General features: G+C 30.6%; 51 protein-coding genes and 1 riboswitch. Of the genes, 37 read left to right on the top strand and 14 right to left on the bottom strand.

The features are described from left to right. From C3E90_RS13175 to C3E90_RS13115, 13 genes are all read left to right on the top strand, one after another. A partial coding sequence (locus C3E90_RS13175; RefSeq protein WP_236916126.1) for an ABC transporter permease occupies positions 1 to 943 on the top strand: 943 nt, incomplete at its 5' end. Next, positions 943 to 1,875 (top strand): ABC transporter permease, encoded by a 933-nt coding sequence (locus C3E90_RS13170; RefSeq protein WP_236916125.1) that lies wholly within the window; start codon positions 943 to 945, stop codon positions 1,873 to 1,875. The genes C3E90_RS13175 and C3E90_RS13170, both read left to right, overlap by 1 nt. Before the next feature lie 12 nt (positions 1,876 to 1,887). Beyond that, complete coding sequence (locus C3E90_RS13165; protein ID WP_236916124.1) at positions 1,888 to 2,937, top strand: ABC transporter ATP-binding protein; 1,050 nt, start codon at positions 1,888 to 1,890, stop codon at positions 2,935 to 2,937. Further along, on the top strand, positions 2,930 to 3,877 hold the full coding sequence (locus tag C3E90_RS13160; protein ID WP_236916123.1) for an ATP-binding cassette domain-containing protein: 948 nt from the start codon (positions 2,930 to 2,932) through the stop codon (positions 3,875 to 3,877). The genes C3E90_RS13165 and C3E90_RS13160 overlap by 8 nt, the downstream gene beginning before the upstream one ends. 14 nt (positions 3,878 to 3,891) lie before the next feature. Next, on the top strand, positions 3,892 to 4,704 hold the full coding sequence (locus C3E90_RS13155; RefSeq protein ID WP_236916122.1) for a C40 family peptidase: 813 nt from the start codon (positions 3,892 to 3,894) through the stop codon (positions 4,702 to 4,704). A gap of 103 nt (positions 4,705 to 4,807) precedes the next feature. Beyond that, positions 4,808 to 6,052 carry a beta-N-acetylhexosaminidase gene (nagZ, locus tag C3E90_RS13150; protein WP_236916121.1) on the top strand — a complete coding sequence of 415 codons (1,245 nt, stop codon included), beginning with the start codon at positions 4,808 to 4,810 and terminating at the stop codon, positions 6,050 to 6,052. A 19-nt stretch (positions 6,053 to 6,071) separates the two neighbouring features. Continuing rightward, entirely contained in the window at positions 6,072 to 6,737 is a 666-nt protein-coding gene (locus C3E90_RS13145; RefSeq protein ID WP_236916120.1) for a hypothetical protein, read from the top strand. Between the two features lie 39 nt (positions 6,738 to 6,776). Next, positions 6,777 to 7,676, top strand: a complete 900-nt coding sequence (locus C3E90_RS13140) for an ROK family protein (RefSeq protein ID WP_236916119.1) — start codon at positions 6,777 to 6,779, stop codon at positions 7,674 to 7,676. A gap of 10 nt (positions 7,677 to 7,686) precedes the next feature. Then, positions 7,687 to 10,776: a PD-(D/E)XK nuclease family protein gene (locus tag C3E90_RS13135; RefSeq protein WP_236916118.1), complete on the top strand. Its 3,090-nt coding sequence runs from the start codon at positions 7,687 to 7,689 to the stop codon at positions 10,774 to 10,776. Next, positions 10,777 to 14,079 carry a UvrD-helicase domain-containing protein gene (locus tag C3E90_RS13130; RefSeq protein ID WP_236916117.1) on the top strand — a complete coding sequence of 1,101 codons (3,303 nt, stop codon included), beginning with the start codon at positions 10,777 to 10,779 and terminating at the stop codon, positions 14,077 to 14,079. Beyond that, positions 14,057 to 14,881, top strand: coding sequence for an alpha/beta hydrolase (locus tag C3E90_RS13125; RefSeq protein WP_236916116.1), 825 nt, complete (start codon positions 14,057 to 14,059; stop codon positions 14,879 to 14,881). The genes C3E90_RS13130 and C3E90_RS13125 overlap by 23 nt, the downstream gene beginning before the upstream one ends. Positions 14,882 to 14,924: 43 nt before the next feature. Next, on the top strand, positions 14,925 to 15,662 hold the full coding sequence (locus tag C3E90_RS13120) for a helix-turn-helix transcriptional regulator (protein WP_236916115.1): 738 nt from the start codon (positions 14,925 to 14,927) through the stop codon (positions 15,660 to 15,662). A 232-nt stretch (positions 15,663 to 15,894) separates the two neighbouring features. After that, entirely contained in the window at positions 15,895 to 17,793 is a 1,899-nt protein-coding gene (locus C3E90_RS13115) for a hypothetical protein (protein WP_236916114.1), read from the top strand. Here C3E90_RS13115 and C3E90_RS13110 read toward each other — a convergent pair. Further along, a complete protein-coding gene (locus tag C3E90_RS13110) occupies positions 17,783 to 18,958 on the bottom strand; it encodes an MFS transporter (protein WP_236916113.1) in 1,176 nt (391 codons plus the stop codon). The two genes, C3E90_RS13115 and C3E90_RS13110, sit on opposite strands and share 11 nt — an antisense overlap. 125 nt (positions 18,959 to 19,083) lie before the next feature. Here C3E90_RS13110 and C3E90_RS13105 point away from each other — a divergent pair, with 125 nt between their 5' ends. The 12 genes from C3E90_RS13105 to glpK all read left to right on the top strand — a co-directional run bounded on the left by C3E90_RS13105 (position 19,084) and on the right by glpK (position 32,824). Beyond that, complete coding sequence (locus C3E90_RS13105) at positions 19,084 to 19,527, top strand: MarR family winged helix-turn-helix transcriptional regulator (protein WP_236916112.1); 444 nt, start codon at positions 19,084 to 19,086, stop codon at positions 19,525 to 19,527. A 3-nt stretch (positions 19,528 to 19,530) separates the two neighbouring features. Then, positions 19,531 to 21,258: an ABC transporter ATP-binding protein gene (locus C3E90_RS13100; RefSeq protein WP_236916111.1), complete on the top strand. Its 1,728-nt coding sequence runs from the start codon at positions 19,531 to 19,533 to the stop codon at positions 21,256 to 21,258. 65 nt (positions 21,259 to 21,323) lie between these two features. Further along, a complete protein-coding gene (locus C3E90_RS13095) occupies positions 21,324 to 21,641 on the top strand; it encodes a hypothetical protein (RefSeq protein ID WP_236916110.1) in 318 nt (105 codons plus the stop codon). 184 nt (positions 21,642 to 21,825) lie between these two features. Further along, entirely contained in the window at positions 21,826 to 22,698 is an 873-nt protein-coding gene (locus tag C3E90_RS13090; RefSeq protein WP_236916109.1) for a polysaccharide deacetylase family protein, read from the top strand. A 55-nt stretch (positions 22,699 to 22,753) separates the two neighbouring features. Further along, entirely contained in the window at positions 22,754 to 23,449 is a 696-nt protein-coding gene (locus tag C3E90_RS13085; protein ID WP_236916108.1) for a response regulator transcription factor, read from the top strand. A gap of 18 nt (positions 23,450 to 23,467) precedes the next feature. Next, positions 23,468 to 24,871: a sensor histidine kinase gene (locus C3E90_RS13080; protein WP_236916107.1), complete on the top strand. Its 1,404-nt coding sequence runs from the start codon at positions 23,468 to 23,470 to the stop codon at positions 24,869 to 24,871. After that, entirely contained in the window at positions 24,871 to 26,379 is a 1,509-nt protein-coding gene (locus tag C3E90_RS13075; protein ID WP_236916106.1) for a hypothetical protein, read from the top strand. The genes C3E90_RS13080 and C3E90_RS13075 overlap by 1 nt, the downstream gene beginning before the upstream one ends. Before the next feature lie 90 nt (positions 26,380 to 26,469). Further along, positions 26,470 to 28,179 carry a LytS/YhcK type 5TM receptor domain-containing protein gene (locus tag C3E90_RS13070; protein ID WP_236916105.1) on the top strand — a complete coding sequence of 570 codons (1,710 nt, stop codon included), beginning with the start codon at positions 26,470 to 26,472 and terminating at the stop codon, positions 28,177 to 28,179. Beyond that, positions 28,176 to 28,943: a LytR/AlgR family response regulator transcription factor gene (locus tag C3E90_RS13065; protein WP_236916104.1), complete on the top strand. Its 768-nt coding sequence runs from the start codon at positions 28,176 to 28,178 to the stop codon at positions 28,941 to 28,943. The genes C3E90_RS13070 and C3E90_RS13065 overlap by 4 nt, the downstream gene beginning before the upstream one ends. 120 nt (positions 28,944 to 29,063) lie before the next feature. Next, entirely contained in the window at positions 29,064 to 29,558 is a 495-nt protein-coding gene (locus C3E90_RS13060) for a hypothetical protein (RefSeq protein ID WP_236916103.1), read from the top strand. Positions 29,559 to 29,596: 38 nt separating this feature from the next. Further along, entirely contained in the window at positions 29,597 to 31,216 is a 1,620-nt protein-coding gene (locus C3E90_RS13055; protein WP_236916102.1) for a carbon starvation CstA family protein, read from the top strand. A 126-nt stretch (positions 31,217 to 31,342) separates the two neighbouring features. Then, complete coding sequence (gene glpK / locus C3E90_RS13050; protein ID WP_236916128.1) at positions 31,343 to 32,824, top strand: glycerol kinase GlpK; 1,482 nt, start codon at positions 31,343 to 31,345, stop codon at positions 32,822 to 32,824. 125 nt (positions 32,825 to 32,949) lie between these two features. Here glpK and C3E90_RS13045 read toward each other — a convergent pair whose 3' ends face one another. Then, positions 32,950 to 33,513, bottom strand: coding sequence for a glycerol-3-phosphate responsive antiterminator (locus tag C3E90_RS13045; RefSeq protein ID WP_236916101.1), 564 nt, complete (start codon positions 33,511 to 33,513; stop codon positions 32,950 to 32,952). Between the two features lie 187 nt (positions 33,514 to 33,700). Here C3E90_RS13045 and C3E90_RS13040 point away from each other — a divergent pair, with 187 nt between their 5' ends. After that, positions 33,701 to 34,627: a VanW family protein gene (locus tag C3E90_RS13040; RefSeq protein WP_236916100.1), complete on the top strand. Its 927-nt coding sequence runs from the start codon at positions 33,701 to 33,703 to the stop codon at positions 34,625 to 34,627. A 30-nt stretch (positions 34,628 to 34,657) separates the two neighbouring features. Here C3E90_RS13040 and C3E90_RS13035 read toward each other — a convergent pair whose 3' ends face one another. From C3E90_RS13035 to C3E90_RS13010, 6 genes are all read right to left on the bottom strand, one after another. Further along, a complete protein-coding gene (locus C3E90_RS13035; RefSeq protein WP_236916099.1) occupies positions 34,658 to 35,677 on the bottom strand; it encodes a D-alanine--D-alanine ligase family protein in 1,020 nt (339 codons plus the stop codon). 122 nt (positions 35,678 to 35,799) lie between these two features. Further along, on the bottom strand, positions 35,800 to 36,054 hold the full coding sequence (locus C3E90_RS13030; RefSeq protein ID WP_236916098.1) for a GIY-YIG nuclease family protein: 255 nt from the start codon (positions 36,052 to 36,054) through the stop codon (positions 35,800 to 35,802). Positions 36,055 to 36,065: 11 nt separating this feature from the next. Then, the gene (locus C3E90_RS13025) at positions 36,066 to 36,674 is read right to left on the bottom strand and encodes a regulatory protein RecX (protein WP_236916097.1); all 609 of its coding nucleotides are present in this window, start codon (positions 36,672 to 36,674) and stop codon (positions 36,066 to 36,068) included. Positions 36,675 to 36,687: 13 nt separating this feature from the next. After that, positions 36,688 to 37,671, bottom strand: coding sequence for an alpha/beta hydrolase family protein (locus C3E90_RS13020; RefSeq protein WP_236916096.1), 984 nt, complete (start codon positions 37,669 to 37,671; stop codon positions 36,688 to 36,690). 15 nt (positions 37,672 to 37,686) lie between these two features. Continuing rightward, the gene (locus C3E90_RS13015) at positions 37,687 to 38,694 is read right to left on the bottom strand and encodes an alpha/beta hydrolase (protein ID WP_236916095.1); all 1,008 of its coding nucleotides are present in this window, start codon (positions 38,692 to 38,694) and stop codon (positions 37,687 to 37,689) included. A 73-nt stretch (positions 38,695 to 38,767) separates the two neighbouring features. Continuing rightward, a complete protein-coding gene (locus C3E90_RS13010; protein WP_236916094.1) occupies positions 38,768 to 39,448 on the bottom strand; it encodes a TraX family protein in 681 nt (226 codons plus the stop codon). Between the two features lie 131 nt (positions 39,449 to 39,579). On the opposite strand from C3E90_RS13010, the gene C3E90_RS13005 reads away from it, so the two are divergent. Beyond that, complete coding sequence (locus tag C3E90_RS13005; RefSeq protein ID WP_236916093.1) at positions 39,580 to 40,341, top strand: sugar phosphate isomerase/epimerase family protein; 762 nt, start codon at positions 39,580 to 39,582, stop codon at positions 40,339 to 40,341. Between the two features lie 118 nt (positions 40,342 to 40,459). Here C3E90_RS13005 and C3E90_RS13000 read toward each other — a convergent pair whose 3' ends face one another. Further along, complete coding sequence (locus tag C3E90_RS13000; protein WP_236916092.1) at positions 40,460 to 41,326, bottom strand: DUF4349 domain-containing protein; 867 nt, start codon at positions 41,324 to 41,326, stop codon at positions 40,460 to 40,462. Positions 41,327 to 41,482: 156 nt separating this feature from the next. On the opposite strand from C3E90_RS13000, the gene C3E90_RS12995 reads away from it, so the two are divergent. Next, the gene (locus C3E90_RS12995) at positions 41,483 to 42,232 is read left to right on the top strand and encodes a peptidylprolyl isomerase (protein ID WP_236916091.1); all 750 of its coding nucleotides are present in this window, start codon (positions 41,483 to 41,485) and stop codon (positions 42,230 to 42,232) included. Between the two features lie 62 nt (positions 42,233 to 42,294). After that, positions 42,295 to 42,453 carry a hypothetical protein gene (locus tag C3E90_RS12990; RefSeq protein ID WP_236916090.1) on the top strand — a complete coding sequence of 53 codons (159 nt, stop codon included), beginning with the start codon at positions 42,295 to 42,297 and terminating at the stop codon, positions 42,451 to 42,453. Positions 42,454 to 42,516: 63 nt separating this feature from the next. Here the strand turns inward: C3E90_RS12990 and C3E90_RS12985 are convergent, their stop codons facing one another. Genes C3E90_RS12985 through C3E90_RS12965 form a run of 5 tightly spaced genes read right to left on the bottom strand, consistent with a single transcriptional unit; the run spans position 42,517 to position 46,536 of the window. Further along, positions 42,517 to 43,248 (bottom strand): AIR synthase related protein, encoded by a 732-nt coding sequence (locus tag C3E90_RS12985; protein WP_236916089.1) that lies wholly within the window; start codon positions 43,246 to 43,248, stop codon positions 42,517 to 42,519. Continuing rightward, positions 43,241 to 43,735, bottom strand: a complete 495-nt coding sequence (locus C3E90_RS12980; RefSeq protein WP_236916088.1) for an ECF transporter S component — start codon at positions 43,733 to 43,735, stop codon at positions 43,241 to 43,243. The genes C3E90_RS12985 and C3E90_RS12980 overlap by 8 nt, the downstream gene beginning before the upstream one ends. 54 nt (positions 43,736 to 43,789) lie before the next feature. Continuing rightward, positions 43,790 to 44,590 (bottom strand): ABC transporter ATP-binding protein, encoded by an 801-nt coding sequence (locus C3E90_RS12975; RefSeq protein WP_236916087.1) that lies wholly within the window; start codon positions 44,588 to 44,590, stop codon positions 43,790 to 43,792. Positions 44,591 to 44,594: 4 nt separating this feature from the next. Next, on the bottom strand, positions 44,595 to 45,587 hold the full coding sequence (locus C3E90_RS12970) for a FecCD family ABC transporter permease (protein ID WP_236916086.1): 993 nt from the start codon (positions 45,585 to 45,587) through the stop codon (positions 44,595 to 44,597). A 1-nt stretch (position 45,588) separates the two neighbouring features. Then, complete coding sequence (locus C3E90_RS12965; RefSeq protein WP_236916085.1) at positions 45,589 to 46,536, bottom strand: ABC transporter substrate-binding protein; 948 nt, start codon at positions 46,534 to 46,536, stop codon at positions 45,589 to 45,591. A 114-nt stretch (positions 46,537 to 46,650) separates the two neighbouring features. Further along, a riboswitch (cobalamin riboswitch) is annotated at positions 46,651 to 46,841 on the bottom strand. Between the two features lie 126 nt (positions 46,842 to 46,967). Here C3E90_RS12965 and cobU point away from each other — a divergent pair. From cobU to C3E90_RS12925, 8 genes are all read left to right on the top strand, one after another. Then, entirely contained in the window at positions 46,968 to 47,504 is a 537-nt protein-coding gene (gene cobU / locus C3E90_RS12960) for a bifunctional adenosylcobinamide kinase/adenosylcobinamide-phosphate guanylyltransferase (protein WP_236916084.1), read from the top strand. Next, positions 47,501 to 48,238, top strand: a complete 738-nt coding sequence (gene cobS, locus C3E90_RS12955) for an adenosylcobinamide-GDP ribazoletransferase (protein ID WP_236916083.1) — start codon at positions 47,501 to 47,503, stop codon at positions 48,236 to 48,238. The genes cobU and cobS overlap by 4 nt, the downstream gene beginning before the upstream one ends. Next, entirely contained in the window at positions 48,229 to 48,804 is a 576-nt protein-coding gene (locus C3E90_RS12950) for a histidine phosphatase family protein (protein ID WP_236916082.1), read from the top strand. The genes cobS and C3E90_RS12950 overlap by 10 nt, the downstream gene beginning before the upstream one ends. Before the next feature lie 65 nt (positions 48,805 to 48,869). Then, positions 48,870 to 50,003, top strand: a complete 1,134-nt coding sequence (locus tag C3E90_RS12945; RefSeq protein ID WP_236916081.1) for an aldo/keto reductase — start codon at positions 48,870 to 48,872, stop codon at positions 50,001 to 50,003. Positions 50,004 to 50,416: 413 nt separating this feature from the next. Next, a complete protein-coding gene (gene nhaC / locus C3E90_RS12940; protein WP_236916080.1) occupies positions 50,417 to 51,835 on the top strand; it encodes a Na+/H+ antiporter NhaC in 1,419 nt (472 codons plus the stop codon). A 240-nt stretch (positions 51,836 to 52,075) separates the two neighbouring features. Then, entirely contained in the window at positions 52,076 to 52,981 is a 906-nt protein-coding gene (locus tag C3E90_RS12935) for a phosphate butyryltransferase (RefSeq protein WP_236916079.1), read from the top strand. A 12-nt stretch (positions 52,982 to 52,993) separates the two neighbouring features. Further along, positions 52,994 to 54,070: a butyrate kinase gene (gene buk, locus C3E90_RS12930; protein WP_236916078.1), complete on the top strand. Its 1,077-nt coding sequence runs from the start codon at positions 52,994 to 52,996 to the stop codon at positions 54,068 to 54,070. 23 nt (positions 54,071 to 54,093) lie between these two features. Then, on the top strand, positions 54,094 to 54,556 hold a 463-nt coding region (locus C3E90_RS12925; protein ID WP_272879150.1), incomplete at its 3' end, for a Glu/Leu/Phe/Val family dehydrogenase.

Below are 54,556 nucleotides of genomic sequence, written 5' to 3'. Positions count from 1 at the left end.
GTTAAAGTATTCACTTAAAAGGTTATTTCAATCTTTAATAACATTATTTATTGTAATAACGGTAGTATTTCTTCTCATGCGACTAATGCCAGAGGAAGGATATTTTGGCGATGGATATGAAAAGCTGGATGAGGCGCAAAGGGAAGCCATATTAACAAGTATGGGACTTAGGGATCCTATGCATATTCAGCTAAAAAATTTTTACTCAGACCTTCTATCAGGAAATTTAGGAACCTCCATAATATATCGACCAAAGGTGCCTATTGCCGAAATCCTTAAAACCAAGATACCCTACTCAGTACGTTTTGGGCTAGCTGCTATGGGAATTTCTTTAGTTCTTGGAGTATCCTTAGGTATTACTATGGCTAGAAGTAAAAACCAAATTTGGGACAAGGTAGGTACAGGTTATATAGTGTTTATTAACGCTGTCCCTGCTGCAGTTTACTATCTATTTTTGCAACTATATGTGACGGATATATTAAAACTACCAATTCTATTTAATCCAGACAGACCTGTTAGTTGGATACTGCCTACTATTTCCATGTCTTTAGGAGGAACTGCTTCTTATGCCATGTGGATGAGACGTTATATGGTAGACGAATTAAACAAGGACTATGTAAAATTAGCAAGAGCAAAAGGTCTAAGGGATAAGACCATAATGGTGAAACATGTACTTAGAAATGCCTTCGTACCCATGGTTCAGTATTTACCTACATCTCTATTATTTACCATATCAGGTTCTATATATATTGAATCCTTATACTCTATTCCAGGAATGGGAGGGCTTTTGGTAGATGCTATTCAAAGGCAAGATAATACATTGGTTCAAGCCTTAGTCCTTATTTACTCATCTATAGGCATAATTGGTCTATTTTTAGGCGATATTCTAATGGCAACTTTAGACCCAAGAATTAAGCTGGAGAGAAAGGCAGGTGCTAGATAATGGATAATTCCTTATTTGAATTTGCAATCTATGATGAATCTAAAGCAGAAAGGACTGGATACTCTAATTATTCCTATTGGCGTTCTACAGTTCAAGTATTTATGAAGAATAAAGTGGCTGTATTCCTATTGTTTTTAATGATAACAGTACTAGCCTTTACAATGATTCAACCTTATTTACCAGGACAGAAATCTCCTACTAAAATTCATATCGATGAGACTACCAATATGCAACTTAGAAACCATCCCCCTGATTCGGAATTCTGGTTTGGGACTAATTCCATTGGGCAAGACCTATGGGCTCGTATCTGGAGTGGCACTAGGACTTCATTATTAATAGGTTTTTTTGTTGGTTTATGGGAAGCAATAATAGGTATTATAGTTGGAGCCTTATGGGGTTATGTTAGAAGATTAGAATCCATTATTACTGAAATATATAATGTATTAAACAATATTCCCACAACCATAGTTCTAATACTTTTAACTTACATAATGAAACCTAGTGTATTTACCATGATATTTGCCATGTGTATGACAGGTTGGCTAAATATGGCTCGTTTTGTTCGGAATCTTATAGTCATTATTAGGGATAGAGAATACAATTTAGCTTCCAGATGTTTGGGTACACCAACTAACAGAATAATCACCAAAAATTTATTACCCTATTTAGTTTCGGTAATCATGTTAAGAATGGCATTAGCTATTCCTGCTGCCATAGGTTATGAAGTTTTTTTAACCTATATTGGACTAGGCCTTCCTGTAAGTATTCCATCCTTAGGAAATTTAATTAATGAAGGTAGAAGGGTAATGGGAGTTCCATCTTTACGATACCAATTAATATTCCCCGCAGTAGTCCTTTCAATTATTACCATATCCTTCTATGTAATAGGTAATGTATTTGCAGATGCATCTGATCCAAGAAATCACGTATAGGAGGTGGCTTAGATGACAAATTCTAATATAATATTGTCCGTTCAGGATTTAGTAGTTAAATTTAATCTAAGAGGCAAAATTTTAACTGCCATAAGGGAAGCCTCATTGGATTTATATGAAGGAGAAAGTCTGGCCATTGTAGGGGAGTCAGGAGCTGGGAAGTCTGTATTTACCAAAACTTTTATGGGCTTATTAGATGCCAATGGATGGGTAGAATCTGGCAGTATATTATATAAGGGAGAAGATTTGGCTAAATATAAGACGGAAGAGGATTGGATAAAGATTAGAGGAAGGGAATTTGCCATGGTATTTCAAGAACCTATGACTTCATTAAATCCCCTAAAGAGTATAGGTAGCCAAGTGGAGGAGGCGGTAGTACTCCATCAAGGTTTAAAAGGTGAGAAAGCAAAAGAAAAGGTGCTTGAAATACTAGATGATGTAGGCATATCCGAACCGATAAGAAGATATCATCAATATCCTCATGAATTCTCTGGTGGAATGAGACAGAGGGTGGTTATAGCTATTGCAATAGCTTGTAATCCTAAGATACTAATATGCGATGAGCCTACTACTGCTTTGGATGTAACCATACAGGCACAAATACTAGATTTACTAAAAAACCTACAGAAGAAGTATAAATTGACCACCATTTATATTACCCATGATTTAGGAGTAGTAGCAAATATAGCAGATAGAATAGCTGTAATGTATGCTGGAGATATAATAGAAATAGGCACCTGTGAAGAAGTCTTCTATAACGCACAACATCCCTATACTTGGGCTTTGCTTTCATCCTTGCCTCAATTAGGCGTTAAGGGAGAACCTTTATATTCCATTAAAGGAACACCACCAAATTTGTTCAATGAGATAAAGGGAGATGCTTTTGCTTCTAGGAATGAAAAGGCATTAAAAATAGATTTTGTAAAAAGGCCCCCATATTTTCAAGTAAGTCCTACCCATAAAGCTAAAACTTGGTTACTAGATTCTAGAGCGCCAAAGGTTGAACCACCAGAATCCATAAAAATTTTACGCAAACAATGGCAGGTGAAGGCAAATGGATAAAATAAAAAAGGAAATTTTATTAGAAGTCAAAAATTTACGCATAGAGTTTGGGAAGAAAAAGAAGGATAAATTTGTGGCAGTAGATGATGTGAGTTTTCATATCTATAAAGGTGAAACCTTTGGACTGGTAGGAGAATCTGGTTCAGGAAAAACTACTATTGGTAGGGCTATTACCCGTATAGTAGAGACTGCTGGCGGAGAGATATTGTTTAAAGGGCAGAAGATAAATGGAAATATTAGCAGAGAATTAGATAAGGAACTGACTAGAAAGATACAGATGATTTTTCAAGATCCAATGGCTTCCTTAAATGAGAGGGCTAAGGTAGATTATATTGTATCTGAAGGTTTGTATAATTTAAAGAATTATAAAGATGAAGAAGATAGGAAAAGAAAAGTAGAAAAGGCCTTATTAGATGTTGGACTTTTACCAGAATTTGCTAGTCGCTTTCCCCATGAATTTTCAGGAGGACAAAGGCAAAGGATTGGAGTTGCTAGGGCATTAATCATGGAGCCAGAGTTTATCATTGCAGATGAACCCATATCAGCCTTAGACGTTTCTATTCGAGCTCAGGTTTTAAATCTATTATCTGAACTACAAAAAGAAAAGGACTTGACTTATTTATTTATAGCTCACGATTTATCTGTAGTAAGGTTTATAACAGATAGATTAGCAGTTATTCATAAGGGGAAAATAGTTGAATTAGCAGAAACTGAAAAACTTTTCGCAAATCCATTACATCCGTATACTAGGGCTTTACTTTCAGCCATTCCCTTACCTAATCCAATAAAAGAGAAGCAAAAGGTGTTAGAAGTATATGACCCAAATTGTCATAACTATGAGAAGAATCCTCCTAAGTGGATAGAAATAGAACCAGGTCATTTTATATTAGCCAATGAAGAAGAGATTGAAGAATATATGATAAGATTAAGCAAAGCTTAAGAAGGGGGTAAATTATGAAGGAATTAGCTATTATTATAGATACTATAGGTCCTTTAAAGCAGCAAGTAGGTTTTGAAAAGGAAGCTGCCGATGAATCTATCTTTGGTAGATTAGTAACCATATTGAATAAAGAAAAGGATAATTGGTATTACGTGGAAACTGACTATAGATATAGGGGATTTATTCACGGAGATTATCTATTAATAGATAGAGAAAAGGTAAAAAACTGGGATAGAGAAGCCAATCATATAGTAACATGGGGAATAGTAGATGTGATGAAAGAACCAAAATATCAAAGTTATAGCATAAAATTATTAACTAGGGGAGCAGTTATTAAACTTACAGGGAATACCAATAAAAATTGGGTAGAGATGATTTTACCAACAGAAGAAAAAGGTTGGATTAGAAAAGAATTAATTGGGGATAGGATTAGACTAGATAGGGGGATTATTGATAATAGTTTGCGGAAAAAAATAGTAAACACAGCTCTTACTTATTTAGGCACCCAATATAGATGGGGTGGCAAAACTCCTTTTGGCATTGATTGTTCAGGTCTTGCTTCCATATCATATTTAATTAATGGAGTTATTATATATAGAGACTCCCAAATAAAAGAAGAGTTTGGTATGAAAAAAATACCAAGGGAAGAGATGAAACCAGGGGACCTATTATATTGGCCTGGTCATGTTGCCATGTATATTGGATATGATAAATATATCCACTCTACTGGAGCATCGGGTGGAGTAGTAATTAACAGCTTAAACCCAGACCATGATGACTATAGGGAGGATTTAGCAAAAATAAAGGAAATAGGAACTGTGTTTTAGACCTGCTTATAACAGCAGGTTTTTTATTTGAAAGTATCAATATTGCAAAAGAAGAGATACTATATTAAAATTGAGTTAATATATTAAAGGAAAAGAGGATATTATGAAAAAGCTATATTTATATATATTATTAGGCCTAATCCTTATATTGACTGGATGTAGTAATGGTAAAGAGATAGTAGATAAGGATAAGCAGAAAGAAGATATACCTAGAAAAGAGTTAGAACCAACGGAAGAACTTGAAACTAAAAATAATATTCAAGAGAAAATAGATAATATGACATTAGATGAAAAGATAGGTCAACTGGTGATAGTAGGGATAAATGGTTATACAATAGATGATCATACAAAGGAAATTATCGAGAAATATCATATAGGTGGTTTCACTCTATTCAAATATAATATCTCTGATGAAAACCAGACTTTAGAACTATTAAATAGTTTAAAAAAGGCTAATTCAACTAACCCAATACCATTATTCTTATCAGTAGATGAAGAAGGAGGAAGGGTATCTAGACTTCCCAGCTCATTTCTAAAACTACCAGCAGCTAGAAAAATAGGGGAAATAAATGATAGAGATATCTCCCTGGAATATGGTAAAATAATAGGAAAGAGATTAAAATCTTTGGGATTTAATATGAACTTTGGCCCAGTCTTAGATATAAACTCCAATCCAAAAAATCCAGTAATAGGAGATAGGGCTTTTGGTTCTACAATTGAAACAGTAATAGAAAACGGAATACAGGTAATGAAAGGCACAAGGTCAGAAAATATTATTCCTGTTATAAAACATTTTCCAGGCCATGGAGATACGGATATGGATTCCCATATAGATTTGCCTGTGATAAATAAAGATATTAAGGAACTGGAAGAATTAGAATTAGCACCTTTCATTGAAGGCATTAAACAAGGTGTTAAAGGAATAATGGTAGGGCACATACTTTTTCCCGAATTGGACAACAAGTATCCTGCTACCTTATCAAAGGAGATTATAACAAAATTACTTAGGGAGAAATTATCTTTTAAAGGTGTAATAATATCAGATGATATGACTATGGGAGCAATAATTAAAAACTATACAATAGATGAAGCAGCTGTTAAGTTTCTAAAGGCTGGTGGTGATCTATTGCTTGTATGCCATGGCTATGAAAACCATATGAAAATTATTGAAAGAATAAAGGAAGAAGTCAATAAGGGAACCATTACTCCAGAAGAATTGGATGAAAAGGTATATAGAATTATTCAAATAAAGGAAAAGTATAAACTAAAAGACCGATTGATAGAAGAAGTTGATATGGATTCTTTAAATTCCAAAACTGAGGAGCTATTAAATAAAATTTCTAGATAGGATGGAAAGGGTTGATACTTTGCCATATAAAATTATCATTGATAGAGCTACCGATAGGATTATGTCGATGGCTGAATTGATGGAAGATAATAGCTTTAAAAAGATACCAAAAACTAAGGTGGATTATTTTATTGATGAATCCATTAAAATAGGCATTGAAACAGCATTAAATATAATGAAAAAATATAATTCTTTAAAAGAAATCTGTGAAGATAAAAAGATTCAAGTGGAAGTAGATACTACTGAATATGATTTTGAGATGGTAAAGCTTAGAGGAAAATACAAAGAAGATAAAGAAAAAATAATAATGTATGATAAATCTATAAAAAGAATGGAGCAAGCCTATAGCGGATTAGGGATTAAATTTTTAAATTATAACAATATATATAGAATATTATTAGCTCATGAACTTTTTCACTATATAGAATCTAAAGAGATTGGGAATACCTATGAAAAATTAGATGAGGTAAATGTAATCAAACTAGGACCAATTAAAAAATCATATCCTATCATAAAGACTAGCGATATAGGAGCAAATATATTTGCAAAGAAATTTCTAGATTTATCTTTTAATCCAAAGGTACTTAATTATTTATATCTTTGGGGGACAGGCTTTGTTGATATGGATAAATTACTAAACTATTTTGATGAAATAGATGAAAGGCTAAAGGTATATTATCTATGATTATGTGGAGGATAGTTTTAATGATAAGGAGGTGTTTTTTTGAATAAGGTTATTGGAATCGATGTAGGTGGCACTAGTATATATGGTGGGCTTATTAATGAAAAGGGACAAATTTTTAAAAAAACAAGTGAGGATACAGGCTCAGAGGGAGATAAGAATATTGTATTAGGTAGGATAAAAGAAATTATTAATGAATTGAAAGAAGGAGAGAAAGTAGAAGCTATTGGTATAGGCTCTCCTGGATTTATAGATGTAAAAAAAGGTGAAGTATTGACCATAGGTGGAAATATTATGGGATGGGCTGGTACTAAGATTAAAGAAGAATTATCAAAGGAATTTAATAATATACCTATTTTTGTTGAAAATGATGCAAATGTAGCAGCCATCTGTGAAGAATGGATAGGAGCGGGAAAAGGATTAGACAGTTTTATTATGTTAACCTTGGGGACAGGAGTTGGAGGAGCTATTTTTTCTAAAAAATCAGGCATATGGTATGGTAAAAACTATCAGGGGGCTGAGCTAGGCCATACTATCCTATATCCCAATGGCAGGCAATGTAATTGTGGACAGAAAGGTTGCGTAGAACAATATATATCCGGAAGTGGTATAGAAAAAACCTATTTAGAATTATCAGGGAAAAGATTAAAAGGAAAAGATATTTTTAATAATTGTAAAAATGATGAAAACTGTAAAGTAACTATTGATAAATTTGTTGAAGATTTAGGAACCTATCTAATATCTATAAAGAATATATTTGACCCTGAAGGAATAATAATTGGTGGTGGAGTTATTAACTCTAAAGAATTTTGGTGGGATAAAGTCCTCAATTATTATAATGATAACTGTAACAATCCAAAGGGAACGAAAATTCTACCAGCTAAATTTTTAAATGATGCTGGCATGATTGGGGCTGCAAAAATAGCTTTGAACAATATTTAGGAGGAAAAAAATGACAGAGAGGTTGGTTTATTTAGGTCCCTATAATAATTCTAGGACTAATGATTTATTTAACAAAGGTATTGATTATTTGGAACAAAATATAGGAAATCGTTTCTACTATATATTACCAAATGGTAATTTATTGGAAAGATATAGAGAAAAGATGATTAAAACTGTGAAGGGCACCTTTGATATTAACTTATTTACCTTTGATGACATTGTAGATAGATTATTGGAAAATAATTTAAATACCTATATAGATGGTGAAATGAAAGAAGCTCTTATTTCTAAAATATTAAGGGAACTAAATGAAAATAACAAATTAAAATATTATAAAAATATATCAAATAAAAAAGGTTTTGTTAAGAGCCTAGTTAGAATAATTGGAGAGATAAAAAGATCATTAATAACTGCTGAAGAATATCTAGCAAGATGTCCAAAAGAACCATTTTACTCTGAAATAGGATTGATATATGAAGAATATGAAAATCAATTAAATAATTATAGTCTAATAGATAGGGAAGAAAGTTTCTTCAAATCCTTAGCTTTACTTAAAGAAGACAATAGCTTTTTTGATGGCTTAGATTTTATTATAATAGACGGATTTTTTGATTTTAGACCTCAAGAATTAGAGCTGTTAAAAGAAATAACTAGAACCAAATGTCCTATATATATTAATATGCCTTTTTACAGAGATAAGAATTTTGATACTCTTCTAGAAACTTTAGAATTTCTTAAAGGATTAGGATTTGAAATTATTAATGAGGAAAAAGAAGAATTAACCTATTATGAGGAAATGGCTAGCATTTTATTTAATGAATCTAAAAGTAAATTGAAGCCTAATCATAATATTCATATGGTTAAGGCATCTAATACCTATTTGGAGTTTAAAAAGATTTCAGAAACAATTAAAAGACATAATTTAGAAGGCATAGATTTAATAGATATGGCCATTGTCCTTACTAATCCAGATGAGTATGAAGATAAAATGTTTCAAGTATTCCAGGAGGAAAGAATTCCTTGTTCTTTAAATAAGGATATTAAATTAATTGAAATACCTTTAATTAAAGAATTAGTTCATATTCTAGAACTTAAGAAAAACTCTAAAAAAACCATTATAAATAGAATAAAGAGCAATTATTTTAACCTCTGCAATATTGAAGAAAGAGAAATAATAGAATATTTTCTAAGAAAATTAAGATTTGATTCTATTGGAGATTTAATCTATGGGAACAAATTGAATACTTCAATACATATTGATGATTTGAAATCAATACTACTTACCATGGAAGAAGAATCCAATGGCATTCCTTCAAAAACAACTATTAAAGAATATCTGTCAATCCTTATGGATTTTATTGAAAAATACAATATTAAAGGGAAAATATTGGAGTTATATAATTTAACAGGAGACTTTAATTTATTTGATAGAGATTTTTCAGCTTATAACAAATTAATAGAGATATTAAATACTATAATAAATGTTTCGAATATTATTGTAGATGAGATTCCATTAGAAGAATTTTTAGTACTATTGGAAAGCTATCTAGAAAAAGAAAGCATAATGGAAGTTCAAGGTAATCAAAGAGGAGTCCATATATTATCTCCTGTAACTGCTAGAGGACAGAGGTTTAAAGTTTTATTTCTACCTGGGCTTTCTCAAGGAAAGTATCCTAATATAATGGAAAACAATTTCTTTTTTAAAGATGACAATTATGAAGAACTAAAAAGTATAGGAATGGATGTAAAGAATTATCACGAAAGATTGGACAAAGAATCCATAATGTTTACTACTATTATTGCTACTTGTACCAATAATTTGTATTTATCCTACTCAGAAAATGCTACTGAAGACGAGAAGGACATACCTTCTATTTTTTTAGATGAAGTATTAAATGTTATTGAAGGAGAAAAGATTGAAGAAAAAGTAAATCTAATAACAGTAAATATGGATTATATTATTAAAAGGGAAGCTAACCAATTAACAACAAAGAAAGAATTATCTAAATACCTCCTTGGAAGATATTTCGAAGGAGAAGATGAAAAAGAATTATTTTATATGTATAACAACATGGATGGGAATACCTTAAAAGAAGTAAATAATAGGATTTTATGTGAAATTGAAAGGAATAAGGAAGAATTCAATCAATATAGTGGAAATATTGGAGATGAAAATATAATAGAAGATATTATGAATATCCATAAAGACAAAATATACTCTATTAGTTATTTAGAATCCTATGGAAGATGTCCTTATTATTTCTTATTGAATAATATATTAAATGTGGAAGAAATGGAAAGGGAATTTCAGGATTTTACTCCTCTAGATAGAGGGGTTATTAATCATGAGGTATTAAAAGAATATTATTACAATTATAGGAAAGAAATCCAAGGGCATATAGAGGGGAAAAGCTTATTTAATATAGATAAAACCAATGATTATATAGTTGCAAAAGTAGAAAAGAAGATGAAATCCCTAGGTATAGATTTAAATTCTAAGCTTTGCCATTTGAGAATAGAAAACAATGCTAATAGAATATTAGAGTTTATTAAATCCGATTTAGATAGATTAACCAAATTGAAGAAAAAGACGGTTCCAATAGATTTTGAAATCCCATTTGGCAAAAAAGAACCCTTTGAAATAGAGATAGACGGTTTGAAGATTCCATTTACCGGGGCAATAGATAGAGTAGACAAATATATTGATGAGGACAAATATATAATAATAGATTATAAAAATAGTGATTACAATATTAGGAATATTGATCATATGAGGTCTGGATTATCGTTGCAATTGCCTTTATATATATTGTCACAAAAAGATAAATCTGTAGTTGCAGCTATGTATGGAATTATATCCACTGGAGAGTTTCAAGTAAAGTTAGGCAATGTAGAAGAAAAAGACCTAGTAAGCAAGAGGAACAAAGGCGCTATTACTGAAGAAGAATTAGAAGAATTATTGGATACAACTAAAGAATTTATTAAGTTTTATATAGAAGGTATCTATAACGGGGATTTCTCTGTAAATCCAGTAGAATGTTCACCTTATTGTATTTATAAGGATATATGTAGGTACAAAGAAGTTTGGGAGGTGGAATGATTGGATAATACAAAAGAGCAAGATTTAGCCATAAAAACTATAGATAAAAATCTAGCTGTAAACGCTGGCGCAGGTACTGGGAAGACCAAAGTACTTACGGAAAGGTATATATACATATTAGAACATGGTGATTTAGAAGAGAACAAAGAAGTAGAATCCATTGTTGCCATAACCTTTACTAAAAAAGCCACCCAAGAGATGAAGGAAAGGATTAGGGAAGAGATAAAGAAAAGATTTTCTCTTGGAGAAAAATGGCATAGATATTATAGGGATATGGAAAAATCAAATATATCCACCATTCATAGTTTCTGTGGCAATATCCTAAGGGACAATGCTTTGGAAGCGGGTATTGACCCTATGTTTACCGTGCTAGACCAAGATGAAGCCAACTTATTACTAGAAGATACCATATTGGAAGAATTAATACAATCCATAGAAGAAGATGAAAATATCTATAATTTAGTAAAAATATTCAATAGAGATGATTTGATCAAAGTGGTAACTGAGCTAAAAGCCATTTATAATAAAATAAGGACAGTGGGTTATTCTTTTGAAGAAGTAAAAGATATGACCTTGTCTTATATCTCTAATGTTCAATTAAATCCAGAGGATATTCAGTATATTAAAGATAGTTTCATATATTTAATGGAGAGGTCTAGAAAGAATTCTAAGATTGATAAATTAAGGACTGACAGTATCTGGTTTAATTTCTATGAGGATAATTATTCAGAAGAAGAATTGATTCCAATTCTAGAATATATATATGATAATATTGGAACCAATTCAAAAGAGATACACAGAATAGAAAGTTTAAAGAATACTATAAATAATGTATTCCTTATTAAAGAAAAAGATTATCTATGGCTATATGAAGGGCTTTTTAAACTATTAATTGAAATTGATGAAAAATATAGAAAGAAGAAAGATGAATTAGGTAGTTTAGACTACGATGATTTGCAGATATTAGTATTAGAATTACTAGAAGATGAATCCACTAGGCAAAAATATCAAGATAAGTATAAATACATTATGGTAGATGAATTCCAAGATACCAATGAGTTACAGAAAAAGATATTCTATAAACTTTGCTCTAAAGAGAAATTATTAGATAGAAACAATCTCTTTGTAGTTGGCGATCCAAAACAATCCATATATGGATTTAGAGGAGCAGACCTGCAGGTCTTCTATGATGTGATTGTGGATATGGAGAGGATATCAAATCAGAAGACTATTAATCTAGATAAGAATTTTAGAACTGTTGATACTATCTTAGAGTTTGTAAACTCATTATTTGATAAATTAATGGGTACTAAGTATATAAGTTTGAAGAATTATCATATTTCTGATAATGAGATAGATGTGGAAATATTGGAAAATAGGGATTTAACACCTCCTCCTAATATAGATGAATCTAATTATAATACCTATTATGAAAGTAGACTAATAGCTAGTAGGATAAAAGAGCTTGTTGGGGAATATGGATTTAGATATGGTGATTTTGCCTTATTATTTAGGGCGGCAACTACGGATTATATATATGAAGAAGCATTGATGGAATATGGAATTCCCTATTATAATATAGGGGGGAAAGGGTTTTATCAAGGCCAAGAGATTATAGATATTATGAATGCTTTAAAGACTATTAGTAATAGATATGATACCATATCTACCTTAGGTTTTTTAAGAAGTCCTATGGTAGGTCTTTCGGACAAGACCTTATATTGGTTTTTAAGATATAAAGAGAATTGTCTGTTAGACACATTAGACAAGAATATTGAATATATAGAAGATGATGAAAAGATAAGGATTAAAAAAACGAAAAAACTTTTAAATAATCTAATGACAAAGAAAGGTTTATATGGAGTTTATCCATTATTATTGGAACTTATAAACAAGACCTATTATATGGAAAGTCTTATGTTATATAATGGAGGTAGGCAGTTAGTCTCAAATATCTATAAATTTTTAGAAATGACTTTAGGTTTCGATAGGAATACTTCAGGTTCTTTAGAAGATTTTATAGATTATGTTGAGAGATTAAAGGATACAGACGAATCTCAAGCAAAAATTCACTCAGAGGATGCAGATGCGGTGAAATTAATGACCATCCATAAATCTAAAGGCCTACAATTTCCTGTAGTGGTAATTCCTCAGATGTCAAGGGGATTTAACTATCAACAGCCTTATATACTGTTAGATAAGGACAAGGGAGTTGGATTTAAATACGATAAAAAATCTCCATTTTATGATAAAATAAAAGGAGATATTAGAGCTAATGAAGATGAAGAGTATAAACGTTTATTATATGTAGCTATGACTAGGGCAGAAAAAAGATTGATAATTGGCAACCAAGGGAAGGATAGGGGTTTTAAAAAAATAGTTCAAGATCTTATTGATACAGACCATATAAAAGTTATCGATAATATCAAGTATAAGCCTAATTCATACAAGCCAATTGTAGGTCTCAACAATGATTTGTTGGACACTAAACCCTTTGACAAGAAGCAATTTCCATTACTTCAGAAAGTGGAAGGGTATAATCATAAAATTTTTTCTAGAATTAGTGCTTCCCAATATATTGAATTCAATGAATGTAGACGAAGGTTTTTCATGAACTATTACAAAAGACTTTCCCTAGATACAGCTAACCATAGAAGCAAAGGAATGCCTTTAGTTCTAAATCCAGCTATTAAAGGAGATATAGTTCACAAATTTTGTCAACATTATAAATTGGGTATGGAACCTGATAAATTGATGAAAAGAGTGGTTAATTATTTTGGAATTGAATATAATCAAGAAATAAAAAATGAATTATATCCATATATAAAGAATTATTTACAATATTATAGTGAAGATTTTGATGAAACCTATTCGGAAAAGGAGATTTACTTAAAAGTGGAAGATGCTTACTTATATGGTATAATAGATAGAATAAATATTAAAGGCGGTAAGGCTGAAATATTGGATTTTAAAACTAACCGAATGCATAATAAAGAACAGCTAGTAAATAAATACCAGCCTCAGCTACAGGTTTATGCTAATGCTTTTAAAAGGACTACTAATATGGAGATAGGGAGAGTTGCCATATTATTTTTAGAAACAGGAGAATTTGCTGAGATAGACATAAGTAAGGATAGTTTAGAAAAAAATTACGAAGATGTAAAACAATTTATTCAGTTTATTAATAATAATAATTCTATTGAAAAATATAATAAATCCAATCGATGTAGAGAATATTGTGAATATAGTATATTGTGTAATATTAACAAGGGGGATTGGAATGGAAAACTATTTAAACAGTGAGGGAAATATTAAACTCTATCTTAAAAAAGATATACCAGAGGGGGCAATAGCCAATATAGTTATAAATCACGGCTTTGCCGAACATCTAAATCGATATGATTATGTAGTAAAAAAATTGAATGCAGCTAAAATCGGGGTTTATAGATATGATTTAAGGGGACATGGTAGAAGTAAAGGTATAAAAGGTCATATTGATAGCTTTATGGAATTTGCTAATGATGCAGATAGAGTGGTAGATCTAGCAAAAGAAGAATATCCTAATTTACCATTATTTATGTTGGGACATAGCATGGGAGGATTTATTACCTGTTTATATGGCATCAAGTATCCTAACAAGTTAAACGGACAGATTTTTTCAGGAGCAGCAGTGAGAAGGTTACCTCAGGTAGAGGGAATAAAAGGAGATATTTTTAATTTAATCAATATATTTCTACCTAAGATGAAGATAAAAAATCAACTTTCAAAAGATATATGCAGTGTGGCAGAAGTTGTTGAAGACTATGAAAATGATACACTAGTGTTAAAGGAAGCTACATTAAATTTTTATATTCAATTCCTAGTAAAGGGAACTAATTGGATTGGGAAGAACTTAGGAAATTATAATTATCCATGCTTAATTATTCATGGAGAGAAAGATAGGATAGTTCCAATGGAGACTGCCATGTTTCTATATAATAATATTCCATCAATAGATAAAGAGATTAAAATCTATGACAATTTATACCACGAAATATTAAATGAGAAGGAGAAGGATAAGGTTTTACTTGATATAATAAATTGGTTATACAGTAAAGTTAATTGAGTAATATAATAGGTTTAAATGATTGAATAGGAGGGGATATGTTATGGACTATTTTACAATATTAAAACCTGGTCATAGGCTGAGACAGATTAGAAAGATATTAGGGTTAACCCAAGAGGATTTATCAGGTAGAAATATGTCAAAAAATTATATCTCCATGTTTGAAAATGGTAAAAGGTCTATTAATATTATCAATGCTACCTATCTTGCTGATGTTTTAAATTCTAAAGCTGAAGAACAGGGTATACAATTGGATATAACTGCTTCTCATTTTGTAAAAAATGAAAAAGACATTGCTCGAGAAATATGTATAGATGAATTGGATAAAATATCAGTTAATCGTAGTTTAGATAAGAATGAAAAGTATTGGGGACTATATAAGATAATATACCTATCGAAGAAATATAATCTAGAAGATTTATTAGCTAGAGCCCTAAAAACAAAGGGGAACTTTCTTTATAGAGAGGGGTTATATTCTTGTGCTATAGCACATTTTTCTAAAAGTATTCTATACTTTTTTAGAGAAGGAGATATAGACTATATTAATAATTGTTATTTAGCTATGGGTAAAACATATTTTATGGATAAAAACTATGAAATGGCAATAACCTATTATAATCTTGCAAGTTCATATGGTAAAGAAGATAGTATGCTTTATTATAAGGCATTATCCTATTATAAATTAGGTAATTATGAAATATCGAAGAGCATTATAAATAAAATAGTGTTTAAAGATGAAAGGGTATTAAAGTTGGAAAGTTGTATTTCTAATATTATTTGAATGAGGCGATATAGATGTTATTAATGGGAATATTATTTATAATACTAGGCTTTTTTTCAATTTTAAATCAAAGATATACACTTGAAAAGATAGGAAATGAGAGAGATATTATAGAAAAAGAAATAGATAAAAGAACTGGTTTCTACAAATATAAAATATTTTTTGGAATCCTCTCAATAGTATTGGGAGTATTTTGCATTATAAACTACATTATATATTAAAGGGTGTTCCTATGGAGAAACGTAATTTAATAATGGTCTTAGTAATAATTATAGTCTTTTTGTTAAGCAATACTACTTACGCTATAGAGGGGAAATCAATATTAATTCTAGTGGATGAACTGGATTTAGAAATTATAGAAACCATTACCGATGGAATTAATTTTGGAACTGGATATATTAACCTAAAAACAAGAAAACCAGCTGGAACTGAAAGCTATTATTTTTCCATTGCAGCAGGTAGAAAAGTTGGAGTCAAACCAGAAGATTATAAAGGACTTTACAAAGATGAAAATGGAACTATTATTGTATCAGGATTTCAAGATATGTATAAAGGTGTAACAAAAGGGGTTAAAAACATTCGAGTAAATACTTTAGGAGAGAAATTGAAAGAGGAAGGTGTATCCTATATAGGGGATAATTCCTCAGCAATTGTTGCTGCAGACAATACTGGTAGCATTAGGTCTGGAGAAATAGAAATAAAATACGATAAGAATTGGTTGATAAACAAAACCAATTTTCATCTATCTAAGTCTAATATACTTGTCCTCTCCTATGATATAGATGAGATTAATTACAGGACCATGCTATTAAGGAATTATATTGAGGAATATAAAGATTATAACATTATTATAGTCCCAAACAAAGTGTCTCAAAAGATGAAGTATATTATTAATAGAAATCTAGTTCCTATTGTCTATATTAACGGGGAAAAGAGCGGTATTATTAAGAGTTCCTCTACTAAAAGGGAAGGCTTTGTAACATTAGAAGATATATATGCAGATTTAATTTCTATCCATGGTGAGAAAGATACTTCTTTTATAGGCAATGAAATAGATATTGTAGAAAAAGAAAACAACCTAAACTATGCTAATAGTTTATTTAAAAGGACTATTAATTTAATGTGGATAACATATATATTCCATGGATTGGTTTATTTTATTCAATGTTATACTGCTTATTATATTTATAAAAATAGAAAAGATAAATTTGATAAGATAAATTTATTCAACAGTTTCATTATTATTAATATTTTTATTGGAGTGTTGATGGGAGCATCAACTTTACATATAAATATTGCATTATATTTATTTATTAACTTGTTAACTACCTATATTATTACCATTTTTATGTCAGACAAGGAAATAAACACTATAGGATTATTTGCAACACTAACCTATATATTAATTGTATTTGGAATCCTTTTTTATCCAGAAATTATCTATAATTCTTATATAGGCTTTAATAATTTGTTTTATGGAGCTAGATATTATGGATTTAACAATGGAATAATGGGAGTTTTATTAGTTAGTTCAATAATCAGTTGTTTTTTCATAAAGGATTTGATTAGAAATCAACTTGTAAAAAATCTAATTTGTTTATTATATACTATTGCAAATATTATAGTTTTATCTACAAATTATGGAGCAAATACTGGAGGCTTTTTAACTGCTGTAGCTATGTTTTTAATTATAATATATTTAAATTTACTAGGTAACAATTGGAATATAAAAAATTTAATTGTATTAATATTAGTAGGAGTTATAATATTTAGTGTAAACATGTACTTTGATTATCTTAGCAATGAAAAGAGCCATGCTATTAATTTTTTAATAAGGATAAAAACCTTTGGGATTGGTGAAGTTATAGACATGTTTAAAATAAAAGCAATGGAATTAATTAAACTAACTTTATTGCCTCCCTTTAGTATAGTAATAGCTTCACAAATAATTTCCCTTAGAACCTTATTAAGTGGGATTAACCAAAAAACAAAAAAAGAAGCTTATTTGATAATCATTACTAGTATTATTGGTTTCTTACTTAATGATACAGGTATGATAACTTTTATATATATGATTTTCTATTTAATTTCATTATTAGTCTATTATAAAGAAAACCCCTCTAGAATTTAGAGGGGTTATGATTTTTAACTATACTTTTTTCTATGGACATACTAAATAATATGTTAATAGCAATAATAGTATTTATTACAGAAATGACTACCAGTAGTTTATAACCACCCCAATTATAGAGAATTGGGCCTAAAAGGGAGCAGACAATTACTGTAATTGCATTGACGGTATAAACTATACTCATAAAAGTACCTCTTTTTTCTGGATATATTTCAGAACAAAGAGTTTGATAAGCAGTCCATCCTCCATCTATACCAACTGTAATTAAAGTCAAAAATCCAACAATAATTTTAATAGATTTTGAAAAAACCATGGCAACTAAAGCCAACAATACAAGAATAAAAAAGATTCTAGACAATTTTTCTTTACCTATTCTATCAGTTAAAAGAGTAGCAAAAACAATACCTAAAATGGTACCAACTGCAATTATAGTATATATATAACCAATTTGCACTTGATTAAGATTAAAGTTATTGGATATATATATACCTAGGAAGTTTAGCAGCAAAGCAGGTGCTGAAAGAATTAAAAAAACTACAATCAAGGATTTGTAACTAATTGGGTTTTTCACCATGGTAAACAATTCCTCTAAATCAACTTTTATATCCTTTGATTTTTTTGTTTCTGGTAGTTTAAATAACAATAACAAACAACTAACTCCAATAATTGTTAGGGGAAGATACACGCTCTTTAAATTTCCAAATTTGTTTATCATATTAGCTGCATATAAGGGGCTAAGTAATATTGCAATACCGAAAGCACCTCTTAATATTCCTGAAGCTTTACCCCTTGAAGCATAAGGAATAAATTCACTTAAATAAGACAAATTGGTGCCACTAAGAGAAAAGTATCCAATTCCTATGAAAGTCCTACCAAAAGCGTATATAAGTGGATTCCTAGCAAATCCACTTATAAGTGTACCAGTAATATATAAAGTTAAGGCCACCATTAAACTTTTCTTTTTTCCATATCTATCAGCAAAAACTCCAAAAAATGGAGCTAGAAGGCCTACAAGAGAATATCCGATATTAAACATTATCACTGAACTATCTTTAATATTAAAATATTGAGATAAATAAGGTGCCAAGGGTGCTATAATATTCATTTCTGTTGTAATAATAAGCTGTATAAAAAATGTAGTAAAAAACATTAATAATAAATTCATAATATCCTCCTTAGATTTATGTGCTAGATAATATTATATATTATTATTGAAAAAAAGGAATAGAGATGATACAATATCGTTGTACGATATATTAGGTAGGCGAAAATAATTATGGAGATGATAATATGGAGTTGCAAAAAACTTCTGAAACCATATCAAATTATATTAGAGAATGTAGCAATATTATCCATAAAAAAGGGCATCAGATAGCTCAGGAATACGATTTAACTTATGATCAATATCACCTATTAATCTACTTAAGTTTTTGTGAGACCCCTCCCACTATTAATGAAATTTCTAATAAATTTAATAGGGCGCAAAACACCATGTCGGAAAAGATTTCTCGTTTAGAAGAAAAAGAATTAGTTAGTAGAATGGACGATATAGAAGATAGAAGGGTTACTAGAGTGAAAATCACAGAAAAAGGGTTGAATTTAATCAATGTTATTCGACAAGAGAGAAGCAATAGGGTTACCTATGTTGCCTTAAAAAAGATGAAAATAGATGAGATAGAAAATTTATTAACCAATTTGAGTAAATTTTATAATAATTTAAAAGAGGAGGTTTAAAAATTGATTAAAAAATTTATTTCTTATTATAAACCCCATAAAACACTATTTTTCATAGATATGTTTTTTGCCTTTTTAATCTCTGCATTTGATTTAGTATTTCCTATGGTAACAAGAAATATTGTTAATGATATTATACCAGCTGGTAGAATGGACCTTCTATTTAGATGGACTATTATTATGTTAATATTGTTCATATTTAGATATATAAGTTATTATATTGTTTCCTATTGGGGTCATGTTCTAGGGGTATACATTGAACATGATATGAGGAGGGATTTGTTCGCTCATTTACAAACACTACCTTTTAGTTATTATGACAATACTAAAACTGGACATATAATGTCAAGGCTAGTTAATGATTTAAGAGATATTACAGAACTAGCTCATCATGGACCGGAAGATTTATTTATTTCCTTGGTAATGTTATTAGGCTCTTTTATACTTTTAGTAAGAATAGAATGGAGATTGACTTTAATAATATTTGCCTTTGTTCCTGTCATGATTTGGTTTTCTATGACTAAAAGGACTAAGATGCAAGAATCCTTTAGGCAGGTTAGAAAAAAAATAGCCAATGTAAATGCTCAATTGGAAAATAGTATATCAGGAGTAAGGGTAGCTAAATCCTTTACCAATGAGGAGTATGAAATTCAAAAATTTGATGATGGAAATGATGAATATAGAGAAGCAAGAAAATATTCCTATAAAGCTATGGCTGAGTTTGTAGCTGGAATGGGGCTTATTACCAATATCCTTAATCTAGTAGTAATAAGTGCTGGTGGATATTTTACTTATAGACAATTTATTACCTTAGGGGATTTACTTGCATATACCTTGTATGTTAATTTCTTTATGCAACCTATAAGAAGATTATCTGATTTCATGCAACAATACCAAGACGGTATGACAGGTTTTGAAAGATTTATGGAGATAATGAATATCGAACCTGATATTAAAGATAAGGAAGATGCTGTAGAACTTACTGAAGTAATAGGAGAAATTGATTTCAACGATGTTTCCTTTAGCTACACCAATGGAGAGGATAGAGTATTATCAAACTTGAATTTAAATATTGAAGCAGGAAAAACTGTTGCAATAGTAGGTCCTTCAGGAGCAGGGAAAACTACTCTTTGCCATCTAATACCAAGATTTTATGATATTAATGAAGGACAGATTTTAATTGATGGTAAGGATATAAGGAATATTACCCTTAAATCTTTAAGGAGAAATATTGGGTTAGTTCAACAAGATGTATTTTTATTTACTGGAACTATAATGGATAATATATCCTATGGAGACCCAACTAAGTCTGAAGAAGATATTATTGAAGCAGCAAAAAAAGCTCGTATCCATGATTTTATAATGACTCTTCCCAATGAATATAATACTTATATAGGAGAGAAGGGAGTAAAATTATCAGGAGGACAGAAGCAAAGAATATCCATAGCTAGATTGTTTTTAAAAGACCCTCCAATTTTAATCTTAGATGAGGCTACATCAGCCTTAGATAATGAAACGGAAGTATTAATTCAAGAATCATTGGAGGAGCTTGCCAAAGGTAGAACAACCATGATAATAGCTCATAGATTATCAACTATAAAAAATGCAGATGAAATATTAGTATTGACCAATGAGGGAATTGAAGAAAAAGGCAGCCATGAAGAACTATTAAAAATTGATGCAGTATATGCTAATCTATATAGGTCTCAATTCAAGGAGTTAGTATCATAAATAAATGTATCAACAGCACCTCCTACTGCATATTATATATTGAATATGTATGGGGAGGTTTTATTATGGATTACAACTATCCAGAACTATATTACAGAGTTTATCCAAAAGTAATAGATTCGGTTAACAAATATTTAGAGAAAAATGAGTACAAAGGGAATATTTCTGAAGAGGATATGGAAGCCATGATAGATGAGGTCTATGAAAAAATGGTCTACGAATGTCCAGAATTAAATGAGGACCCTATAGAAAGAAGGGGTAGGTATAGAGTAACTCAAAGGCCATTTTATGGGAGAAGAAGATTGATTAGAGATATAATATCTATTATACTTATATCTGAATTGATACGGAGAATAAATCCCTATGGATTCTATGGGGTATAATATGAAAACTACGGATACAAAAGTACTAAAATAGGTTTCATCTAAGACTATTTAGTACTTTTATTTGTAACTTTTTTGTAAATAATTATTTATATCTTTGTAATGCAAAATTTCTGGGTATATAGTATCCTATATATAGGGAATAGTTTTATTTTGACAGTAAATAATAAAGGGAGGGACATAAATGAGTAAAATTAAAATATCTAAAAGGAAAAGAAGAACTATAAGATATGCTATAATATTTACCATTATATTCATTTTGTTCTTCCTTAGGACTTCCTACAAATATTATAATAGGACAGCTTCAGATGTAGTTGAAGCAGGGAATATTTCAGAAAGTATTTTATTAATGTCTGAAAAATCCTCTGTAAATATAGCTTTGCAGCATGAAAAACAGCTTATTCAAGCTGAAAACGATAGAATTGCTGAATTAGAAGAAAGACAACAAAAGGAGTTAGTTCCAGAGGAAAACAAAAAGAAAGCATATTTGACCTTTGATGATGGGCCATCGGAGAAGGTAACTCCTCAAATATTAGATATTCTAAAAGAATATGATATTAAGGCAACTTTTTTTGTAGTAGGTAATTTTGCGGAAAAACATCCCCATATGATTAAGAGAATCAACCAAGAGGGACATGCTATAGGCAATCATACTTATAGTCACAGATATAATTTTATATATAAAAAACCTTCTAATTTTATTAAGGAACTAGAAAAAACAGAAAAGGTATTAAAAAATATACTTGGGGAGGATTATGAAACAAAAATAATTAGATTTCCTGGTGGTTCTTTTGGAGACAAAAAAGCACCTTACAGAAAAGTTGCATTGGATAACGGATATACTTACTATGATTGGAATTCTCTAAATGGAGATGCAGAAGGTTATTATATACCAAATGAAAAGTTAATACAAAGATTTCGGAATACTTTTAAGGGTCAAGAAGAACTTACAGTTTTAATGCATGATATGGATTCAAAATATACTACACCGGAATCATTACCATATATTATTGAATTTCTACAACAGAATGATTATGAATTCCATGTTTTAAAATAATTGCTGTTAATCAACAGCAATTACTTTTGTTAACTATTAACTGGAGGTTATTTGCATGAAATTAGAAAACAAAATTCTTGTAGTAGAAGATGAAGAACATATAAGAAAGTTTATTAAAATCAATTTGGAAAGAGAAGGGTTTATAGTTGAAGAAGCTGGAACCGGGGAAGAAGGACTTAGTATTGTAAAAACTAAGGATATAGATGTAGTAGTATTGGATATAATGCTTCCAGGAATAGATGGATTTGAAGTATGTAAACTCCTAAGACAAGAATTTCCTACTATAGGAATCATTATGCTTACAGCTAAATCCCAAGATATTGACAAGATAATGGGATTAGAGTTCGGTACCGATGATTATATGGTTAAACCTTTTAATCCAATTGAACTAGTTCTTAGGGTAAAGTCTTTACTTAGAAGAATGGATTCTTCAAAGGAAGAAAATCAACATATTATAATGGATATTCCCTTTAAAATAGATAAATATTCTAGGAAGTTCTACAAGGAAGACGGAGAAATAGAATTAACACCAACGGAGTATTCAATAATTAAGCTATTTATTGAAAATCCTGGTAAAGCTTTTACTAGAGATGAAATATTAAATATAGTGTGGGGTTATGATTTTGTAGGGGATTCAAAAATAGTAGATGTAAATGTTAGAAGACTCAGGTCTAAGATTGAAGACAACCCTAGTAATCCTCACCATATTGAAACTGTATGGGGTGTGGGCTACAGATGGAGAGACAAATAGTAACCTTAGGAGGAGAACATGAATACCAGTATTAAAAAAAGATTAGTTGGTAACTTTATGCTTGTAATAATAATAACCGTATTGATATTGGAAGTCTTTTTAATAAATGCTGTAAAGAAATATTATTACAAGAGTATGGAGGAAATTCTTTCAAATCAAATAATTCTTTCCACTGATTTTTATTCCAGATACTTTTCATCTAATAGATTAGAAGATATAATAATTGATGATATAGATGTATTTTGGCGTCAGACTAAAGCTCAAGTTCAAATATTAGACCTAGATGGTAAGGTATTAATGGATTCTATAGGTGCTTCTCATTCTTTAGATACAATAAATACAAATGATGTAATGAAAGCTTTAGAAGGGGAAAAAGGGACCTGGATTGGAAATGTAGAATATGATACTTCAACTGTAATGGCAATTTCTTATCCTTTACTAGTTGAGGGGAAACCCGTAGGAGTTTTGCGTTTTGTTTCTTCCTTAAGAAATACTAATAGAATGATAAAAAATATTGCCAAAGTATTGTTGATAGTCGGTCTTATGGTCATATTAATATCTGGAATCCTAAGTATATTTCTTGCTAATACCATAATCCAACCGTTACAGGAAGTTACAACAGTAGCAGAAAAGATGGCAGGGGGTCAACTGAAAATTAGATCTAGAAAAAGATTTGATGATGAGCTAGGAAAACTTTCAGATACTTTAAATTATATGGCTGAAGAGTTAATAAGAAAAGAACAGCTTAAAACAGATTTTATTTCTTCCATTTCTCATGAATTAAGAACTCCACTTACTTCTATAAAGGGATGGGCCATTACTTTAAAATCTGACAAATTTAAAGATGATCAGCTTTTGATAGATGGATTGGATATTATTGAAAAGGAAAGTGATAGATTAACCAATATGGTAGAAGAACTATTGGATTTTTCTAGGTTTGTATCTGGAAGAATTACATTAGATAAAGATGAAATAGATATTGTAGATTCAATAGAGCATATAGGTAAACAATTTCAATTTAGAGCTGAAGAGAAAAATATTCAATATAATGTATATTATGATTCTTATTTACCTAAGATAATTGGTGATGAAAATAGATTAAAACAGGTACTAATAAATTTATTGGATAATGCCTTTAAATTTACTCTTGAAGGAGGAAAAGTTGCATTATTGGCTAAAAAGAGTGAAGAGAATATATTGATTGAAATAGAAGATAATGGATGTGGCATATACGAAGAGGATCTTCCCTATATTAAAGAAAAGTTTTATAAGGGGAAAAATAGCAAGTCTAATAGTGGATTAGGGCTTTCCATTTGTGACGAGATAATAAAATTACATGGCGGTTCTATGAAAATTGAGAGTAAATTAAATCAAGGAACGAAGGTTATAGTATCTATACCAATAGAGGGGGTGGAAGGTTAATGAAAAAGATTTTGCTATTATTGATACTAATAATAACTATGTTTTCAATTATATCATGCAATATAGATAATATAGAACTATCCGATAATATTGAAGCCCCAAAAAACATCAATTTGCCTATTTCTGGTAAATGGAGAATAGAAGATTATCTGTTAAATGCTTCTAGCGCCATGGATGAGGAAAAAGCAGAATCTTATATAGGCATAGAGGCGTTGTTTCATAATGAACTTATAACCATTGGAGATGATTATTGTACAGAACCATCCTTTCGAATCAAAAATGTAGATACAGATGAGTATTTAATTTATCATCATAAAGTAACTTCAGAATTTTTAAACATAGAAGCAGATGAAATTGAAATAGTATCTATTACGGGAGAAGAACAATTTTTCTATGAGTTCATAAAAGCATCTGAAGATACAATTATTGTAAATATTGATGGAGTATTCTTCTATTTAAATAAGATTTCAGAAGAAGTTGAATATGATGGAGCAGTCACCGAACAATTTACTGAAAATATTCTATTTGACACAGCTGAGGCTTCAGATGAGGATGCATTAAGAACAGGCATTTTGATTGGACTTAAGTCTTTGGATTTAGAAAGTAAAGAGGAAGGCTTTGAAAAGTGGAATTATAGGACAATATTTATTAGAGCTAATAACAAAGAGATAGTTAGCATTAACGAAATGGAAAATATACTATTGCCTAGAAGGACAGGGTTTTGGAAAGTAAGTGTAGATAGAGAAGAAAAGGATGGTAAAATTAACGACAAAATTGTAGCATACCCTGTAAACAAACCTTTACACACTGAATCAGATAATGAAATTGAGGTCAAAACTGAAGTAGAAGATAATAAAACAGAGAATACCATTAAAAATATTTTATATATAGGTAACGATTATATATCCATCGAAAATATCCATTATCGTAATAAAGGGGAAAGATTTTTAGAATTTTACCCTATCGATAATATTGGAAAATTCAAACCCCTTATTATTACAGATGTCTTAGGAGAAATTGGTAAGGAAGCTTTTGATGAGGGAGTTAATAAAGAGATATTAAAAGATAAGGAAGAATATAAAAACAGTCTAATAGATTTAAAACCTAATGAAGAGAGTTTCGGTCTATTTAGAAGGAATGGTCTTTGGGTCTTTAAGGGAAGGATTAATTATGTTGAAAATGGCATATATAGCTATGAAAATTTCAACATTAAAGCTATCCCTCCAAAGGAAGTTGTCTACTATGACGAACTGTCTATTCCTTGGAATAGAATAAAATCAAAAATACCAGAAGCATTAGATGCTTTTACATCTCCTAATGAAGATATAGCAATTATTTTAATCAACAATGATATATTCATTTATACAATAGAAGATGGAGAGATTAGCAATAAACCAATAGAAAGCATAAAATTAAAGCCTTCTGAAAAGATAATTATGGCAGAATGGGCAATAGGAAGATACCCCAAACTTTGGGAAGAAGAATTATTAAAACAAGCTGGAAACTGAGATAGTCAGTTTTTAGCTTGTTTTTATTTTTGGTTATATTGTAAATAATTAGATAATTTACTATAATATAATTAATATTAAGGAGAAGGGGTGTTTACACTGTTAGTAATACTTTTCCAGAATTTAATCAACCGTGTAGGATTAATAATGTTGCTAGCTTTTATAATGACTAGAATAAATTCATTTAGAAAGTTAGTATCAAAACAAAATATTAATATAAAAGACAAATTATTATTATCCCTAATATTTGGAATTTATGGTATTGTAGGTACATATACGGGCATTCCCATAAGGGGTGCTATAGCTAATGCACGGGTAATTGGAGTTTTTGTTGGTGGTCTATTAGGCGGACCTATTGTTGGAACTTTATCTGGGCTCATAGCAGGAGGTCATAGGTTTTTAATAGATATAGGTGGTTTTACTGCGTTTTCCTGTGGCTTCTCAACTTTTACTGAAGGTATTATTGCTGGATTTTTAAAGAAAAAAATAGATAAAGCTGATAACAAAATACTATTTGCTCTTGCAGCTGGGATGGTAGCGGAAGTATGGCAGATGATAATAATATTGATTTTTTCTAAACCCCTTTCAGAAGCCTTGGAATTAGTCAAAATTATTGGAATACCTATGATTATTGCTAATGGTTTAGGAATAGCAGTATGTATATCCATAATCTATAGTGTTTTCAAAGATTTAGAAACTGCCGAAGCATATCAAGCTCAGTTGGCGTTAAAAATTGCAAATAAAACTTTAAAATATTTAAGGAAAGGTTTAAATGAAAGTACTGCCCTAGAGGTAGTCAAAATAATAAAGAACATGACAGGAGTTAAGGCAGTTGCTATAACAGATAAAGAAAAAATACTAGCTCATGTTGGCATTGGGGAAGATCACCATCTATCAGGAAGTCAAGTTAGGACCAGCTTAACTAAGGAAGTATTAAGAGAAGGTAAATGTATTATAGCAAATACCAAAGATGAAATCGGATGCGATAAGATTGATTGCGGACTTAAATCTGCTATAATCATTCCATTGATGGAGGGGGACAAGGTTGTTGGTAGCCTGAAACTATATAAGGATGAGGAAAATTCAATTACTAAAGTGGAATCGGAGCTGGCTTTAGGATTAGGACATCTATTTTCAACTCAAATTGAACTTAGTAAAATAGATTATCAATCGGAATTATTAGCCAAATCTGAATTAAAGGCTTTACAAGCTCAAATAAATCCTCATTTTCTTTTCAATGCAATAAATACCATAGTTTCCTTAATAAGAACTCAACCAGATAGTGCTAGAAGGTTATTACTCCATCTAGGTAATTATTTTAGGAATAATTTACAAGAAAGTAACAACGAGGTGGATTTATATAGGGAGATTGAAAACATTAAATCCTATTTAGAAATTGAAAAGGCAAGATTTGGTGATAAATTAATTATAAAATATGATATTCCTGAAAATATTGATTGCAAATTACCCCCTTTACTACTTCAACCTATAGTCGAAAATGCAGTGAAACATGGAATTTTTGAAAAGATAGAAGAGAGTATTGTGGAGATAATAGCATTGGACAATGATGAGGAGACGGAACTTATAGTAAAAGATAATGGAGTAGGGATGAGCGAGGAATTTTTAGCATCATTATTTGATGATAAAGATAATTTAACTGGTATTGGTCTAAATAATGTCAATAAAAGGCTTAAAAATAAATATGGCAAGGGTTATGGGTTAATTATAAAAAGTAAATTAGGTCATGGTACAACTGTAAAGATGAGAATTCCAAAAAAAGCAAGGAGGGTGGCAGTATGATTAGAACTATGGTTGTAGATGATGAGACCCCTGCTCGAGAAGAAATAATATATATTTTAGAAAAGTTCAAAGAAATTATCATCATAGGGGAAGCTTCCCATGGGTTAGAGGCTTTAGAATTGAATGAAAAATTAAAACCAGATTTAATCTTTTTGGATATCCAAATGCCTAAACTAAACGGAATTGATGTGGCAAGAAAGATAATAGATGGACTATATAGACCTTACATTGTATTTGTAACTGCCTATGAAAAATATGCCCTAGAAGCCTTTGAAGTAAATGCTATGGATTATATATTAAAACCCATTTCAGAAGAACGATTGGAAAAGGTAATGAGAAGGATTATTGCTAATATGGGAAAAGGGAAGGAGGAATATATTTACAAACTCAATAACCTTATAGCGAGTATATCTCATCAAGACCAGGAAACCATTACTAGAATTTGCGTATATGATATGGGTAAACTAATACCTCTTGATTCAAAGGAAATAATATATGCTACTGTAGAAGATAGAAATACAGTAATTGTTAGTACAAAAGGAAAATTTGAAATAAATTATACTTTAAGCGAACTTTGTGAAAAACTAAACAAATCCACCTTTTTTAGATCTCATAAATCCTTTCTAATTAATCTAGATTTTATAGAAGTCATAGAACCTTGGTTTAATTCAACTTTTAATGTAGTATTAAAAAATATAGATATGAAAATACCTGTTAGCAGGAGTCAGTCAAAAGAATTTAAAGAATTGATGAATATAAATTAATGATTATGTATTTTAAACCTCAATAATGTATTTCATCCTTGATTTACTACAACTTATTTCCAAATCCCTTTTATTTACTTATATTGGTATATAATTTAATTGAAGGCAAAGGAGGAAAATATGGACTTTAATGATTATTTACTTACCATAGAAAAAAGACTTGAGAAAAATTTTGATACAATAAGGAATTATACTATAAATGATTATAATATTAATCTTTTTGCCAAATATAATATAAGAACTGAACGATATATATTGACTAAGAAAACGGTAATAGATGCTATGGAAAATAATGAATATTGTTTTATTAAATTCTTTGAAAATTTCGACAAATATCATCTTAGAACATATACAGACTTCTTAATTGGAATTATTGATATATTGGTAAATCCTAATAAAGAACATATGTCTAGTACTATAACAGGGGTAATAGTATTGGAAAATAAACCTAGTAGTGATATCGTAAATGCCATAAAGAATTTTAAGTATCATAAAGGATTTGCCTTTGGTTTTAAAGGATGGGCGGATATCCGTTTAATTTTGGTTACTATTAATGATAAATATATAGTAACGAATAAAAAAGGAAAGGAGGTAAGCAAGGTTTACAGTATCTAGTTTTTATCTTAATAGTTTGAAAGGGAAGGGGCGTTATTATGAATTCATTATGGTTAATGATTAGTAGCATTATCATCTTTATTATTGCCTACGCTACTTATGGTTCATGGCTTGCCAAAAAGTGGGGAGTAGATGAAACTAGAAAGACTCCTGCTAACGAAATCAATGATGGCGTAGACTATGTACCTACACGTCCAGCAATATTATTAGGACATCATTTTTCATCAATAGCTGGAGCTGGGCCAATCAATGGACCAATTCAAGCAGCTGTATTTGGTTGGGTACCAGTATTGTTATGGGTAGTAATAGGAAGTATTTTCTTTGGAGGAGTCCATGACTATGGTTCTTTATTCGTTTCTATTCGTCATAAAGGAAAATCTATAGGAGAAGTAATAAACGACACCATGGGAAAAAGAGGGAAACAGCTCTTTTCAATATTTGCATGGTTAACACTCTTATTAGTAGTTGCAGCCTTTGCCAACATAGTTGCTTCTACTTTTGCTGCAACGCCACAAGCAGCAACTTCTTCAATACTATTTATTGTACTGGCCATCGGTTTTGGATATGCAGTATATAGAAAAGGAGTATCTATTAAAGTAGGTACTGTAATTGGTGTAATCCTTCTATTTATATGTGTCTGGTTAGGTATTGTATTTCCTCTTCAATTAAGTGTTAATACATGGATAGTTTTACTAGCTATTTATATCTTTATTGCATCTACTGCTCCCGTGTGGATATTATTACAACCAAGGGATTATTTGAATTCTTTCTTATTATACGCTATGATGGCTGGAGCCATATTGGGAATAATAATTTATAGACCTGATATTAAATTAGAAGCTATAACATCTTTTAAAGTAGGAGATTATAATTACCTATTTCCAATGCTATTTGTAACGGTAGCCTGTGGAGCTATTTCCGGATTCCACTCCTTAGTAGGTTCTGGAACTACGTCTAAACAGATAGATAATGAAAGAGATGCAAGGCCTATAGGATATGGTGGAATGCTTATTGAAGGAGCATTAGCAGTTATAGCTTTAATAACAGCAGCATATTTGACTAAAGGAGAATTATCAGAGTTATTAGCAGCTGGACCTGTAAATGTATTCTCCAATGGGGTAGGTACATTTATGTCTAAGTTTGGTATTCCTTTTGAAACAGGTAAAACCTTTGTAGCATTGGCAGTATCAGCTTTTGCTTTAACTAGTCTCGACACTGCCACTAGGCTTGGTAGGTTCATCTTCCAAGAATACTTTGAAGATCCTGCAAAGGAAAGCCAATCACCATTAACAAATATGTATGTATCAACGGGAATTACTGTAGTAATAGGCTCATTACTTGCAGCAGGTGGATTTAAAAAAATTTGGCCAATATTTGGTTCCGCAAACCAATTGCTAGCTGCATTAGCATTAATGGCTATAGCTCTATGGTTAAAGAAACAAAAGAGAAGTTTCAATATGATAACTATACCAATGGTATTTATGCTTATTGTAACTCTCACTGCTTTAGTATTGCTAACTATGAGTAATCTTGCTAGTGGAAATTATATACTTGTAGTATTTCCAGTGTTGTTATTCATACTTGCCATAGTTTTAGCTGTTGAAGGATATAGGATTCTTTTCAAAGAAGATTCTGATACGGTTAGTCATGTAAAATAATATAATCCAAAGTATGAAAATGAGTTGGGATAATCCCAACTCATTTTTTCTAATCCTTTCTTAAGATGATAAAAGAAGTTATAATATAGAAGAAAGGAGGAATAAACTTTGAATGAAAAATACATAATGGCTTTTGACCAAGGTACCACAAGTTCTAGAGCCATAATTTTTAATCATAATGGTGAAATAGTAAATATTGCACAAAAGGAATTTACTCAATATTATCCAAAACCAGGTTGGGTAGAACAAGACCCGATGGAAATATGGGGAACCCAATCTGGAGTAGCAAGAGAAGTGCTAGAAACTGCTGGTATTAGACCAGATGAAATAGCAGCTATAGGTATAACTAACCAAAGGGAGACTACAGTTATATGGGATAAAAATACAGGAAGGCCAATATATAATGCCATAGTTTGGCAATGTAGGAGGACTGCAGGCCTATGTGATAAGTTAAAGGCTAGAGGATTAGAAGATTATGTAAAGAAAAACACTGGTCTTGTAATAGATGCTTACTTTTCAGGAACTAAAATAAAATGGATTTTAGACAATGTAGAAGGAGCTAAAGAGAAAGCTAATAGAGGAGAATTGCTCTTTGGCAATATAGATACTTGGCTAATTTGGAATTTAACTAGGGGAAAAGTCCATGTAACAGATTACAGTAATGCCTCCAGAACTATGATATACAATATAAAGGAACTAAAATGGGATGAAAGACTACTAAGGGAATTGGATATACCTAAATCTATGTTACCAGAAGTTAAACCATCAAGTGAAATATATGGGGTAACAGACCCTCTTACCTTTGGAGGAGCACAGATTCCAATAGCAGGTATAGCTGGAGATCAGCAGGCAGCTCTATTTGGCCAAGCATGTTTCCAACCAGGTATGGCTAAAAATACATATGGCACTGGGTGTTTTATGCTTATGAATACAGGAGAAGAAATGACTACTTCCAAAAAAGGACTTCTTACTACTATAGCATGGGGTGTGGATGATAAAGTAGAATATGCTCTAGAAGGTAGTATTTTTGTAGCTGGAGCAGTGATTCAGTGGTTAAGAGATGAACTGAAATTAATTCACGATGCCAAAGATAGTGAATATTTTGCAACTAAAGTTAAGGATAATAATGGAGTTTATTTAGTACCAGCCTTTGTAGGATTAGGAGCCCCCTATTGGGATATGTATGCAAGAGGAACTATGGTAGGACTAACAAGAGGCGTAAATAAAAACCACATAATAAGAGCTGCATTAGAATCCATTGCATACCAATCTAGAGATGTATTAGAAGCAATGGAGGAAGACTCAAACTTAGATCTTAAAGAATTGAGGGTAGATGGTGGAGCAGTAGAGAATAATTTTTTAATGCAATTCCAATCAGATATATTGGGCGTTCCAGTCCATAGACCAAAGATTATTGAAACTACGGCCTTAGGTGCAGCCTACCTAGCAGGATTAGCAGTAGGGTTTTGGTCAGATAAGAATGAAATTTCCAAAAGATGGAATGTAGATAGAGTATTTGAAGCGAAAATGGAAGAAAAAGAAAAAGAGATACTATATGGAGGATGGAAAAAAGCAGTAACAAGAGCTTTAAAATGGGAAGAAGAATAAGTCCTATAAGTTTCTGCTTAAAAAAATAGTATAATATGATTCTTCGTTAATTTGCAGGATTATATATACAATATAGTGTACAATCATTAATACGCAAAAAATTAAACTGCCGAAGAATCATATTACTAAATATACCAAACATGCTTGTTATTAGATGAAACTGCTATAGCACTAGAATTTAAGCTTTCTACTACATCTTCCTTATCCATGATTAGACCACTAGCTATAATGGGGGTTTCTGTTTCTGTATGAACCATTTTTGTAATCTTAGGCATTATTCCAGGAAAAATTTCTAAAGCATGAGGTCTAGTAGCTTTAACAGACTGGATACCCTTTTCTAGGGATATGGAGTCTACAACAAATAATCTTAATATTGTAAAAGCACCTAAATCTTTACTAAGTCTAACCAAGTTTTCTTTAGCGGTTATGATGCCATCTGGATAAATATTTTTTACAATATATTCTAATCCCCAGGTATCTTTGGAAAAACCATCAATTAAATCTATATTTATGTAAAGACCCTTATCTTTGGATTTAATCCTATTTGCTATCTCTTTCAAATTAAAAATATTTCCAGTAAGTAAAAAAACAATTTCACAAGGAGACTCTAAAGCTTCATCTAATTGGTCTAATTCATTGATAGCAGCTATTATAGGATTAATTTTTATTCTATCAAAAAAATAACTCAAATTACCACCTCGTATTAAAATATAATAATCAGCTGACATAAAATTATTTTTGTAATTATATAATTAAATTAATTTTATCATATAAAATTATTGTGGTAAAGATTAATGAAGATGTATATTTTCTATTTGATAGCTAGAAACTAAATATAATAATTCTAAAGTAAAAATAGAAAATGGAGGACTATTGATGTCAATGGACAAGATTTCAACTTTTTTAGCCAATTTAGCTATGTTATTAGCCTTAGAATCCTATACTCCGGAGAAAACAGAAGCTAATTTGGAAATAAAAGAAGACTGTATTGAAATTCAAATTGATGAACTTAGCAATAATAAATTAGAAATAGACACTCCAGATATATCTGGTACCGTAGACAATCTACCTTGGGTAGAGGATGAAGAATTCTTAGAGGCTCAAACAAAACACAAAACACCTGTGTTAATGAAAGCTTACTGTGCAGTATTAATAAATCCATTGCCTGGAGAAGAATACAATGTTAACTTAGCTGCTAACTCCCTTAAAGGTATAGTATTACTCCCTCAGGAGATATTTTCTCAAAATCATTTAATAGGTCCTTATACTAGGGAAAAGGGATATAGAAAAGGAGCTTCCTTTGCAGGTCCAAATATTGTGGAATCAGATGGTGGTGGAGTGTGTAAAATCGCCTCTACTTTATACAATGTAGCAATATTATGTGATCTAGAGATTATTGAAAGACATAATCATTCTATGCCAGTTAACTATGTTCCTTATGGGCAGGACGCAACAGTTGCCTATGGACATAAGGATTTTAGATTTAAAAATAATAAGGACTTTCCAATATTAATCTGGTCAGAAATTGTTGGGAATAGATTATATATTGGATTTTATGGTCAGGAAAAGCCACCAGCAGTAGAATGGCAACACAATATTACAAATAAAGTGAAGGCACCTATTCATTATAAAAGAAATCCTAATTTAGAGGAAGGAAAGGAAAAAACAATCCTTCAAGGTATAGATGGGGCCACAGTAGAATCCAGCATTATAATTAAATATGAAAATGGTAAAATTAAAACCAAAAATTTAGGAATTAGTAGATACCTCCCCTTACCCTATGTTATAGAAGTTAATAAATGAGGATAGGGGAGTACTCCTCTTCATATTAAATTAAATATTGACTATACTTGTTTCATCAAAGGTTCCTTCTTCAAGATTATACCTTTTAATGGCAGTTTCCACTATTTTAAAAATCAAACCTTCATAACCCAAACTTGTGGCTTCAGCCATCCTATATAAAGAGCTTTTTCCTTTCATAAGTCCAGGAAGAGAATTGATTTCTAAAACATAAGGTACTCCATTTTTATATCTAATATCCACTCTAGCATAATCTTTTAATCCTAAAGTTTTAAAAGCTTTTATTGCAGTGTTCTCCATAAGTTTTATTTCATCTTCACCTAATGAGGGAGGGATATGATAAACAGTCCTATCTTTATAATAGGCCTTTATTTCAAAACTATAAAATCTACTTAAATCTTTAGGAAGGTTCGAAAGATCTACCTCTTGAATAGGTAAAGCAATCATATCTTCATCATTTCCTATAATTCCTATGGAAAATTCTCTACCTTCAATATATTTATTTAACATAATAGGCGGATTGTATATTTTCAATTCTTCATCTACCTTTTTAGTTAAACTGTCCATATCAAAAACCAAGCTATCTTGATGTATGCCCCTACTAGAACCTTCATCATTTGGTTTTACAAGAATAGGAAATTTAATATTTATATCCTTTAGTTGTTCAATACTATATATAGAAACAAAATCAGGTGTAGGTATATTTGCAGCTTTAAAAATTTTAGATGAGTAAATCTTATTTATGGCAAGAGTGTGCCCTAAGACAGAAGAACCAGTGTAAGGTATGTTGGCATATTCTAATATGGCAGGCAATTGGGCTAATTTACTATCGCCTCTTATTCCATTACACAGGTTGAAAACTAGATCTACATTTTCGGTTTTTAGCTGACTAATAATATTGTCATCTGCAATCAAGGAGATACAATCATATTTTTGTGATAGTATTTCTTTGACCTCCTCAATAGTTTTTCTTTTCTGTTCATCTTCTTTAAAACCTTCTTCCGACGGTAGTAAATCCATTCTAGATTTATCCGTCACAATTGCAATCTTCAATAGACATTCCTCCTTTAACATTGGTATATATTAGCAAACGTGCTAAATATAGTTATATTGAGAATACATTAAAAATCAATCCTAGTCAAGGAAAAAAATGGGAAATAAGGCTGTGATTAATATTAAATATTATTATTTTCTATTTTGAACAATCTTAATTTATCACTTCTTTTAAGTTTTTTTATTTGCCATTCTCGTCTTTGAGCATCTATTTTATTATTATATTTTTCTACATATACTAATTTTACAGGAAGCCTAGCTCTAGTATATTTAGAAGCTTTTCCTTCGTTGTGAACTTTTAATCTATTTTCTAAATCTACAGTCCAACCTGTATATAAAGTATTATCTGCACATTCTAAAATATATACATAACACATTCTATCACCACTTATTCTAATAATTCTTTTAATACCCTAGAAATACAATCATAGGAATATCCTCTCCTTTGAAGGAATCCTCCTAATTTTCTATAGATTTTATCCCTATCATCACCTTTGTAGGATTTTATTTTTTTCTTAGCCAATTCCAAAGCTCTAGGATATTCATCATCATCTTTTAGTACTTCTTCTATTATTTCTTGTGAAATGCCTTTCCTATATAAATCATATTTTATTCTATGAGGACCTTGTTTATTTAAGTTTATTTTATCTTTTACAAAACTGTCAGCATAATCTAAATCATCAATTAAATTATAGCTTTTAAGATAATCTAAAGTATTATGGATTATATTATCCTCGAATCCTTTATGTTTCAATTTATCTATAATTTCTTTCTTGGTTCTTTTTTTATAACTTAAAAAATTTAATACAGTATTTTTTGCTTTTAATTGTTCTTCTTCCAACAATACCTTTTCAATAAAATCCTCGTCTATATTCATTCCTTCCTTTAAATCATATTTATATTGGATTTCTACCATAAGTCCAAAGGCAAATTGACCATTTAGATATATGCTGACTCTTTCATCATTTTTTTGTGGTTCTATCTTTGTGATTATCATTAAATTACCTACTTTACTGATTTATAGTCTTTCTAATAAATCTTACAGTTCTTTCTAATGTATTTACTGTACTTATATCTTTTAATTTAGTATCGAAGGAATGTCCACCTTTTCTATGGACTAAAAAGGTATATTTTATTTGGTAATTTTTCAATGCTTTTACAAATTTCACAGAGGATTTAAAGGGTACAGTAGTATCCATTTTTCCGTGAACTATTAAACAGGGTATCATATCTTTGCTTATCCAATTGATAGGAGAATAGAAATCATATATTTCTTCCTTTTCAATAGGACTTCCCTTTAGTGTTTGCTTTGTTGCAAATCGTGCAAATATGGATTTATTTTCAGATATGAAAATATCATTTAAATCTGTAGGAGAGTAATAAGCAACTACACCTTTTATTCCTTTCATTTCTTTTTTATTCTTTTGGTTGGTGTGGTAGGTGCTATATAGTAAAGAAAGGTGACCACCTGCTGATAATCCCATTAATATGATTTTATTCTTGTCAATAGATAGTTTTTTGTAATTTTTTTTCACATAGTTTAGAGCATCTGTATAATCGGATAGAATATCTTCCATAGTATTCCTATATCCATATCTATAATCGATACTAATAACGGCAAAACCCCTTGAAGCCAAGTATTTACACCAAGAAACATTGTTAGGTTGATTTCTAAAGCCTGAAATCCATCCACCACCATGACAAAAAAACACTAATGGGTTTTTTTCATTAGGTTTAAATGGCAACCAAAGGTCTAATTTTAAATCCCTATTCTTGGTACGTTTATAGACAAAAGTTTTATTTTCAAATTCCTTGCTTACTTCAATAGGAACTTTTGATCTTAGCGTTTTCCACCCATAAATAAATAGGGAAATCAAAAAATAGTAAAAACCTAAACTCAAATCCTCCAAAGCTAGGAAAACAAAAATTAAATAAAGATATATTTTATTAGCTATGAAATAAGATTTTTTAAGTTTTTCTTTAATTTTGTCCATATACACCCACCAAGTTTATTTTTTCAATGGATTTTCTATTATTTCTCTAGTAAGCAATGCTCGTTTTGCTTCTTTAGCATTGATATTCAGTTTATGAAGAATATATTTTGCAACAAAATATCCAAAGGGTAACCAATTAACATGACTAATAGGTAATACTTTTCTATTAGCTCCGTACATTTCATCATATAAAACTTTCCTAGATTGAATAGGTAAAGTAGAATCAAAATAGGCATCTATAAAGGTTACTTTGTTCATATCTAGCAAATGGGCATAGGAAATAGGGTCAACCTTAAATAATGGATGAATTTCATCACTAGAGACTATTTCTTTTAAGGACATATTTTTTACTTTAGGAAACTCTTCTTCATATATGCTATATAGTTTTTCTTTATTATCTAAATCAAAATCTGCCTTATACCCTTTATCAAACATCTTCCTAACAAAGGCAGTAGCAGGGGATTGGTGAAGTATACGAGGTATATGTCCACCAGTAGTCATAAAAAGCAGATGATTAATTCTTGTATCTATAGCACCTACCATTGTAGTTATCATTCCACCCAAACAATATCCGAGAATTATATTATTTTCTTTCCAATAATTATATTGTTCTAGTAAATCAATAGTACTTAAAGTATCTACTACTCCATGTTCCCAAAATCGATACATAAGATTTATGTCAGGGTAAAGATAGCTTCTACCACTTACTGAATTACCTTCAACCCTAGTGTAATTACCAGGAAGTATCAATATGGTTGAACTAACTCCCGCATTTGCCAAGTGGGGACCTAGCCATAATAGAAACTTAATATTTCTACTACCTAATCCATGGAGGATTAGAGTTGATGCACGAACTTCCTTTTTTGGTTGATAAAAATATATTTCAACATTCTCCGTTCCTGGAGAATAATTTTCATATAGGGTTTTATACCTAACATAGCTACATCTATAACTTTTTCCTTTAAATATATATCCAGACACATAGTCTATATCTCTTTTAGCATAATTGAAGTTAATCCTCATAGCAATTCCTTTCTAATTAATGATAGTCAACTTATTATATCATATTAGAAAAAATTTAATCATGGGAAACCCATTAATTTAATTTATCCATAAAGTAACCAATTATATAAAGAATCCATATATGAAGCGGATAGAATATATAGAAAAAATATTTTATATTAGGTCCTCTTTTGCCATTATACATAAGAATAAGGGGTAAGGCAAAAACCATCATCCACTGTGGATTTTGTACGAAAAGATTTTCATATGTAAATCCTCCTTGAAGGAAAATAGCAGAAATAGCAATATAGGCAAAGGACATTTTTATTTTATCCTTTTTTAAATAATGAAATATTAATACCATAGCTGTAGTCATTATAGAGCCTTCAGCAAAGGCTGAAAGAAATAGAATAATAAATATAATAAAATTATTCTTATTATCCTTTTCTAGATTAATGAGAAGTGCTATTCCTAAAGCCATGGAAAAGAAAATATTATTTATTATAAAAAATTCTCTTCTAAAAAGTAACCATATTACAGCATTACCAAAAAACATTATAGCTGACCAAGCAAATAGCCTTTTCATATAGGCTATAGAATCCCTTGTATGAACATAGCCTTCAGTTAATAAAAAGAAAAATATGGGGGCAACTAAACGACCTAGCCAATGGAACCAATAGGGTGAATTGGGTATAAATTGGGCAATATGGTCAAAAAACATGAATACAACCATTATCATCTTTAATGTAAAGCCATTAAATATTTGAAAACACATAATATGTACTCCTTCCATGGAAGTATTTATGATATACTTTTAAATAATAACCATAAAACAATTATAGCAGATTAATTGTAGCTGGTATATAATTTGTATTATTATATACTAGCAAGAAATGGGGTAAAATTATGTACAATAATATTGTCAACTGTATATCCATTATCCACGATTTTAATAAGGAAAAGTATATTGAATTGGGAACAGGTCTAGAGATACAGGATTTTGCTAAGCCCGATTTATTAGATGAAGGATGGGAAGATAGGGTAGAAGAATACAAAAGAAAATTAGATGGATTTTCAAACATTCTATCTTTACATGGACCTTTTTTGGATTTAAAACCTGTAAGTCCAGATAAAACAATAAGAAAGGCAAGCTATAATAGATATCTTTCAGCTTTATACATTGGAAAAGAGCTAAATACAGATTATATAATATTCCATAGTCAAATAAATCCTTGGATAAAGGAGCCTAAAATAAAAGAGTTAACCAATAAATTAAATAAAAAATTTTGGAATGAAATTATAAAAGAAGTAAAGGATTATAAGGGTAAAATTTTAATAGAAAACATTTTTGAAGATGACCCTATCCTTACTAAGGAGCTAGTAGATACCATAGACTTACCTAATGTGAAAGTGTGTTTAGATATTGGACATGCAATGCTTGAGACTAAAAATGGTTTAGAGAACTGGATAAAGGAATTAAATAATAGAATAGAATATATACACCTCCATTGGAATGATGGTATTTATGATCAACACAATAGGCCTTCAAAGGAAAATATAATATTACTAAAAGACCTATTAGATAGATATAATCTAAATCCTATAATAGCTTTAGAATATAATGTTGATGATATTGAAGAAGAAATAAAAAGAATCAGGAGAATTTAATCTTCTCCTGATTGTTGTTTTAACGTACTTTTCAGTATAAACATGATAAGGAAGAATCACCAAATTAAAAGCAATACCTAATAGTTCTAGAGTTTTGTTATTGCAAATATCATAATTCTTAATTATCCTTTTTCTTTTTATATTTAACTATACCTTTATATAGAACAAATCCTAATGCTCCAAATATTATTATGAAAGGCAATAAGTAAATCAAAAGGATTATTAATTTTTCTAAGGTGTTTTTAAAGAAGTAGAGAGAATCATTTAAAGCGTCTGATATTTTATTACCAAAAGTAGTTTTAGGAGTTGTTGCACTGATTAACTTATCAACCTCTCGGATATATAGATTTACCGTACTAAAATCCACTTTATCATCTAAATCCATAAGGCTAGACTGTAATCTTTCCTTTTCGTATATAATTTGACTTAGCTGTTCTTCTAAGGCTATTATGTCCTCGATTCTGTCAGCCTTTTCCATAAGGGCAAGAATTCTTTCTTCCTTTACCTCAATAACCTTTAGTCTCGATTCTGTATCAGTATATTGTTTTGTAACATCTTGTTTATTTAAGCTTTCATTAGTTTTATTTCCAATATTCTTTAAATCTGTTTTAAAGTTTTGTGTATTAGCTTTAGGAACCCTAATAACATATTGTCCAGTCCTATAATTTCTAGAACTATAGGAAATATTGGAATATTCTACATATCCTTCATGTTTCTTAATAATCTTGTCTAATTCTTCGTTGGATGTATCAAACTCAGTAGTTTCAAATCGTAAATCAATAGTAGTAATAACTTTATCTGGTTCTAGTAGACTATCAGACCCATATCCAGTGTCAGAATCTTCTTTAGCAGCTGGCTCAGAATCATATTCGGAAGTAACCATATCATTTGGTACACTTTCTTTTTGTTTTCCACAGCCAACTATCATAGACATAGTAAGAACTATAATAATAAAAATATAAATAATTCTTTTAAAGATTCTCATTGATTATCAACTCCTTTAATTTGATTATATAACAGATTTAGGTATAATGTATTACAAAAAGATGACAGTTAGGATATAACTTGACATAAAAATTTCAATATGATACGTTCAATGAGTTGAGAGGGTTATAAATAAATTAAAAGGAGAATTTATAAAATGGAGAAAGGCAAAGTGTTAGCAACAGTAAACGGAAAAGAGATTACTGATAAAGATGTATATAGTTTTTTAAATCAGTTAGGGCCACAAGCTGCAGCTCAATTTAATTCACCAGAAGGATTAAATATGTTAACTAACGAATTGATTAATCAGGAACTTGTCTATTTAGACGCCATTAATAATGGTTTGGACGAAGAAGAAAACTTTAAAAGGGAATTGGAACTGGTTAAAGAAAATATTTTAATACAATATGCAATAAATAAACTTTTGTCAGGTATAACTGTTTCTGAAGAGGAAGTAAGTAAATTCTATACTGAAAACAAAGAGAATTTTAAATTTCCAGAGTCCGTAGGAGCTAGCCATATATTAGTTGATGATAAAGAAAAAGCCAAGGAGATATTAGATGAAATTAATGCTGGTCTATCTTTTGAAGAAGCAGCTGGCAAGTATTCAAATTGCCCTTCGAAAGCAAATGGTGGAGATTTAGGTGAATTTACTAGGGGTAAAATGGTTCCAGAGTTTGAAGAAGCAGCATTTGCTATGGAAGAAGGGGAAATAAGTGAACCTGTAAAAAGCCAATTCGGTTATCATATAATTAAACTTAATTGTAAAAAGGCTTCAGGCAATAGCGCATTGGAAGAAGTTAAGGATAAAATTAATCAGCAACTGATAAATTTAAAACAACAAGAAAGATATTTAGGGAAAACAGGAGAACTTAGAGAAAAATATAATGTTAAAACTTATTTTTAATCCCTTAAATTACCTTGTATGTAGTAATCAATAAGGCAAAAAATACATATGAGGTGATATAAGTGAAAGATAAAAGAAATAAAAGGGAAATTGATAAAAACTTTTTCAATCAAATGAATTATGAAATTGCTGAAGAACATGGCATAGTAAATAATGAAGAGATGAAAAACAATAAAAAGTTTTTGGATTGGAACAAAGAAAATAAAAAAAATAATAAGTAATATAAAAACCCTAGTTTCTAATGTGGTCTGTAGAAAACTAGGGCTTTTTTCATGTTTAATTATTTAATAAATTTCCCCAATATAAGTAATTGGTTTATCAATTAGCTTTTTAATAGATGCTATGCTTTTTTCATAATGGACAACAAGACAGCAGGTAGAAGGACCTCCTGATTTTAATACATCAAGATGCTGTGGAAAATTGGCTTCTACATTTAGTCCTGATATTTTTTCTAAAATACCAATTTCATATTTAATTCCTTTAGAACCTACTGGAATTGCTTCAATTATTTCCTTACAATTAGAAATTTTTACATAGTCATTCAATTGAAGCACATCTTTTGAGTTTAAAACTTCATTTCCTACATGAGGATATCCTAATAGGGAAACTTGCATACCTTTTTTTACTTTATTTATCTTTAAATCTGCAATATTTGCTTTTGCTATTACTGTAATCCCTATACCTGTCATTGATGTAGGGAAATTTTCTTCAGTACTTCCTGTAAAAAATATGCCTGAAAGCCCATTTTCATCAATCTCACTTTTTATACTACTTAAAATTTTTTCACCTGTGGGCTTCATTTCAACAGACAAAGTATCTGATATTATAATGGGTTTTGCTCCTACACATAATGCTTCTGAAAGAGCTACTTTTACAGTAGTCCTTCCTACAATGTCTTCATCAATCTTCAGTACATCATTTTTTTTATTTCCAATTGCTCCTAGACTATCACAAGATATTACATATGCCACATCATTTTCATAGATTATTATTAAATCCCTATATCTTTTAATCAATGTTATTACCATCTATCTTTGTCATTCCTTTATAAACTAATGAAGCTAAAAATATATTAATAAAAGAAGCAATTGTCAAAGGGAGGACCCATCCTATAAAGAATCCCCATCCAAATAAAGGTACAAACAAAAGAGCAGAAATAGGCCCATTTAATATGGTAGTAACTATTATTGCAATATAGATGTTAAACTTTTCATGAAAAAATCTAAATAAGTATGCAAATACTGCCATTTGTATTGCTATATACAAATGAATAGTAATGCCTAAAGGAAATCCAGAAGTAATTGCTGTAAGTATATGGCCTAAGCTTATAACAAGAGCACCATATCCACCTCCTAGGTACAATGCAGCAAAATATCCTGGCATTGAATCGAAAGCTACAGTGTTAAAAACCTTTATTAGAGCACCCACTGCACTTAGGGCTATTAGCATAGCAACTATTGTAAGGGTTTTGATATTTTTCAATGTGTTTGCTTTTTCTTTCATCTCAACAACCTCCCAATAAATAAATTCTATATGATTATTTTATATTTCACATTATTACACCACTTTGAATTGCTTCTTTCTGCTTAGTATAGGAATAATATAAGGAATATGGTTTATAGGATTTTCAAGCAATTCTACATCTATTGAAAAAGCTGCTCTTATATTATTTACTGTTAAAACATTTTTAGGGGACCCAGCAGCCATTATTCTACCTTCTTTCATAATGAAAACCTCATCACAAAATTGTGAAGCAAGGTTAATATCGTGAAGCACAGTTATTACAAGTATTCCATTTGAAGATAAATTATTTACAAGAGATAGTGTTTCAATTTGATATTTAATATCTAGATGTGAAACAGGCTCATCCATAAGTAAAATTTTAGGTTTCTGGGCTAATGCCCTTGCTATATATACCCTTTGTCTTTCACCGCCACTTAAGTCCTTAATGTTTTTATCTTTAAATTGCCAGGTATTTGTAATTTTCATACAATCCATAACAATAGACTTGTCTTCTTTTCTTTCCGACTGAAATCTTTTAAGAAAAGGAATTCTTCCCATCATAACTAAGTCATAACAACTAAATTCAAAGTCATAATCTATATCTTGGGGTACATAAGCTATGTATTTAGCCTTTTCTTTTACAGCAAAATCCTTAATATTTTTTCTTGTTATAAAAATATTTCCTGATGTGGGTTTCAAATACCCGGATATATTCTTTAAAAGGGTAGTCTTACCACTTCCATTTGCACCTATTATTCCTATCATCATGCTTCTATTTATGATGAAATCTACTCCTTTTAAAACTTCAGTTTTATCATAAGAAAAATGCAATTTATCTACTTGTAAAATAGGCATACAATCACATTCCTTCACTTTTTCGTTTATTTTTAATTAGTAAATATAAAAAAAATGGTCCGCCAAATGCTGCAGTTATTATTCCAATAGGTATTTCAGAAGGTCTTAGGATAACCCTAGCTAAAGTATCAGCAATAGTTAAAAATACTGCTCCTGATATGGCGCTAAAAGGTACAAGAATTCTATTGTCAGGGCCTATAATAAGCCTAGATATATGAGGTACAATAAGTCCAACAAAACCGATAATTCCACCCATTGATACTGCTGTGGCAGTAACTAAAGACCCTAATATAAGAATAATCTTTTTAACCAATTCTGTATTTACACCCAGATGTTCAGCAACTTCTTCTCCTGTCAATATAGCATTTACATCCCTTGAAAATACATACATAATTGAAGAACCTATTATTATAATAGGAGTAGAAAAAACTACATTACTCCAATTGGTAAGGTTAAATCCTCCCATAGTCCAAAAAACAATTCTAGCAAACTCATTATGGTTCAAAAGCATCAGAAGAGAAATTATTGCAGATATGAATGCGCTTATAGCTATACCAGCTAATAGCATAGTGGTCATAGATACTCTTGATTCTGTTTTAGAGGTAGTATATACAATTAAAATAATAATTAAAGAAGAAACAAAAGCCATAAAGCTAAGTTTAAACAAGCCAAAGCCTAATATTATGGCAATGGTTGCTCCTAAAGCTGCACCAGATGATATTCCTAAAACATAAGGGTCTGCCATAGGATTTCTTAAAAGTCCTTGAAAAAATACTCCTACAACTGAAAGTCCCATTCCTACAACTGCTGATGCAATTATTCTTGGAAGTCTTAAATTAAGAATTATCATTTTGAAAGTTTCGTTTCCTTTACCCAAAAATATATTAATAATTTCCTGTAGGGGTATATTAACTGCCCCTACAGAAATGGAAATAATTATTGTGAATATTAATAAGAGAAAAGATATAGTAAAGTATATACTTTTTTTAACTTTCACTTTATTTGAATACCTCCGGATGTAAGAATTCTGCAATTTCCTCTAATCCTAAAACAATCCTATTAGAAGCTCTTGCTATTATATCATCATTACTAATGACAAACACATTTTCATTTTTAACAGCCTCTGTATCCTTGTAGCCCACCGTATTTTCTATATCTTCTAAATCACCTGCATGGGGAGATGTTATAATAACATTAGGGTTTTTCTCTACTAATTTTTCCATGCTATACTGAACCCATCCATCTACATCTCCTGCAATGTTTTTTCCACCTGCTAGACTTATTAACTCATCTATAAAAGTACCTTTACCAGCTGTCCAGTTTCCATCAAAGGAGACAAGATAGAATACATCCGTTTCTGGAAGTTCTTTTACTTTATCATTTATTTCTTTAATTTTAGTTTCCATATCTTTAATTGTTTCTTCTCCTTTTTCCACATTGTCTGTTATCTGACCTATTATTTTTATAGATTCATATATTTGATTTATATTTTTAGCTTCCAGCATAATAACGGGGACACCCATATTTTCCAAGGATTCCATTTCTTCTTGACCTGAAAGATTAGAAGCAAATATTAGGTCAGGCTTTTGAGCAGTTATGGCTTCAACATTGGGTCCTTTAAAATCTCCTACCTTTTCCACGTCTTCCACTTCAGGTGGATAATTATCATAATCTGTAACACCTACTACTTTATTACCTGCGCCTAAAGCATATAATAATTCAGTGGTAGAAGGAGCAAGGGATATTATTCTTTCAGGCTCATCTTCTAAAGTTACTTCTCTTTCTAAAAAATCAACAATCTTTAATGGAAATTGATTTTCAACAGTTTCATTTGATGATTGAGTTGTATCTTGGGGTTTTGATGAATTATTCGTTGAACAAGCCACCAGTGAAATTGACAAGGTAAACACCAATAACAAAGCAAATAAGTTTTTAAATTTTCTCATAAATACCCTCCTAAATTTAATTTTGAATATCAAAAAAGGCCTACCCTTAGGAGGTAGACCTTTTAAATAAAATTTAAAAAAAAAAATTTTATTTCACCTTCCCTCCGAAGGTAAATTAACCATAATCTTATGGTAGGTCTCCTGGCTTGCGATTCATCTTCCACCCTGCCTTCCCATCTAGGTTTCTACTTAGAAATAGATAGTGGCATATTAGGGTTTCATCATCGCTTACAGTAGCGGGGGCTGCGCGGGATTTTAACCCGACTTCCCTATTAACCTTACGGACCATAAGACTTTAATATTCATTTATGTAATTATATTGTATATCTAGTCATTACTTAAGTCAACAGGTTTCAACCAATAAGTATTTATGGTATACTTGTAAATGTTAGTAGTGATTAGATGTTTAAAACAATTGTCCAGGTGATTATATGATTATATTAGTAACTGGTGGAGCCAGAAGTGGAAAAAGTACCTTTGCCGAAAACATGTACAGGGATAAAAGAGATGTAGTATATATTGCTACGTCTAAAATATGGGACAAAGAAATGGAAGAAAGGGTTAGGTTACACCAAAGCAGTCGACCTTCTTATTGGCGAACCTATGAAGGTAACTATTCATTAATTAATGCTTTAGGAGAAGAAAAAAACTATCTATTAGATTGTATAACTATTCTTACATCCAATATAATGTTTGATATGACCAAAGAGGAAGAATATATAGACTATGAATTGCAAAGGAAAGTAGAAAATAAAATATATGAGGAATTACAATCCTTAATAAAAATTATTGAGCATAAAGGTTACAATCTAGTATTGGTAACTAATGAAGTAGGATATTCTCTAGTTCCAGAAAATCATATAGGCAGAGTGTTTAGGGATATACAGGGGAGAATAAATCAAAGGATAGCAGCTTTATCCAATGAGGTTTATTTGGTATGTTGTGGCATACCGGTGAAAATAAAATGATAGATGGGTTCATATTAGCTATCCAGTTTTTAACACGATTACCTATTAATAAGTCGGTAGATTTTAATGATAAAAGCCTTTCAAGGAGTGTTTTTTTCTTTTCAATGGTAGGTATGATAATTGGGGGAATAGGAGGGCTATTTTACTATATATTTAGCTATTTAAATAAGAACATTGGCATTTTCTTTGCCTTAGTATCAATGATAGTTGTTACAGGTGGTCTTCATTTAGATGGATTGTCTGACACCTGTGATGGATTTTTATCCTATAGAGAAAAGGATAGAATTCTTGAAATAATGAAAGATAGTCGTATAGGGGCTTTTGGAGTTATATCTATAGTACTAGATATTCTTCTAAAGTATATTCTTATATCCAGTATAAAAGGGTATATACCTTTAATATTGGGACTATCCTTTGGAAATAGCCGTTTAGTGATATCCTATATAATGTCTACTAAAAAAGTTGGTAGAAATGATGGTTTAGGGTATATGTTTCATAAAAGCAATCCTAAAAAGTATGCTTTATTTGGAGGGATTATATATATTGCAATAATTTTATTGATTAATCCAATCTATTTAATACCATTATTATTATCTTTTATAGCTGGTGAGATAATGACAAAAATAACTTATAAGAAGATAGGTGGATTTACTGGAGATGTATATGGAGCTACCATAGAAATTGGTGAAATAATATCTTTAATAACATTTGTGGAGGTGCTAAAATGGATATAATTTTGATACGTCATGGACAGACGGAAGACAATGCAGGGAGAATATTTAGTACAAAGGATACTATATTAACGGATGAGGGAAAGGAGCAAATTAAGAAGACTAAAACCTTTATTGATACCTTATCCTTTGACAAAGTATATGTAAGTCCCCTACATAGGGCTATTCAAACTATGGAAATATTGGGATTGGATGGAGAAAAGGAAGAAAGAATTAAGGAGGTGGATTATGGATTATTTGAAGGGAATACTTATGAAGAAATTGTGGACAAGTTCCCAGAAGAAGCTAAAATTTGGGATGAGGACTACTTAAATTTTCTTACCCCAGAGGGGGAAAGTATTAAGCTGGCTTATGAAAGAGTTACTTCCTTTTTAGAAGAAATATCAAAAAAAGATGAAGACGTAGTATTAGTATGTCATGCTGGAGTTATAAGAATTGCTTTAAGCTGGGTATTTGAGAATGTAGACTATTTCTTTAAATTTAAGATAGATAATGGTAGCGTTAATATAATATCCATTGATGAAAAGGGATTTAAATATATTAAAAGGACCAATTATTCTGTAAGATAATAAGGAATTATCAATAAAGATAATTTAAATTTTAGTATTAATATTCTTAATAAGGGAGTGGTTTTATGCAATATAGAAGTTTTACTAAAGATAATCTTCAGGTATCAGGCCTTGGCTTTGGATGTATGCGTTTTCCAATACTAGATAATGATTCCAGTAAAATAGACGAAGAAAAAGCTATAAAAATGCTCAGATACGCTATAGACAATGGTGTTAATTATATTGATACAGCTTACCCATATCATCAAGAAAATAGCGAATATGTAGTAGGTAAAGCTCTAAAAGATGGTTACAGAGAAAAAGTTTACCTTGCTACTAAACTTCCTGGTTGGTTAGCTGAGAGTTATGAAGATTTTAATAAATACTTAGATGAACAACTAGAAAAACTTGATACTAGCTATATTGACTTTTATTTAATACATTCCTTAAACAAAGATTATTGGGATAAGATTAAAGAACTAGGAGTTCTAAAATTTGCCGATGAAGCAAAACAAAGTGGAAAGGTAAAATATATAGGGTTTTCATTTCATGATGAATTAAATGTATTTAAAGAAATTATTGATTCCTATGATTGGGATTTCTGTCAGATACAACTTAACTACCTTGATAGAAATTATCAAGCCGGGGAAGAAGGATTAAAATACGCCTATGGAAAAGGTATATCTGTAGTCATAATGGAACCTATAAAGGGGGGGAAATTGTCAAATCCATCTGAGGAAATTAAATCCATATGGGATTTAAATGAAATAAAGAGAACTCCTTCTGAGTGGGCCCTTAGGTGGGTATTAAACCATAAAGAGGTATCAGTACTATTAAGCGGTATGAATACCATAAATCAAGTAAAAGAAAATATAAAAACTGTTTCCAATGCTCTAGCCAATTCTTTGAATAAAAAAGAAGTTGAACTAATAGATAAAGTTACAAATATATATGAAGAAAAAATAAAAGTTGGATGTACTGGCTGTGAATATTGTCTTCCTTGCGAAAACAATGTTAATATTCCAGGTATTTTCCAATTATATAATGATTTATTTGTTTTTGGAGCTGAAGAAATTTCAAAAAATAGGTATAGTTCTTTTATGCAAAATGAGAAAGATGCTTCTATGTGTATAGAATGTGGAAAATGCGAAACTATGTGTCCACAAAATATTGAAATCAGAAAACATCTTAAAGAAGCTCATAATATTTTAGCTAAATAGGTTAAGAAGCAAAGGGTTATTAAAAATATATATAAGTTTATAATATAAACAAAGGGAATAAGGGGTGTTAATTTAATAAACACCCCCTATTCCTTTTTTTATTTTGTATAAATTTCCAGGAAGGCTGCAGCACAGTAAATAAGAGAAGTTTAACAAAATTGAGAATATTGTGGCAAAATGGCATGTAAATTGCATTTAATATATATAGAATTAATCCCGGGATATATTATTTAGTTTCACAAGTATAATTATACACATTCAATTGATGTAAATTAAGGAACAACATACTTAGCAATTTTCTATAGGATATTATTAAAAAACAAGCAAGGGAACATAGCAACTTACAACGATTGAAATATGTTAAGAATCATCTACTAGTTAAAGATACAAATATAATATGAGGGGGAAGTTAAATGGAAAAAGAAAAGAAAACGCCTTCTTTTAAGTATGCTTTACTAGCTTTAGGGGCTATTGTTGTTTTTATGATAATTGGAATAAACTTTTTAAAGATTAGAATTGAAGTAATGATGTTTGGAGCATGGCTTATAGTTGTACCTTTTGCTAAGAAATTAGGTTATACTTTTGATGAACTAGAAGGTGCAGCATATGAAATGGTTCGAAAAGGAATGCAAGCAATAACAATAATACTAGCAGTTGGAATGCTTGTAGGTGCATGGATTAGTGCTGGAACAGTTCCTACATTGATTTATTACGGATTAAAAATAATTACTCCTAAGTTTTTCTTAGTAACTGCATTAATATTATGTTCTATTGTATCCCTTGCAACAGGAACATCTTGGGGAACGATGGGTACTTGTGGTATTGCTATGATGGGAATTGGTGCTGGATTAGGTATACCTGCTGGAATGACTGCTGGTGCTGTAATAAGTGGTGCATATTTTGGAGACAAGCTTTCTCCATTATCTGATAGTACAAACCTTGCTCCTGCAGTTTCAGGAACAGATGTTATAACCCATATAAAACATATGTTGCCTGTTACCATACCAGCTTATTTAATCTCATTTGTAATTTTCCTTGTTTTAGGATTTAAATATGGTTCAGATACTGCGGATATTTCTATGATAAATGAAATCGTTGTCTCAATAGAAGGTATATTTAATGTGGGCATAATAGCTCTTTTACCAGCAATAATAGTAATCTTCTTGCTAGTAAGAGGACAATCACCTGTAACTTCAATCCTAATAGGTTCAGTAGCTGGTTACGCTGTTGCTACTTTATACCAAGGTTTTGACCCTGCTTATGCAGCTGAAGCTTTATATACAGGATTTGCTGGAGACTTTGGAAGCGATTTCTTAAATAAATTATTAAATCGTGGTGGCCTTTTAAGTATGGCAAATATCGCTTCGATTATGATTTCCGGTTTAGGATTAGGTGGAATGTTAAGATATAGTGGAATACTTCAAGCAATATTAGATGTCTTGGCTACAAAGATTAAAAATGAAGGTAGCTTGATTCTAAGTACTATGATAGTAGCATATCTAGCAAATATGATAGGTGGATCCATGAGTTTTGCAGCTGTTATGACTGGTACACTAATGTCTCCACTTTATGAACAATGGAACCTAAAACCTGAAAATTTATCTAGAACAATTGAAGACTCTTCAACCCTGGGAGCGCCTTTAATTCCTTGGAATAGTAATGCTCTGTTTGCAATGTCTATGCTCCAAGTATCTTATGCTGAATATATTGGTTTTGCATTTTTCAATATTATAGACCCAATTATTGCCATAATTTATGGATTTACAGGATTTACTATTAAAAAATATACGGAAGATGAATTAAAGGCTAAGGGCAAAACAAAATTAGCATAAAACAAAAATTAGTATAATACATAATGCCTAGAGACAAGACTCTAGGCATTACTAATGTCGTACATTATATTAACATGTATTTTGTTTTATGTTCATTATATTAACGATTGGTATCATGGATAAATAATAATATCTTCAAATCATTTATTTAACATACTTTCAAAACATGGTATAGAAGTTGCATATATGTTTAAGTAGTAAGTTAATATAGCAAAATGATTAATAGAATGGGGTGGTGAAATGATTAAAGTATTTGAAGAAATAGCTGAAAAAGCAAAAAAAATAGGTCCAAAAACTATGGCTGTAGCAGTATGTCAAGATGAGGACATATTAAAATCCGTTAATTATGCCTATGAACAAGGAATAGTGAATCCAATATTAATAGGAGATAGAAAAGCTACAGAAAAAATTGCTAAAGATTTAGGAATTGATTTAAGCAGATTTGAACTAATAGATGTGGAGGACAAGAAAGAGGCGTGTAAGTTAGCTGTAAAGACTGTCCATGACAAGAAAGCTGATATGGTTATGAAAGGATTTACCGACACATCAATGATATTGAGAGCAGTTTTAGATAAAGAGGAAGGACTTATGGATGGAGGTTTAATAAGCCATGTTGGTGTAGTGGCTGTAAGAGCCTTCGATAGACCTTTTATTGTAACTGACTCTGCAATGAATATAGCACCAGGAGTAGAGGATAAAGTAAATATAATAAACAATGCAGTAAAAGTAGCCCATGCATTAGGAATAGATACACCAAAAGTAGCTATGATTTGTGCTGTTGAAAAGGTTTCTAAGAAAATGCCAGCAACTGTAGAAGCTAAAGAAGTAGTTGAAATTTTTGAAAATGGTGGAATTAAAGGATGTATTGTAGGAGGACCTTTTGCTATTGATAATGCAGTATCTGAAGAGGCAGCAAAACATAAGGGAATTGATCATCCTGTTGCAGGAAATGCAGATGTTCTAGTAGCTCCTGATATAGAGGCAGGAAATATTTTAAATAAATCCATGGAATACTTTGGACAAGCTGAAAAAGCAGGAATTATTATGGGTGCAAAAACTCCTATTGTTCTAACATCCAGAGCTAGCTCTGGCGAAGCGAAGTTTAATTCTATAGCCTTAGGAGTTTTAGTTTCAAATATTATATAGGAGGTTGATACTATGAATAAAACCTACAGAATATTGGTTATAAATCCAGGTTCAACGTCAACGAAAATAGCAATTTACGAAAATGAAAAAGAAGTAATAACTGAAACAATAAAACACTCAGCTGATGAAATTAAACAATTTGAAACCATATATAGTCAATTGGATTTCAGAAAAAATTTAGTTTTAGAAGTATTAAAAAAGAACAATATTGATTTAAATACCATAGATGCTATAGCTGGTAGAGGCGGAAATATGAAACCAGTAGCTGGAGGAACATATCTTGTAAATGAACCTATGATAGAAGACTTAAAGGTTGGAGTAATGGGTCAACATGCTTCTAACTTAGGAGGCATAATAGCTCATGAGATAGGAAAACCATATGGTTTAAAGGCTTATGTAGTTGACCCTGTAGTAGTAGATGAATTCGAAGAAATATCAAGAATATCTGGTATGCCTGAGATTCCAAGAAAATCTAAAGACCATCCACTTAACTCTAAGGCTGTGGCTAGAAAAGCAGCTAAGGAATTAGGAGCCAAATATGATGAATTAAATATTATTACTGCCCATTTAGGGGGAGGAATTTCTATAGGGATACATAAAAAGGGCAGAGTTGTTGATGTAAACAATGCATTAGATGGAGACGGTCCATTTTCACCTGAAAGAGCTGGAGGGCTTCCTGTTGGTGGACTTGTAGACTTATGTTTTTCAGGAGAATATACAAAAGCAGAAATAAGGAAAAAAATAGTAGGAAATGGTGGCTTAGTAGCATATTTAGGTACTAATGATGGTAGAGAAGTTCAAGAGATGATAAATAATGGCGATAAAAAAGCTGAATTAGTATATAAAGCTATGGCTTATCAGATAGCTAAAGCCATAGGAGCCAGTGCTACTGTAGTGAAAGGAAATGTAGATGCAATAGTCTTAACTGGTGGTCTAGCCTTTGACAAGGTATTAATGGGATGGATTGAAGAAAGTGTAAACTTTATATCAAAGGTATTTGTATATCCAGGAGAATATGAAATGGTAGCCTTAACTGAAGGGGTTATCAGAGTCCTTAATGGTGAGGAAGAATTAAAAGAATATAAATAGTAAATATAAGGAGGAATAATAAAATGGCAAAAGAAAATTTAAACCCACTAGAAAGTGCACAAAAACAAGTGAAAGCTGCTTGTGATGCTTTAGGATTAGAACCAGCAGTATACGAAATATTAAAAGAGCCTAAAAGAATGATAGAAATTTCAATACCAGTCAAAATGGATGATGGTAGCTTGAAGGTATTCAAAGGTTATAGAGCAGTACACAGTGACGCTATAGGACCTGGTAAAGGTGGAGTAAGGTTCCATCCAGGAGTAAATCCAGATGAAGTAAAAGCACTATCCGTTTGGATGACATTCAAATGTGGTGTTATGGGAGTTCCTTATGGTGGAGGAAAAGGTGGAGTTACTGTAGATCCTCTTAGCCTATCCCAAGGAGAACTAGAAAGACTTTCTAGAGGATATATACAAGGACTTTATAAATATTTAGGCGAAAAAATTGACATTCCTGCACCAGACGTAGGAAGTAAAGGTCAAGTAA

The sequence above is a fragment of the Clostridium sp. Cult2 genome (genome assembly GCF_021655075.1).
GTDB lineage: Bacteria > Bacillota > Clostridia > Tissierellales > Tepidimicrobiaceae > Schnuerera.
Note: the sequence above shows the minus strand (reverse complement) of the source record. Positions and strands in the feature narration are given on the sequence as shown.

Excerpts from the sequence above, each read along its gene's own strand:
- C3E90_RS13005 (WP_236916093.1), top strand. The coding sequence starts at position 39,580 with ATGTACAATAATATTGTCAACTGTATATCCATTATCCACGATTTTAAT.
- C3E90_RS12965 (WP_236916085.1), bottom strand. The coding sequence starts at position 46,536 with ATGAGAAAATTTAAAAACTTATTTGCTTTGTTATTGGTGTTTACCTTG.
- C3E90_RS13170 (WP_236916125.1), top strand. The coding sequence starts at position 943 with ATGGATAATTCCTTATTTGAATTTGCAATCTATGATGAATCTAAAGCA.
- nhaC (WP_236916080.1), top strand. The coding sequence starts at position 50,417 with ATGGAAAAAGAAAAGAAAACGCCTTCTTTTAAGTATGCTTTACTAGCT.
- C3E90_RS13165 (WP_236916124.1), top strand. The coding sequence starts at position 1,888 with ATGACAAATTCTAATATAATATTGTCCGTTCAGGATTTAGTAGTTAAA.
- cobU (WP_236916084.1), top strand. The coding sequence starts at position 46,968 with ATGATTATATTAGTAACTGGTGGAGCCAGAAGTGGAAAAAGTACCTTT.
- C3E90_RS13110 (WP_236916113.1), bottom strand. The coding sequence starts at position 18,958 with ATGAATTTATTATTAATGTTTTTTACTACATTTTTTATACAGCTTATT.
- C3E90_RS13000 (WP_236916092.1), bottom strand. The coding sequence starts at position 41,326 with ATGAGAATCTTTAAAAGAATTATTTATATTTTTATTATTATAGTTCTT.
- C3E90_RS13155 (WP_236916122.1), top strand. The coding sequence starts at position 3,892 with ATGAAGGAATTAGCTATTATTATAGATACTATAGGTCCTTTAAAGCAG.
- cobS (WP_236916083.1), top strand. The coding sequence starts at position 47,501 with ATGATAGATGGGTTCATATTAGCTATCCAGTTTTTAACACGATTACCT.
- C3E90_RS13125 (WP_236916116.1), top strand. The coding sequence starts at position 14,057 with ATGGAAAACTATTTAAACAGTGAGGGAAATATTAAACTCTATCTTAAA.
- C3E90_RS13030 (WP_236916098.1), bottom strand. The coding sequence starts at position 36,054 with ATGTGTTATGTATATATTTTAGAATGTGCAGATAATACTTTATATACA.
- C3E90_RS13025 (WP_236916097.1), bottom strand. The coding sequence starts at position 36,674 with ATGATAATCACAAAGATAGAACCACAAAAAAATGATGAAAGAGTCAGC.
- buk (WP_236916078.1), top strand. The coding sequence starts at position 52,994 with ATGAATAAAACCTACAGAATATTGGTTATAAATCCAGGTTCAACGTCA.
- C3E90_RS13010 (WP_236916094.1), bottom strand. The coding sequence starts at position 39,448 with ATGTGTTTTCAAATATTTAATGGCTTTACATTAAAGATGATAATGGTT.
- C3E90_RS13075 (WP_236916106.1), top strand. The coding sequence starts at position 24,871 with ATGAAAAAGATTTTGCTATTATTGATACTAATAATAACTATGTTTTCA.
- C3E90_RS12995 (WP_236916091.1), top strand. The coding sequence starts at position 41,483 with ATGGAGAAAGGCAAAGTGTTAGCAACAGTAAACGGAAAAGAGATTACT.
- nagZ (WP_236916121.1), top strand. The coding sequence starts at position 4,808 with ATGAAAAAGCTATATTTATATATATTATTAGGCCTAATCCTTATATTG.
- C3E90_RS13085 (WP_236916108.1), top strand. The coding sequence starts at position 22,754 with ATGAAATTAGAAAACAAAATTCTTGTAGTAGAAGATGAAGAACATATA.
- C3E90_RS12950 (WP_236916082.1), top strand. The coding sequence starts at position 48,229 with ATGGATATAATTTTGATACGTCATGGACAGACGGAAGACAATGCAGGG.
- C3E90_RS13065 (WP_236916104.1), top strand. The coding sequence starts at position 28,176 with ATGATTAGAACTATGGTTGTAGATGATGAGACCCCTGCTCGAGAAGAA.
- C3E90_RS12945 (WP_236916081.1), top strand. The coding sequence starts at position 48,870 with ATGCAATATAGAAGTTTTACTAAAGATAATCTTCAGGTATCAGGCCTT.
- C3E90_RS13055 (WP_236916102.1), top strand. The coding sequence starts at position 29,597 with ATGAATTCATTATGGTTAATGATTAGTAGCATTATCATCTTTATTATT.
- C3E90_RS13090 (WP_236916109.1), top strand. The coding sequence starts at position 21,826 with ATGAGTAAAATTAAAATATCTAAAAGGAAAAGAAGAACTATAAGATAT.
- C3E90_RS13015 (WP_236916095.1), bottom strand. The coding sequence starts at position 38,694 with ATGAGGATTAACTTCAATTATGCTAAAAGAGATATAGACTATGTGTCT.
- C3E90_RS12980 (WP_236916088.1), bottom strand. The coding sequence starts at position 43,735 with ATGAAAGAAAAAGCAAACACATTGAAAAATATCAAAACCCTTACAATA.
- C3E90_RS13095 (WP_236916110.1), top strand. The coding sequence starts at position 21,324 with ATGGATTACAACTATCCAGAACTATATTACAGAGTTTATCCAAAAGTA.
- C3E90_RS13080 (WP_236916107.1), top strand. The coding sequence starts at position 23,468 with ATGAATACCAGTATTAAAAAAAGATTAGTTGGTAACTTTATGCTTGTA.
- C3E90_RS13020 (WP_236916096.1), bottom strand. The coding sequence starts at position 37,671 with ATGGACAAAATTAAAGAAAAACTTAAAAAATCTTATTTCATAGCTAAT.
- C3E90_RS13115 (WP_236916114.1), top strand. The coding sequence starts at position 15,895 with ATGGAGAAACGTAATTTAATAATGGTCTTAGTAATAATTATAGTCTTT.
- C3E90_RS13060 (WP_236916103.1), top strand. The coding sequence starts at position 29,064 with ATGGACTTTAATGATTATTTACTTACCATAGAAAAAAGACTTGAGAAA.
- glpK (WP_236916128.1), top strand. The coding sequence starts at position 31,343 with ATGGCTTTTGACCAAGGTACCACAAGTTCTAGAGCCATAATTTTTAAT.
- C3E90_RS12975 (WP_236916087.1), bottom strand. The coding sequence starts at position 44,590 with ATGCCTATTTTACAAGTAGATAAATTGCATTTTTCTTATGATAAAACT.
- C3E90_RS12935 (WP_236916079.1), top strand. The coding sequence starts at position 52,076 with ATGATTAAAGTATTTGAAGAAATAGCTGAAAAAGCAAAAAAAATAGGT.
- C3E90_RS13105 (WP_236916112.1), top strand. The coding sequence starts at position 19,084 with ATGGAGTTGCAAAAAACTTCTGAAACCATATCAAATTATATTAGAGAA.
- C3E90_RS13135 (WP_236916118.1), top strand. The coding sequence starts at position 7,687 with ATGACAGAGAGGTTGGTTTATTTAGGTCCCTATAATAATTCTAGGACT.
- C3E90_RS13160 (WP_236916123.1), top strand. The coding sequence starts at position 2,930 with ATGGATAAAATAAAAAAGGAAATTTTATTAGAAGTCAAAAATTTACGC.
- C3E90_RS13040 (WP_236916100.1), top strand. The coding sequence starts at position 33,701 with ATGTCAATGGACAAGATTTCAACTTTTTTAGCCAATTTAGCTATGTTA.
- C3E90_RS13120 (WP_236916115.1), top strand. The coding sequence starts at position 14,925 with ATGGACTATTTTACAATATTAAAACCTGGTCATAGGCTGAGACAGATT.